The organism is Nostoc sp. LEGE 12447 (assembly GCF_015206985.1).
Classification (GTDB): Bacteria; Cyanobacteriota; Cyanobacteriia; order Cyanobacteriales; family Nostocaceae; genus Nostoc.
This window is the reverse complement of record NZ_JADEXT010000001.1, coordinates 288,358-346,028: the sequence shown is the minus strand read 5'-3', so window position 1 is coordinate 346,028 and position 57,671 is coordinate 288,358. Positions and strand designations below refer to the sequence as shown.

General features: G+C 41.9%; 48 protein-coding genes (2 of these 48 only partly in view). 22 read left to right on the top strand and 26 right to left on the bottom strand.

The genetic code is table 11. The features are described from left to right. A protein-coding gene (locus tag IQ274_RS01435; RefSeq protein WP_322745166.1) for a ferritin-like domain-containing protein crosses the window boundary here: on the bottom strand, positions 1-594 show its 5' portion. Its footprint begins 447 nt before the window's first position; only the first 594 of its 1,041 coding nucleotides appear in the window; it begins with the start codon at positions 592-594; its stop codon lies off the left edge, out of view. On the opposite strand from IQ274_RS01435, the gene IQ274_RS01430 reads away from it, so the two are divergent. The 3 genes from IQ274_RS01430 (at position 564) to hpnH (ending at position 5,376) form a co-directional block, all read left to right on the top strand. Further along, positions 564-3,257 carry an efflux RND transporter permease subunit gene (locus tag IQ274_RS01430; protein ID WP_193867145.1) on the top strand — a complete coding sequence of 898 codons (2,694 nt, stop codon included), beginning with the start codon at positions 564-566 and terminating at the stop codon, positions 3,255-3,257. The genes IQ274_RS01435 and IQ274_RS01430 overlap by 31 nt on opposite strands. Continuing rightward, positions 3,257-4,240, top strand: coding sequence for a hopanoid-associated sugar epimerase (gene hpnA / locus IQ274_RS01425; protein ID WP_163931599.1), 984 nt, complete (start codon positions 3,257-3,259; stop codon positions 4,238-4,240). The genes IQ274_RS01430 and hpnA overlap by 1 nt, the downstream gene beginning before the upstream one ends. Before the next feature lie 116 nt (positions 4,241-4,356). Then, positions 4,357-5,376: an adenosyl-hopene transferase HpnH gene (gene hpnH / locus IQ274_RS01420; protein WP_012411559.1), complete on the top strand. Its 1,020-nt coding sequence runs from the start codon at positions 4,357-4,359 to the stop codon at positions 5,374-5,376. A gap of 535 nt (positions 5,377-5,911) precedes the next feature. On the opposite strand, the gene IQ274_RS01415 is transcribed toward hpnH, so the two are convergent. Next, positions 5,912-6,568, bottom strand: a complete 657-nt coding sequence (locus tag IQ274_RS01415; protein ID WP_193867257.1) for a class I SAM-dependent methyltransferase family protein — start codon at positions 6,566-6,568, stop codon at positions 5,912-5,914. A gap of 689 nt (positions 6,569-7,257) precedes the next feature. On the opposite strand from IQ274_RS01415, the gene IQ274_RS01410 reads away from it, so the two are divergent. From IQ274_RS01410 to IQ274_RS01380, 7 genes are all read left to right on the top strand, one after another. Then, positions 7,258-7,779 carry a phycocyanin subunit beta gene (locus IQ274_RS01410; RefSeq protein ID WP_012411561.1) on the top strand — a complete coding sequence of 174 codons (522 nt, stop codon included), beginning with the start codon at positions 7,258-7,260 and terminating at the stop codon, positions 7,777-7,779. A gap of 89 nt (positions 7,780-7,868) precedes the next feature. Then, positions 7,869-8,360, top strand: a complete 492-nt coding sequence (gene cpcA, locus IQ274_RS01405; protein WP_012411562.1) for a phycocyanin subunit alpha — start codon at positions 7,869-7,871, stop codon at positions 8,358-8,360. Positions 8,361-8,523: 163 nt separating this feature from the next. After that, complete coding sequence (locus IQ274_RS01400; RefSeq protein ID WP_163931596.1) at positions 8,524-9,336, top strand: phycobilisome linker polypeptide; 813 nt, start codon at positions 8,524-8,526, stop codon at positions 9,334-9,336. A gap of 172 nt (positions 9,337-9,508) precedes the next feature. Next, complete coding sequence (locus tag IQ274_RS01395) at positions 9,509-10,378, top strand: phycobilisome linker polypeptide (protein WP_163931593.1); 870 nt, start codon at positions 9,509-9,511, stop codon at positions 10,376-10,378. A gap of 76 nt (positions 10,379-10,454) precedes the next feature. Beyond that, positions 10,455-10,709 (top strand): phycobilisome linker polypeptide, encoded by a 255-nt coding sequence (locus IQ274_RS01390; protein ID WP_163931590.1) that lies wholly within the window; start codon positions 10,455-10,457, stop codon positions 10,707-10,709. Next, positions 10,709-11,554: a HEAT repeat domain-containing protein gene (locus IQ274_RS01385; RefSeq protein WP_193867144.1), complete on the top strand. Its 846-nt coding sequence runs from the start codon at positions 10,709-10,711 to the stop codon at positions 11,552-11,554. The genes IQ274_RS01390 and IQ274_RS01385 overlap by 1 nt, the downstream gene beginning before the upstream one ends. A gap of 169 nt (positions 11,555-11,723) precedes the next feature. Further along, positions 11,724-12,449 carry a HEAT repeat domain-containing protein gene (locus IQ274_RS01380; protein ID WP_193867143.1) on the top strand — a complete coding sequence of 242 codons (726 nt, stop codon included), beginning with the start codon at positions 11,724-11,726 and terminating at the stop codon, positions 12,447-12,449. A gap of 199 nt (positions 12,450-12,648) precedes the next feature. Here IQ274_RS01380 and IQ274_RS01375 read toward each other — a convergent pair whose 3' ends face one another. Beyond that, the gene (locus tag IQ274_RS01375) at positions 12,649-13,299 is read right to left on the bottom strand and encodes a hypothetical protein (protein WP_193867142.1); all 651 of its coding nucleotides are present in this window, start codon (positions 13,297-13,299) and stop codon (positions 12,649-12,651) included. 291 nt (positions 13,300-13,590) lie between these two features. On the opposite strand from IQ274_RS01375, the gene pruA reads away from it, so the two are divergent. Together pruA and IQ274_RS36235 are read left to right on the top strand one after the other, a co-directional pair. Next, on the top strand, positions 13,591-16,560 hold the full coding sequence (gene pruA / locus IQ274_RS01370; protein ID WP_193867141.1) for an L-glutamate gamma-semialdehyde dehydrogenase: 2,970 nt from the start codon (positions 13,591-13,593) through the stop codon (positions 16,558-16,560). A gap of 261 nt (positions 16,561-16,821) precedes the next feature. Next, entirely contained in the window at positions 16,822-16,968 is a 147-nt protein-coding gene (locus IQ274_RS36235) for a ribbon-helix-helix protein, CopG family (protein ID WP_114083081.1), read from the top strand. A gap of 434 nt (positions 16,969-17,402) precedes the next feature. Here the strand turns inward: IQ274_RS36235 and IQ274_RS01365 are convergent, their stop codons facing one another. After that, complete coding sequence (locus IQ274_RS01365) at positions 17,403-17,582, bottom strand: CopG family transcriptional regulator (protein ID WP_163931576.1); 180 nt, start codon at positions 17,580-17,582, stop codon at positions 17,403-17,405. A gap of 438 nt (positions 17,583-18,020) precedes the next feature. On the opposite strand from IQ274_RS01365, the gene IQ274_RS01360 reads away from it, so the two are divergent. Beyond that, positions 18,021-21,566 carry an NB-ARC domain-containing protein gene (locus IQ274_RS01360; RefSeq protein ID WP_193867140.1) on the top strand — a complete coding sequence of 1,182 codons (3,546 nt, stop codon included), beginning with the start codon at positions 18,021-18,023 and terminating at the stop codon, positions 21,564-21,566. A 60-nt stretch (positions 21,567-21,626) separates the two neighbouring features. Here IQ274_RS01360 and IQ274_RS01355 read toward each other — a convergent pair whose 3' ends face one another. The 3 genes from IQ274_RS01355 to IQ274_RS01345 all read right to left on the bottom strand — a co-directional run bounded on the left by IQ274_RS01355 (position 21,627) and on the right by IQ274_RS01345 (position 25,560). After that, entirely contained in the window at positions 21,627-22,607 is a 981-nt protein-coding gene (locus IQ274_RS01355; RefSeq protein WP_193867139.1) for an SGNH/GDSL hydrolase family protein, read from the bottom strand. A 62-nt stretch (positions 22,608-22,669) separates the two neighbouring features. Continuing rightward, entirely contained in the window at positions 22,670-23,782 is a 1,113-nt protein-coding gene (locus tag IQ274_RS01350; protein ID WP_193867138.1) for a 3-oxoacyl-ACP synthase III family protein, read from the bottom strand. Positions 23,783-23,802: 20 nt separating this feature from the next. After that, positions 23,803-25,560 carry a ScyA-related TPP-binding enzyme gene (locus IQ274_RS01345; protein ID WP_193867137.1) on the bottom strand — a complete coding sequence of 586 codons (1,758 nt, stop codon included), beginning with the start codon at positions 25,558-25,560 and terminating at the stop codon, positions 23,803-23,805. A 335-nt stretch (positions 25,561-25,895) separates the two neighbouring features. Between IQ274_RS01345 and IQ274_RS01340 the strand changes: the two genes are divergently transcribed. Both IQ274_RS01340 and IQ274_RS01335 read left to right on the top strand, forming a co-directional pair. After that, positions 25,896-26,588, top strand: coding sequence for a haloacid dehalogenase type II (locus tag IQ274_RS01340; protein WP_193867136.1), 693 nt, complete (start codon positions 25,896-25,898; stop codon positions 26,586-26,588). 309 nt (positions 26,589-26,897) lie between these two features. Continuing rightward, on the top strand, positions 26,898-27,767 hold the full coding sequence (locus tag IQ274_RS01335) for a DUF5895 domain-containing protein (protein WP_114083075.1): 870 nt from the start codon (positions 26,898-26,900) through the stop codon (positions 27,765-27,767). A 173-nt stretch (positions 27,768-27,940) separates the two neighbouring features. Here IQ274_RS01335 and IQ274_RS01330 read toward each other — a convergent pair whose 3' ends face one another. Next, on the bottom strand, positions 27,941-29,224 hold the full coding sequence (locus tag IQ274_RS01330) for a murein transglycosylase A (protein ID WP_193867256.1): 1,284 nt from the start codon (positions 29,222-29,224) through the stop codon (positions 27,941-27,943). Positions 29,225-29,227: 3 nt separating this feature from the next. After that, complete coding sequence (locus tag IQ274_RS01325; RefSeq protein ID WP_012411579.1) at positions 29,228-29,482, bottom strand: hypothetical protein; 255 nt, start codon at positions 29,480-29,482, stop codon at positions 29,228-29,230. 341 nt (positions 29,483-29,823) lie between these two features. Here IQ274_RS01325 and IQ274_RS01320 point away from each other — a divergent pair, with 341 nt between their 5' ends. Beyond that, positions 29,824-30,144 (top strand): DUF4278 domain-containing protein, encoded by a 321-nt coding sequence (locus IQ274_RS01320; RefSeq protein ID WP_193867135.1) that lies wholly within the window; start codon positions 29,824-29,826, stop codon positions 30,142-30,144. A 162-nt stretch (positions 30,145-30,306) separates the two neighbouring features. After that, complete coding sequence (locus IQ274_RS01315; RefSeq protein WP_193867134.1) at positions 30,307-31,686, top strand: serine/threonine-protein kinase; 1,380 nt, start codon at positions 30,307-30,309, stop codon at positions 31,684-31,686. Between the two features lie 123 nt (positions 31,687-31,809). On the opposite strand, the gene IQ274_RS01310 is transcribed toward IQ274_RS01315, so the two are convergent. Next, a complete protein-coding gene (locus IQ274_RS01310) occupies positions 31,810-32,724 on the bottom strand; it encodes a Tll0287-like domain-containing protein (RefSeq protein WP_193867133.1) in 915 nt (304 codons plus the stop codon). 182 nt (positions 32,725-32,906) lie between these two features. Here IQ274_RS01310 and IQ274_RS01305 point away from each other — a divergent pair, with 182 nt between their 5' ends. Further along, a complete protein-coding gene (locus tag IQ274_RS01305) occupies positions 32,907-33,761 on the top strand; it encodes a phosphate/phosphite/phosphonate ABC transporter substrate-binding protein (protein WP_193867132.1) in 855 nt (284 codons plus the stop codon). Between the two features lie 19 nt (positions 33,762-33,780). Here the strand turns inward: IQ274_RS01305 and IQ274_RS01300 are convergent, their stop codons facing one another. The 5 genes from IQ274_RS01300 to IQ274_RS01280 all read right to left on the bottom strand — a co-directional run bounded on the left by IQ274_RS01300 (position 33,781) and on the right by IQ274_RS01280 (position 41,724). Next, a complete protein-coding gene (locus tag IQ274_RS01300; protein ID WP_114083143.1) occupies positions 33,781-34,551 on the bottom strand; it encodes a hypothetical protein in 771 nt (256 codons plus the stop codon). A 592-nt stretch (positions 34,552-35,143) separates the two neighbouring features. Next, on the bottom strand, positions 35,144-37,915 hold the full coding sequence (locus IQ274_RS01295; protein ID WP_193867131.1) for a GAF domain-containing protein: 2,772 nt from the start codon (positions 37,913-37,915) through the stop codon (positions 35,144-35,146). 956 nt (positions 37,916-38,871) lie between these two features. Beyond that, the gene (locus tag IQ274_RS01290; RefSeq protein ID WP_193867129.1) at positions 38,872-39,342 is read right to left on the bottom strand and encodes an N-glycosidase; all 471 of its coding nucleotides are present in this window, start codon (positions 39,340-39,342) and stop codon (positions 38,872-38,874) included. 175 nt (positions 39,343-39,517) lie between these two features. Beyond that, entirely contained in the window at positions 39,518-41,044 is a 1,527-nt protein-coding gene (locus IQ274_RS01285; RefSeq protein ID WP_193867127.1) for an ATP-binding protein, read from the bottom strand. After that, complete coding sequence (locus IQ274_RS01280; RefSeq protein ID WP_163928936.1) at positions 41,041-41,724, bottom strand: response regulator transcription factor; 684 nt, start codon at positions 41,722-41,724, stop codon at positions 41,041-41,043. Before IQ274_RS01280 ends, IQ274_RS01285 begins: the two co-directional genes overlap by 4 nt. Positions 41,725-41,874: 150 nt before the next feature. Here IQ274_RS01280 and IQ274_RS01275 point away from each other — a divergent pair, with 150 nt between their 5' ends. Together IQ274_RS01275 and IQ274_RS01270 are read left to right on the top strand one after the other, a co-directional pair. After that, positions 41,875-42,120 carry a hypothetical protein gene (locus tag IQ274_RS01275; protein ID WP_193867125.1) on the top strand — a complete coding sequence of 82 codons (246 nt, stop codon included), beginning with the start codon at positions 41,875-41,877 and terminating at the stop codon, positions 42,118-42,120. A 115-nt stretch (positions 42,121-42,235) separates the two neighbouring features. Further along, entirely contained in the window at positions 42,236-42,997 is a 762-nt protein-coding gene (locus IQ274_RS01270) for a hypothetical protein (protein WP_228057971.1), read from the top strand. Between the two features lie 524 nt (positions 42,998-43,521). Here IQ274_RS01270 and IQ274_RS01265 read toward each other — a convergent pair. From IQ274_RS01265 to IQ274_RS01215, 11 genes are all read right to left on the bottom strand, one after another. Next, on the bottom strand, positions 43,522-44,082 hold the full coding sequence (locus tag IQ274_RS01265) for an HdeD family acid-resistance protein (protein ID WP_193867124.1): 561 nt from the start codon (positions 44,080-44,082) through the stop codon (positions 43,522-43,524). Positions 44,083-44,911: 829 nt separating this feature from the next. Continuing rightward, positions 44,912-46,504, bottom strand: coding sequence for an iron uptake porin (locus IQ274_RS01260; RefSeq protein ID WP_193867122.1), 1,593 nt, complete (start codon positions 46,502-46,504; stop codon positions 44,912-44,914). Between the two features lie 129 nt (positions 46,505-46,633). Next, the gene (locus tag IQ274_RS01255) at positions 46,634-47,680 is read right to left on the bottom strand and encodes a Gfo/Idh/MocA family oxidoreductase (RefSeq protein ID WP_193867120.1); all 1,047 of its coding nucleotides are present in this window, start codon (positions 47,678-47,680) and stop codon (positions 46,634-46,636) included. Between the two features lie 34 nt (positions 47,681-47,714). Next, positions 47,715-47,966, bottom strand: a complete 252-nt coding sequence (locus tag IQ274_RS01250) for an MFS transporter (RefSeq protein WP_228057970.1) — start codon at positions 47,964-47,966, stop codon at positions 47,715-47,717. Positions 47,967-48,072: 106 nt separating this feature from the next. After that, positions 48,073-49,071: an ABC transporter permease subunit gene (locus IQ274_RS01245; protein WP_163928941.1), complete on the bottom strand. Its 999-nt coding sequence runs from the start codon at positions 49,069-49,071 to the stop codon at positions 48,073-48,075. Further along, entirely contained in the window at positions 49,068-50,624 is a 1,557-nt protein-coding gene (locus IQ274_RS01240) for a sugar ABC transporter ATP-binding protein (protein ID WP_163928942.1), read from the bottom strand. Before IQ274_RS01240 ends, IQ274_RS01245 begins: the two co-directional genes overlap by 4 nt. 272 nt (positions 50,625-50,896) lie before the next feature. Beyond that, positions 50,897-51,919 (bottom strand): ABC transporter substrate-binding protein, encoded by a 1,023-nt coding sequence (locus IQ274_RS01235; protein WP_163928943.1) that lies wholly within the window; start codon positions 51,917-51,919, stop codon positions 50,897-50,899. 38 nt (positions 51,920-51,957) lie between these two features. Next, on the bottom strand, positions 51,958-52,962 hold the full coding sequence (locus IQ274_RS01230; RefSeq protein WP_163928944.1) for an ABC transporter substrate-binding protein: 1,005 nt from the start codon (positions 52,960-52,962) through the stop codon (positions 51,958-51,960). 728 nt (positions 52,963-53,690) lie between these two features. Continuing rightward, complete coding sequence (locus tag IQ274_RS01225; protein ID WP_163928945.1) at positions 53,691-54,587, bottom strand: inositol oxygenase family protein; 897 nt, start codon at positions 54,585-54,587, stop codon at positions 53,691-53,693. Between the two features lie 499 nt (positions 54,588-55,086). Next, positions 55,087-55,410 carry a DUF1815 family protein gene (locus tag IQ274_RS01220; RefSeq protein ID WP_193867118.1) on the bottom strand — a complete coding sequence of 108 codons (324 nt, stop codon included), beginning with the start codon at positions 55,408-55,410 and terminating at the stop codon, positions 55,087-55,089. Positions 55,411-55,547: 137 nt separating this feature from the next. After that, positions 55,548-56,033: a gluconokinase gene (locus IQ274_RS01215; protein ID WP_193867116.1), complete on the bottom strand. Its 486-nt coding sequence runs from the start codon at positions 56,031-56,033 to the stop codon at positions 55,548-55,550. Positions 56,034-56,204: 171 nt separating this feature from the next. On the opposite strand from IQ274_RS01215, the gene IQ274_RS01210 reads away from it, so the two are divergent. Further along, complete coding sequence (locus tag IQ274_RS01210; RefSeq protein ID WP_193867115.1) at positions 56,205-57,233, top strand: LacI family DNA-binding transcriptional regulator; 1,029 nt, start codon at positions 56,205-56,207, stop codon at positions 57,231-57,233. Positions 57,234-57,384: 151 nt separating this feature from the next. Then, positions 57,385-57,671: the start of a glucuronate isomerase gene (gene uxaC / locus IQ274_RS01205; protein WP_193867113.1), read on the top strand. It continues 1,132 nt past the right edge of the window; 287 of the gene's 1,419 nt are visible here — the first part of the coding sequence; it begins with the start codon at positions 57,385-57,387; its stop codon lies off the right edge, out of view.

Here is a 57,671-nt window from a genome sequence, read left to right as displayed (position 1 = left end):
GATCGCAAATAACCCGTAAGCAAAGAAAGTATCCAGACACTCTTCAAAGCCAAAACGCGTAAAGACTGGCTCGATATTTTGGGGAACTTGAATTGGTTGACGTTCTGGTATTTCGATGCCGTAACGATCAATTAATGTTTGAAGTAGACGGGCGTGGCGTAATTCTTCTTCACCTTGGAGAGCGATCGCACTTTGTAAAATAGGATCGCTCACCGTTGCTGCGTAGCCACTAACTATTGCTCCAGCTTGTCGTTCTGTATCTAGAGCTTTCTCCCAAAAGGGAATACTGCGTAAGAAACTCAAGGCTGTATCGTCCAAATCTGGCCAGGGGAGAGACTCAGGTTCGTATTCCCTGTAGCTTTCGGTAAAGCTCCGGCAGAATAATTCCTTATGCTCGACAGAACCAAGTTTCATCTTTGAAGTTTCCTTTTGTATTAAAGATTGGGTCATATCTGAGTGACAATAAGTAATATTGCCGTTAGTAGTAACCAAAACTCGCAAACCGAAGGTGATTGCTGTAGCATGACTAAATAATTGTGTCACCCACACGATAATTTTCCAAGATGGTAAAGCTTCATAACTCAAAATCTGCACGAGAAGTATTCAATATTTCCAAATTAGCGATTCAATTTTCGTGGCTGACGGTGAGTTTTTGGATTGCCGTAACGGTAGCTGGAATTCTGGCTTTCAGTTCTCTTAAGTACGCTTTGTTTCCAGATATTACCTTTCCAGTGGTGGTTGTGAATGCTACAGCCCCCCTGACAACTGCCTTGGATACAGAGGCGAAGCTCACCAAACCCCTCGAAGAACGCCTCCGTTCCCTAGAAGGACTGGAGAATATCCGCTCATCCACCTATCCCAGTCAAACAGCCGTTAGCCTTTCTTTTGCCGTTGGTACGAATTTAGAAACATCAACCAAAAAGGTGGAAACTGCCCTCAAGCAGCTGACTTTGCCTCAAGGAGCGACTTCTAAAATTATTCCCCTGAACCTGAACGAGTCAGCCGCCATTAGCTATGCGATTGAGAGTCCCACCCGGAATCTTACAGATTTGACAAAGTTGGCGAAAGACGAGATTGTAAGTGCGATCGCTAAACTACCAGGAGTCCTGAAAGTCTCACTGTTAGGCGGTGCGACTGCAACTCCTCCTTTAAATCCATCGAATGTGAGTGCAGCAGCCATCCCCCAAGCAGGCGCAACCTTAGTCAGATTTAACGGGCAAGATGCACTCGCATTTCAGGTAATCAAACGCGGTAACGCTAACACCTTAGAAGTGGTGAGTCGAGTTGAAAAAGAAGTCCAAAGGCTACGCTCTACCCTCAAAGATGTCAAACTCACTTTAGCTGCTACCCAAGCAAAATATATCCGCCAAGCCACCCAATCAACTATCGATGCTTTGCTCGAAGCAGTCTTGTTGTCCATCGTGGTAATTTTTCCTTTTTTATGGAATTGGCGAGCCACCCTAATTTCTGCCTTGGCGATTCCTACATCTTTGTTGGCGACGTTTATCGTCATGGCAATTTTCGGTTTCAACTTAGAAACAATTACGCTGTTAGCTTTAGCTTTGGTGATTGGGAGTATTGTTGATGATGCGATCGTGGATGTAGAAAACATCATGCGACACATTGAAGATGGGGAAACTCCTCGCCAAGCGGCACTTTTAGCAACCAATGAGATTGGATTAACAGTCACCGCCGCTACCTTGACAGCAGTAGCGGTTTTCCTGCCCATAGGTTTAATGGGTGGTGTAATTGGGCAGTTTTTCAAGCCCTTTGGTATCACTGTTTCAGCCGCGATGCTTGCTTCTATGCTAGTTGCTCGGACTTTATCTCCAGTTCTAGCGATTTACTGGCTAAAACCTAGACCCTCGCTCTCTCCGCGTCGAGAAGCAAGAATTTGGGTCGCATTTGCCCAATCTTACAGAAGCTTGCTGAGTTGGTCTTTGAATCACCGGAAGATAGTTGTCGGGTTAGCTGTACTCAGTTTTATTGCAGGTATAGTGCTGATTCCCCTAATTCCCAAAGGGTTTATTCCCAAACTCGATCGCGGCGAATTCAATATTGCTTATACTGCTCCTTTACCGAGTATCCCCGATTTTGCTAGAGGCGCACAAGGAAGCAATATCCCCAATCCCCAATCCCCAATCCCCAATCCCCAATCCCCAATCCCCAATCCCTTAAACGATTCTCTTCAAGTTGCTAAAAAACTAGAAGATGTAGTCAGAAAATCACCAGCAGTTGAAACGGTATTTACTACTGTTGGTTCTCGTGAGGGTGAGCCGAATAAAGGCACACTATATATAAAGTTAAAGGAAGACCGCACAATCACAACTGGAGAACTACAAGACCAATTCCGCTCCACTTTACCAGTCCTTTCTGGGGTAACTACCAGTGTGGAAGATATTCAGTTTGTTGATTCTGGCGGTCAAAAACCTCTCCAAATAGCTTTGCGCGGTGACGATCTTCAAGCCTTAAGTAAAGCAGTCAAGGCAATTAAAGAGAGAATTCAGAGATTACCGGGATTTGCCGATGTCACAGTTACAGGTGAAACAAATCCTCAAGGTGAGGTTTTTCAGATCGAGCGTCTGAATAATCAGCGAGTAGCTTATGTCAGTGCTAATCTTGGCAAGGGTCTATCTTTAGGTGATGCTACTGATAAAGTGGTAGCTGAAGCTAAGGCGGTGTTACCTTCTAATGTTTCGTTAAATTTAGGAGGAGACTCAGCTAGCCAAGGTGAGGTTTTTAGCAGTTTTGGCAGTACTTTGGCTTTATCTGCCTTGTGTATTGTTGTAGTACTAATTTTGCTGTTCAAAAGCTGGGTAGACCCTCTAGTGATTGGTGTATCTTTGCCTTTAGCACTGGTGGGGGCAATGTTGGCACTACTGATCACTAAGAGCGATTTTGGTATGATCTCACTGATTGGTTTTGTCTTTTTGCTGGGGCTGGCCAATAAAAATGCCATCTTGCTTGTGGATTATATCAACCAGTTACGCAATGCTGGCACAGAACGCACAGAGGCAATCCTCAACACTGGATTAGTGCGCCTCAGACCAATTATGATGACCACTGCCTCCACTATTTTAGGGATGCTACCGATCGCATTGGGTTTTGGTGCAGGTTCAGAATTGCGATCGCCTATGGCTGTAGCGATCGCTGGAGGACTGGTAACTTCAACTATCCTCAGCTTGATTGTCGTGCCGGTAGTCTACACTATTTTAGATGATTGGTTTCCCCGCTTTCAGACAAGAGAGAGAAGTTGATGCAAGTTTTTGTCACGGGGGGTACAGGTTTTATTGGTGCCCACTTGGTACGGTTGTTATTGAAAGAGGGTTACACAGTCAAAGCGCTGGTACGCTCAAGTAGCAATTTGGAGAATCTACGCGGTTTGGAGGTAGAAATTGTCAAAGGCGATTTGAACAATCCAAATCTCTGGCAACAAATGAGAGGTTGTCAATATCTATTTCATGTCGCAGCCCATTATTCTCTCTGGCAAACAGACCGAGATTTACTTCACCATAATAATGTTCTGGGTACGCGCAATGTCTTGGTAGCAGCTAATAAAGCTGGCATTGAGCGCACCGTTTATACCAGTTCGGTTGCGGCAATTGGGGTAGGATCATTTGGTCAAGTCGTCGATGAAACATATCAGAGTCCCCTAGAAAAGTTGGTGGGGAACTACAAAAAGTCTAAGTTTCTGGCTGAACAAGAAGCGATGCAAGCTGTTGCTACAGGTCAAGAGGTAGTTATAGTCAATCCCAGCAGCCCCATTGGATCGTTAGATATCAAACCTACCCCCACAGGTGATATAATCTTACGGTTTTTACGACGGCAAATGCCCTTTTACTTGGATACTGGTCTTAATTTTATCGATGTGCGAGATGTGGCGTGGGGGCATTTACTAGCCTTGCAACGGGGTAAGCCAGGCGATCGCTATATCTTAGGTCATCAAAATCTAAGTCTCAAAGAACTACTCGAACAACTTGCCGATATCACAGGTTTGATCGCACCTCAACGCACAGTACCCGCTTGGTTGCCCTTTACTGCTGCCTGGGTTGATGAAAAGATTCTCGCACCCTTGGGAAAATCGCCCTCAGTGCCATTGGATGGTGTTCGGATGGCAAAACAACCAATGTATTACAATGCTGCAAAGGCTGTACGAGAATTGGGTCTACCTCAATCTTCGCTGAAAGCAGCACTCAAAGATGCTGTGGATTGGTTTGTTGCTCAGGGCTATGTCAAATGAAAAATATAGCGATTTATGTGTGGATGCAATAGACAGTAGGGGCGCAAGGTCTTGCGGCCCTAAGAAGGTTTTATGTTTTCCTGTGGTGTTTTTATAAAAGAGGAGCGATCGCAACAATGGCAGTTAATATACAACAAGCTATGGATATCGGGAAGTATCTGGTTACTCAGCGTTTGAAAGGACGTAAACGCTTCCCCTTAGTATTGATGTTGGAACCTCTTTTTCGTTGTAATCTAGCCTGTACTGGTTGTGGTAAAATCCAACATCCCAAGGAAATATTAAAGCAAAATCTCACCCCAGAACAGTGCTTTACCGCAGTGGAAGAGTGCGGCGCACCGGTTGTATCAATTCCTGGAGGAGAACCTCTGCTACACCCCCAAATTGATGAAATTGTTCAAGGATTAATTGAGCGCAAGAAATATATTTACTTGTGTACCAATGGTTTGTTGTTAGAAAAGAGCCTAGATAAGTTTCAACCTTCACCTTACCTGACTTTTAGCGTGCATTTAGATGGAATGCGTGAGTTACACGATCATTGTGTAGACCGCCAAGGTGTTTTTGATATTGCTGTCAAAGCCATCCGCGCCGCTAAAGCTAAAGGTTTTCGTGTCACCACTAACACAACTATCTTTGAGGGTACTAAACCTCAAGATATGCAAGAGTTCTTCGACTTTCTGGAAACCCTAAATACTGACGGGATGATGATTTCTCCCGGCTACAGTTACGAGTGGGCACCAGATCAAGATCATTTTCTCCACCGCGAACAAACCCGCACCCTCTTCCGGCAAATTCTGGCTCCCTACAAAGCGGGTGAAAAAAACTGGAACTTCAATCACAATCCACTGTTCTTAGATTTTCTTACTGGTGAGAAGGACTACGAATGCACGCCTTGGGGTAGCCCTAGTTATAGTGTTCTCGGTTGGCAAAAACCTTGTTATCTGTTGAACGAAGGTTATTACTCTACCTTCAAGGAATTACTAGCACAAACTGATTGGAGTCAATACGGCCAGAAGAGTGGTAATCCCAAGTGTGCCGATTGTATGGTTCACTGCGGCTACGAACCCACCGCCGCAATGGATGCAATGCAACCGCAAAATATGGCGCGTGCCCTAGGCAGTGTGTTTGGCAGGAATTAATAATCAGGGGAAAAGGGGAAAAGTAACCCCATATTTAAAAACGTTGTTTTCACCCCTATCTTTTTAATCTCTCGCTTTGTTGCCAACTAGCCTTGGAATAAATTCCAAGGCTAATAGCTCAATTCCTTTTAATGACATAGATGTTGAGATAGGACTTACAAAAACAATACAAAACTCTGATTTCCTAGTAGGGGCAATTCATGAATTGTCCCTACTTCATTTACTATTGCAGAAGTCATACTAGAGTTTGTGTGTTAGGGCAAGATGTAGATCAGTGCAATACTTTAAGTGTTACAGAATGGTGATTAAACCTCGTCTACCTTGAGAACCGTAGTTTTGTAGGTTGGGTGCAGCGATAGCGTAACCCAACATAAAATTTGGTGGTAATGTTGGGTTACGTTTCACTCCACCCAACCTACATAAATATATCTTTTAAAAAACTCTAGGTTTCAACATGGATGAGGTTTAATAACAAATATTTAAAAACAGCCCAGCGCTGGATTTTATCAATCTTTTCAATCACTATCCACTTAATTTACCTGGCTTGACTTGGAACACCAGTAAAGGCGAAAAACTGTTGTTCTTTGGGTGCAGCTAAACTTTCACCAAGGTAACGATGAATACCTACTCCCATGTCTCCTGTTGCGGTGAGTTTGAAGTTCACTTCTTCAAATCCATATTCACGGAAAAATTTACGCACAGTCTCAGAGTGGGGAATACCGTTAGAGTGTCCACGAGTCCAAATTACAAAAGCACCTTGTTTGCTCAGAAAACTCAGGTTCGCTAGCAAGCGATTTAGTTCAGCTTCATCTGCAAGATTGCCAAATACACCACAGACAATCACAATGTCTGCTGGCACTGCTTCTACATAGTTAGAGGAGAGAGTTGCATCACCATTGATAAACTCAATTTGTTTTGTCAAACCCAAGGATTCTATTGTTTGTTGTCCACGTTCAACTAGGTGTGGATTTAGCTCTACGAGTCGAGCATAAACATCTTTTGCTCGTGGGTGATTTGATAGCGTTCCTAGCAAATCTCGTCCATCGCCCGCGCAAACACTAACTACACGGATTAACCCTGGTTGGGACAAATTTAAGCTATGGGAAATGTATTCCTGCACAATTTGCAAGCGTTGTTGCAATTTTGGTTCGTTCTTGTAGAGGTCGTGCCATTCAAACCAGTCTTTTACCATAGAGGTGATTTTCGTTGCCATTAATCACAAGTTTGCAAAATTACAGACATGACATACGTGTAACTCAAAGCTACGATAATTCTATCAAAAAACCGTAGTTTCTGTTGAACATAGAATATCATGAAAAACTCTCCACAATCAAGTCTTTTTTCTTTATCAAAGTTGAGAGCAAAGACGCGAAGAAATTGCACTTATTACCTTGTATCGATGCAATGCAGCCGTAAATATGCTGTATGCTCCTGGCAGAAGATGTCAAGTAGCAAATACTACAAAAGTTCAAGGTACGATACCTGCGGCGGGCTATACCTACGCATTCTTTAAGGAATTTCCCTGAAAGAAATTTCCAGTATTTTTAGAGTGCCGAAAAGTTAACCCTAGACGTAAAGTTATGTAAAGGAAATTAACAAACATAACAATAATTTGTAATAAATAATGACGCGGCAGCATTGTATAAAGAGAACTTGGAAGTAAAAAACAACATCTTAATCAGGTTTTCCAGTCGTTCATAGAAGTTTGAAGTTTTTTAACAAAAGTTTTAATCTGAAAGCCTGGAGATCGTAAACTTATTTCGTGGATGTCTGTTTTAGACCTTTCGTAACTCGTCAGGCAGTGCTGACATCAAAAAAAGCTGGACCATTCAGTTTTGAGTCCAATTATTCTTAACCAAGCAAAGTAGGAGATTTAACGCAATGGTTTTAGATGCATTTGCAAAAGTAGTTTCCCAAGCTGATACACGTGGGGAATACCTCTCCGATGCACAATTGGATGCATTGAGCGAACTAGTCAAAGATGGTAACAAGCGTGCAGATGCTGTTAACCGTATTACCAGCAATGCTTCCGCTCTAGTTGCTGCTGCGGCTCGTGATTTGTGGGCAGAACAACCCCAATTGATCACTCCCGGTGGTAATGCTTACACCAGCCGTCGCGCTGCTGCTTGCATCAGAGACTTGGACATCATTCTTCGCTACATCACATACGCAATCTTTGCTGGCGATTCCAGCGTATTAGATGATCGTGCCCTCAACGGCTTGCGTGAAACCTACTTGGCATTGGGAACCCCAGGAGCTTCAGTTGCTGTTGGTATTCAAAAGCTGAAAGCAGCTTCCCTAGCAATTGTCAACGATACAAACAACATCACCAGAGGCGATTGCAGCGCTTTATCAGCTGAAATCGCTAGCTATTTTGATCGTGCTGCTTCAGCAGTAGCTTAAGGCAAATATTGCTGCTATTGACTGAGATAATTGTCCATTAGGACAAAACAAAATTTCAACCAAAAGTTTGTAAAAGGGAAATACCAAAAATGACAAAAACACCTCTAACTGAAGCAATTGCATCGGCTGACTCTCAAGGTCGTTACCTCAGCAGCACCGAAATTCAAGTTGCTTTTGGTCGCTTCCGTCAAGCTCCAGCTAGCTTACAAGCAGCAAAAGCATTGAGCGCTAATGCTCAACGCTTGACCGAAGGTGCTGCTCAAGCAGTATATAACAAGTTCCCTTACACCACTCAACAACAAGGCCCCAACTTCGCGTCTGATGCACGCGGTAAAGGCAAGTGTGTTCGTGATGTTGGCTACTACTTGCGGATTATCACATACGCTTTAGTTGTTGGTGGTACAGGCCCCTTGGACGATTTCTTGATTTCCGGCTTGGCTGAAATCAACCGGACTTTCGACCTATCTCCTAGCTGGTACATTGAAGCTCTCAAGTACATCAAAGCTAACCACGGTCTAAGCGGCGACCCAGCTGTTGAAGCAAATTCCTACATCGACTATGTAATCAATACTCTAAGCTAGAGTGTTTCTTTAGCCCGGAGAGGAAATCAGCTCTTATGACAAGTGAGTTCTATGAGTTGCTTACCTCTCCGGGCAGTTTTATTTTCAAAAGACTGTTAAAAAACTAGAAAAAATTTTTCTAAAAAGTTTTCAGTTTTGCAGTTAAAACTGAGGAGGTTTAAAGATGGCAGCTTTGGGACAAGCAGCAAGACTAGGGATTGGTGCATTTGAAAACTCAGCACCTGTAGAACTACGCCCCGATAGAACTGAAGCAGATGTGGCAGTGGTTATCCGGGCAGCTTACCGTCAGGTTTTGGGTAATGCATACCTCCTTGAAGGAGAGCGTCTAGAAAGTGCAGAATCACTTTTGCAGCAAGGTTTAATCTCGGTTCGGGGATTTGTGCAAGCCATTGCCCAATCGGAACTTTATCGGGATAAGTTTTTTTACTCCAACTCGCAAACTAGGTTTATCGAGTTAAATTATAAGCATTTATTGGGGCGAGCCCCAGAAGATGAGTCAGAGATTTCGTACCATGTTGAGCTTTATAACTCACAAGGTTACGAAGCTGAAATTAATTCCTACATTGACTCATTAGAATATCAAGAAAGTTTTGGCGAAAATGTTGTGCCCTACTATCGAGGCTTTAAAAGTCAAGTAGGACAGAAGAACGTTGGATATAGCCGACTGTTCCAACTTTATCGTGGTTATGCTAATAGCGATCGCGCCCAAGGACAAAAACAAGGACGGCTAACCTGGGAAGTCGCTAAAAATTTAGCTTCACCCATTTATCCAGTCTCCGCTGGAGCCTTAACCGGTCTCTCTACAGGTGGTCGTGGGGAAACATATCGCATCAGAGTGCTACAAGCCGCTTCCCCCAACTCAACTGTAGTGCGTCGTGGTACTGCGGAATTGATCGTACCCTACGAGCAACTGTCTAGTAAATTGCAGCAGTTGAATCGTAAGGGCAGTAGAGTTATTAGCATTACTGCCGTATAAATAGGGAATCGGGAATTAAGTGAGGAGTTAGGAGTGAGGAGTTAGAGGTGAGGAGTGAGGAGTTAGAAGTTATGAGTTTTAAATTCCTAACTATACCCCTACCCTTAACTCTTAACTCTTGACTCCTAACTCCTAATTTTTCCAACTACTAATTACAAAAGGAAAATTACCAATGGCTATTACAACAGCAGCGTCCCGTCTAGGAACGGAACCTTTTAGCGACCAATCTCCTGTAGAACTGCGTCCCAATGCAACTAAAGAAGATATAGAAAGAGTAATCTCTGCCGTCTATCGTCAGGTGTTGGGCAACAACTATATATTGGCATCTGACCGCCTTACAAGTGCTGAATCTATCCTGCGCGATGGAAAAAATACAGTGCAAGAATTTGTGCGTCAAGTCGCCAAATCAGAACTGTACAAATCCAAGTTTTTCTACGACAATTTCCAAACTCGCGTTATCGAACTGAACTATAAACATTTGTTAGGCCGTGCCCCTTATGATGAGTCTGAGGTGGTCTATCACTTGGACTTGTACCAAAACAAGGGATATGAAGCCGACATCGATTCTTATATTGATTCGGCAGAGTATCAATCTAACTTTGGTGAAAATATAGTGCCTTACTATCGCGGCTTTCAAACCCAAACAGGACAGAAAACTGTGGGATTCAGCCGGATATTCCAACTTTATCGTGGCTATGCTAGTAGCGATACTTCCCAACTCAAAGGCAAGTCCTCGCGTCTTGCTGCCGAACTAGGTCGCAATAGTGCATCTATTGTTGTTCCTCCATCTGGTGCTTCTTCTGGTTTTTCATACGTTGCTTCTGAAAAAGGTGTTACCCCCAACAGTACTTTTGGTGGTGCGGGAACATTTGGTAAAGAAGGCAGACTTTACCGCATTGAAGTGGCAGGTGTTTTTGGTGCTGGATATCCTAGCACACGCCGTGTAAATCAAGCGGTGGTAATACCTTATGAAGAACTATCTAGTTACTTCCAGAGAGTGGTAAAACAAGGTGGTAAAATAGCTAGTGTGAAACCGCTTTAGTGTCATTTGTCAATAGTCATTAGTCATTGATTAATGACTGTTGAAAATTTGAAATTTAAAATTTGGAAGTGATATTATGGTTGGACAAGTTAGTGGTAGAACTAGTAGTCGTAACTTCCGGTATGAAGTAGTTGGTTTACGCCAAAGCGAAGAAACCCAAAAAAACAACTATCCCATTCGTTCTAGTGGCAGTGTGTTTATCACAGTGCCAGAGAACCGGATGAATCAAGAAATGCAGCGAATTACTCGTTTGGGTGGCAAAATAGTCAGTATTCAGCCATTAAACGCTGAAACGACAAATAGCGAACAAAGCGATCATCCTTCTTCCTAATGAATTCCAGTCCACAGAAATTTGAAGATTTATCCGCGACAGGTGATAATGCCGATGGTGGATCTTTAACAGTAGAACAAGCGATCGCAAATCTAGAAAGTGAAGATTTAGGCTTGCGCTTTTATGCTGCTTGGTGGTTGGGTAGGTTTCGCATAAGTGAACCAGCTGTGGTTACAGGACTGATCAAAGCTTTAGAGGATGAAGCCGACAGAACACCAGAAGGCGGATATCCTCTAAGACGGAACGCAGCTAGAGCTTTGGGAAAACTAGGCGATCGCCAAGCAGTCTCACCTTTAATTGTGTGTTTAGACTGCTCAGATTTTTATGTGCGGGAAGCAGCAGCACAATCTTTAGAAATGCTAGGCGATCCGGTTTGTATTCCTCCCCTGATCAAGCTATTAGCAACAGGTTTACATGGAGAACAGCTTGTCTCACAGCAGCCTGATTTATCTCAACCCTATGAGGCCATTTTAGAAGCCTTGGGAACCTTGAGGGCGAATGAATTCACCTCTTTGGTAAAGCCATTTTTAGAGCATCCAATCGAATTGGTACAATATGCCGCCGCACGAGCGATGTATCAATTAACCGAAGAACCAGCTTATGGAGAACGGTTGGTAAAGGCTTTGGCAGGTGAGAGATTGCAATTGCGTCGAGCAGTGTTAGCAGATTTAGGAGCTATTGGATATCTACCCGCAGCAGATGCGATCGCACAGACTCTTGCTGAAAATAGCCTGAAACTCATTTCTCTCAAAGGATTACTAGAACATCAAGTCAATCACACAACACCAACCACTTTGTCAGAAGATGCGATTAAAGTGATTAATTTGATGGACTCGCTATTGTAGTCATAAATTGTAGAGAGTAAGTTGTTATTAATACGTTACAAAAAATGTTTATCACAGATAAACCCCCAACCCAACTACAAAATCAGGGTTAGGGGGTTTATGTATGATGTCAACTACGGATAACTTAAGCTACAATTGGCTGACGGCTAATTACTCATGAAAAATTGTTATGAATAACAGCGATCTTGCCCAAATATTGATCCGTGCTGTACAAGAAGCAGATTCGTCAGAGCGCTTAGTAGACGCAGTTCAAGAGTTAGCAGCAGCCAGTATAGAGGAATCTGTTCCTACTCTAATTGCAGCTTTGGGCTACAACAATCCAGGAGCGGCGGTGGCAGCGGTAGATGGACTAATTGCGATCGGGGAAGCCGCAGTATCGCCACTATTGGAACTAATTGATGACTATAACTATGGTGCTAGAGCTTGGGCGCTTCGTGCCTTAGCGGGAATTGGCGATGTTCGGGCACTAGATACCTTGTTGGAGGCAGCAAAAACCGATTTTTCTTTAAGTGTAAGGCGGGCGGCTGCTAGAGGATTAGGCACTTTGCGCTGGCATCAAGTACCGCTGGAGAAAGTAGAATCTGTTCAGACTGAGGTATTAGAAGCGCTATTATTAATTTCTCAAGATCCAGAATGGGTAGTCCGTTATGCAGCAGTGACGAGTTTAGAAACATTAGCCATTGCAATCGCAGTTACTTTACCCGATCAAGCGTCGCAGATTACAAATCAACTTCAGCAAATACTCGATACCGATGCCGATCTCGGAGTTCGCACCCGTGTCAAGTTCGCACAAGAAAAAATTCAGCAGCAACAACATCAAGAAGTATTTGCACCGAAAAGAAAGTTACAAGATACTGAAGTTGAAGTGCCTCATCGTGGTGGTGGTAGGCGTTAAGCAATTCAAAATTTCTAGCAGTCGGAAAATTCGGCTTGGTGGTTATAAACCTCGTGTAGACGAGGTTTTACCCGCTTGTGCGGGCTAAAAATAAAGGGCTTAAACCTTTGCTAATTTTTTTTAGCTCAAATCGCTAGTCTTTTTTTATGTAGCCACGTTCGTCCTTGGTGTGCCGGAGGCATCATTCCATTGACTGCGATTAATCGGACAATAAAGACTGAATTTCTGCCTGGATATTGCCACGGGCAGAGGGTTCAGCGAACTCTAACATTAAAGGCGTAAAATAGATACGCGATCGCTGTAAAAATCGTTCTAAAACTTTCTGACGACCCATGATATAGTCCTTCTCTGGAAGCCAGTCATATTCTTGGCGAATAGCATGGGCATATTCTTCATATTCCACCGAGTGAGCCGCTAAAATCGCTAAATCTGCATCAATTAGAACTTGGCTATCACAGTCATTCACCGCAGCTTCGTGGTCTTTAGTATTCAAAATGAGACGCTTAACAGTAGTTATAGTACTTTCTGGAATATCTAAAGTATTCAGCAACTCAAAAGCATAGTCTGCGCTTCGTTCTTCATTATCTTTAGCTTCAGTGTCATACACTACATCGTGAAACCAGGCAGCTAGTTGAACAGCTGCTAAGTTATTGGTGTAGCCTTGTAAAATCTGAATTGTGCTAAGAACACGATCGATGTGTTTTAGTGTATGGTAGTAGCGACTAGGGGTAGAGTAAGCTGCAACCAACGAATTAAAGGCTTTTTCAGCCGCTACCTGGTCAACACCAAAAGATTGGAGTGTATGTTGCCAGTTAGAAAATAAAATATCCATAAAGTTTTCTGTAGGCATAGAGTGAGTATACCCATTCTTAGTATTGGAAAAAACAAGTACATCCTGTTCAAACGACAGAGGGAAGATGCAATAAGAGAAAAAGCTGGAAAATCCTTCCCTTATGCCCAGTTATCTGTGTTTCTCAAAATTCTGCTCGTTAAAAGCCACTACTTAGAATTCTCTTGCTGTCAGACTTAAATTGCAACTTGGCAAACCATTAGATATGGTGACAGCTAAATGAAAGCGTCAAAATAGAAGACACAGGCTTTGTACAAAAAGCCTTGCCTTGATTAACGGAGTTTATTATCAGTGGTATTACAAGTACAAACAAGCACCTACGAAGCTAAAACCCAAGAAATTGCTAAACAACTTCTAGCAGCAACGCAGGAAAATCGTTCGTTTTTTTCTTCACTGCGGGATCAAATGCGCTGGGATGATAAATTATTAGCTTGGGCAATGAGTAATCCTGGATTACGGGTGCAACTATTTCGGTTTATAGACACGCTACCTGCTTTGCACAGTAAATCTGAAATTGCCTCACATTTACAAGAATATTTAGGCGATGAATCTGTAGAATTACCGACAGCTTTGAAGGGAATGCTAAACTTTGCTAACCCTGATTCTATGCCAGGACAAGTTGCTGCTACAACCGTCGGTACAGCCGTTGAGACTCTTGCCCATAAATATATTTCTGGGGAAAATATTAAACAAGTCATCAAAACAGTTGAACGACTACGAAAAGAAAAAATGGCTTTCACCATTGATTTACTCGGTGAGGCGGTGATTACCGAAGCCGAAGCGCAGTCTTATCTAGAACGCTATCTAGAATTAATGCAACAATTGGTAGAAGCATCAAAGAATTGGGCAGCTATCCCGGCTATTGATGAGGCTGATGGTGAACCGATACCCAAAGTTCAGGTTTCTGTTAAATTAACAGCGTTTTATTCTCAATTTGACCCTTTAGATGCTAAAGGTAGTGAGGAGCGAGTTAGCGATCGCATTCGGATTCTCTTACGTCGTGCTAAAGAGTTGGGCGCAGCTGTGCATTTTGATATGGAACAGTATGCTTATAAAGACATAACTCTCAGCATCTTGAAAAAACTCTTGCTAGAAGAAGAATTTCGGCAACGCACAGATATTGGCATGACAATTCAAGCATATCTGCGTGATAGCGAGCAAGATGCCAAAAACGTAATTTCTTGGTTAAAAGAACGCGGTTATCCCCTGACAATCCGCTTGGTGAAAGGCGCATATTGGGATCAAGAAACTATCAAAGCAGCCCAGAAGCATTGGAAACAGCCAGTTTACAACGATAAGGCGGCAACTGATGCTAACTTTGAAACCATTACTCAGTTATTGCTAGAAAATCATCAATATGTGTATTCTGCCATTGGTAGCCATAATGTGCGATCGCACTCTCGCGCCATTGCCATCGCTGAAAGTTTAAATGTCCCCCGCCGTCGCTTTGAATTACAAGTCCTTTACGGTATGGGTGATAAAATTGCAAAAGCATTGGTTGACAGGGGTTATCGGGTAAGAGTTTACTGTCCCTACGGTGAATTGTTGCCGGGAATGGCGTATTTAATTCGCCGATTGTTAGAAAATACAGCTAATAGTTCATTTTTACGCCAAAATCTCGAAAATAGACCAATTGAAGAGTTATTAGCGCCGCCAATTGTCAAAGAAGAAAAATCTTTAACTCCTAACTCTCATTTCCTCGGTGCAGCTGATACCGATTATGCGGTGGAAGAGATCAGAACGAAAGCGGCGCAAGCTTTCCAAAGCGTTCGTCAACAATTGGGTAAAACTTATTTGCCGTTAATTAATGGGGAATATGTTAATACGCCGGAATTTGTTGATTCTCTCAACCCTTCTAATTTCAGTGAAGTAGTTGGTAAAGTAGGCTTAATCAGCGTTGAACAGGCTGAACAGGCGATGCAAGCAGCCAAAGCAGCGTTTCCTGGGTGGAGAAAAACACCTGCAAAACAACGCGCTGATATTTTGCGGAAAGCGGGTGATTTGATGGAACTCCGCCGCGCCGAACTTTCAGCTTGGATAGTTTTGGAAGTTGGAAAACCAGTTAAGGAAGCTGATGGAGAGGTTTCGGAAGCGATAGACTTTTGTCGGTACTATGCTGATGAGATAGAAAGGCTGGATAAAGGTGTTAATTATGACCTTGCCGGAGAAACTAATCGTTATATCTACCATCCTCGGGGAATTGTTGTAGTAATTTCTCCCTGGAATTTTCCGCTTGCGATCGCATGTGGAATGACTGTTGCAGCCTTGGTTTCAGGGAATTGTACTCTTCTTAAACCTGCGGAAACATCTTCTGTAATTGCAGCCAAACTCACAGAAATCTTGGTAGATGCTGGTTTTCCCAAAGGTGTGTTTCAATACGTGCCAGGCAAGGGTTCGCAAGTCGGCGCTTACTTGGTAAATCATCCAGATACTCATGTAATTGCTTTTACTGGTTCTCAAGAAGTGGGCTGTAGAATTTACGCAGAAGCCGCAATATTAAAACCTGGACAAAAGCACATGAAACGGGTGATTGCTGAAATGGGCGGCAAAAATGCCATCATTGTGGATGAAAGTGCTGATTTAGACCAAGCAGTTGTAGGGGTAGTGCAATCGGCATTTGGTTACAGTGGACAAAAATGTTCTGCGGCTTCTAGGGTGATTGTGCTGGAACCGATTTATGAAACCTTTGTGCAACGCTTGGTAGAAGCGACAAAATCTTTGAACATTGGGGAAGCAGAGTTACCTAGTACCCAAGTTGGGCCAGTGATTGATGCCAATGCCCGCGATCGCATCCGTGAGTATATTGAGAAGGGTAAGGCAGAAGCACAATTAGCCTTGGAATTACCAGCACCCGAACAAGGATATTTTATTGGCCCTGTGATTTTTAGTGAAGTATCGCCCAATGCAGTAATTTCCCAGCAAGAAATTTTTGGCCCTGTGCTGGCGGTAATTCGGGTAAAAGATTTCCAGGAAGCGTTAGCAGTCGCCAACGGGACAAACTACGCCTTAACTGGCGGACTTTATTCTCGAACGCCTTCGCACATTCAGCAGGCGCAGACAGAATTTGAAGTTGGGAATTTGTACATTAACCGCAATATTACCGGAGCGATCGTTGGGCGGCAACCCTTTGGTGGATTCAAACTTTCTGGAGTAGGTTCTAAAGCAGGCGGTCCTGATTACCTATTGCAATTCCTAGAACCACGTGCGGTAACAGAAAATATTCAGCGCCAAGGTTTTGCACCAATTGAAGGTGCAGATTAAACTACAAAAGTAGTTAGGGTATATATTCCAAGAGATTTGGGTTAAAGCTTAATCTTTCCTAACCATCCTAGAACTTACGCAAACAGAAAAATTTCCAGGTAGAGGCAATTCATGAATTGCCCCTACAATATGTAGTTTTGCGTAAGTCCTACATCCTTAAAAAGGTATCCCAGCACATCCCAAATTTAGGTTATTTTCCCTCTGGAAAGGTAAAATCAGGGTTTGAAGCTATGAGTGAGTACACGATTTATCTGTTTTAGTATGAACAAAAAATGGGCGGTCAAGCGAATCACTATAAACCTGGCATCAAATGAAGCCAAGAACCTCGAAAAATATTGTGAACAGACAGGCAGACCAGCGACGGATGTGATTAGAGAACTCATTCGAGCCTTGCCACAGACGAAATAAAAGTAGATTTGCGAACCATTTCACTTTGGTTGATTCTCAAGATATAAATATTAGAATTTGGGTAATTTTTGGAGAGGCAGGTAAAAACTGAGTAAAGGCGTGCTACGCTCGCCGTAAACGATCACAGCACGCCGAAAACAAGATGACGTGATTACTATATTTAGTTACAAAATGAGGGCTGAGAAACTGTTTATACGGTTCGGCGACTACTTTAGTCTGTCATCACTTCCATCAAAGAATAATTTCTAATCCTTGTTTTTTAGTATTTTCGCAACAAACAACAGCAAAGAAAGTAGCAAATATCCAGTTGGAAGTGTTTGATTTTATGATTACCGCTCTTGAATTACTCTTGTCAGAATAAACTGAAAACCTTTGTCCAAATCTACAACACCTTCTACTATAGTCATGATTTTTCTGGACTGGGACTTGACAGGTCAAGGTAAGGCTTCAATCAGTTCACGAATCACGTCTATTGCTGGTTTGCCTGTTTGTTCACAATACTTTTCAAGATTCTGAGCTTCATCTAATGTCAAGTTTAAGGTAATTCGCTTAAGCGCCTTTTTCTTGCTGGAGATTGCCAAATGGGGAAATTTAAGTGCAGCAGTTTTATTCATTGATTGATAAGCTAGATATATACAAACTTTCCTTATCAAGCTTGCCAATTTTGAAACGTCTTTACCAGTGAAAATCAAGATTTTGAGATTGAACTTAAGCGTTAAGCTCCAAACACATTACTGAAAGTAGAAGGTATTAAATTACTAGTGCCATACGGAATAAATCAACTATTGCGGTTGCTGCAAGAAGCTTTTGGCTGAAGACCTTGTATCAGCAACGATCCACAGTCCAGATTTTATGTTAATAAGTTGTGTTAAATTACCGAAACAATTAGATTCCTAAAGATGGCTGACATGAGTAAGGATTTTGGACATACAACTATTTGAAATTTCTGCAAGATGAAATTATTCCTTTGTGATAGCTATCACCTCATATCTATAGCAACCTAGTAGATAATCCTTTTAGTTAAAGGCGATTACCCAAACGTGAGTTAATACATGACTTTACAGAATTGGAGACGAAAGCGTGGCGTTGCACTTACTACCAAGGGTTTACAAAAGATTAAGGAAGCCAAGCATCAGTCAGAAGCAAAAGAAAATTTTGGAAACAGATATACTCTCGAAGAAATGAGTGCCCGCTCCGGGTTATATTCTGCTACCATCTCGAAAGTCTTGAATCGAGAAGGAGGGGTTGATAAACAAACTATTGAAAAGCTTTTTTCAGCTTTCAATTTAAAAATAGATAAAAGTGACTATTTAAGCTCAATTAATCGCCTAGATTGGGGAGAAGCTATCTTTAACCCAGTTTTTTATGGACGTACAGAAGAACTTACTACCCTAGAGCAATGGATTCTTAATGAACACTGCCGATTGATTGCACTATTAGGGATAGGAGGTATTGGGAAAACGACGCTCTCTGTAAAGCTTGCTCAACAGATTCAGGACAACTTCGAGTATGTGATCTGGCGATCGCTACGAGAAGCCCCACCTGTTAAATTTATTCTAAGTAACCTGATCCAATTTTTATCTGACGAGCAGGAAACAGAAGGTAACTTACCAGAAAGCTTTAGCGATCGGGTATCAAGACTCCTCTACTATTTGCAAAATCATCGCTGTTTGGTGATCCTTGATAATGCAGAGTCAATTCTCCGCAGTGGTAGCCGCGCCGGACTTTATCGAGAAGGATATGAAGAATACGGTGAGCTTTTAAGACGGATAGGAGAAGCAACTCACCAAAGCTGCTTAGTGCTGACTAGTCGTGAAAAACCGAAAGAAGTGGCATTACTGGAAGGAGAAGCATTATCTGTTCGCTCATTACTATTGAGTGGCTTGAAAGTAGCAGAAGGGCAAAAAATCTTAAAATTCAAAGGGCTATCTGCGGTAGAGGATGAATGGAAAGTAATGATTGAGCGCTATGCAGGCAATCCCTTAGCCCTAAAGATAGTTGCTACAACCATTCAAGATATTTTTGGTGGTAATGTCACTGAATTTTTGCAACAGGACACGGCTGTTTTTGGCGACATTCGTGATGTTTTAGAGCAGCAGTTTGAGCGCTTGTCAGATTTAGAAAAGGATATCATGTACTGGCTAGCGATTAATCGTGAGTCGGTTACACTCTCAGAATTGCGAAACGACATAATATCACCAGTTGCACAATCAAAATTACTAGAGGCAATAGAATCGCTGGGGAGGCGATCGCTAATCGAGAAAGCTACGCCTACGCTAATTGGAAAAACTGGATCACTTTTTACCCTCCAGCCTGTAGTTATAGAGTATGTGACTAGTAGCTTGATAGAAAGCGTCTGTAAAGAAATTATCGCTCACAATATTGATTTATTCAGGAGTAAAGCTCTAACAAAAGCGACAGCAAAAGAATATGTTAGGGATACTCAAATTCGCCTCATCATCAAACCAGTTATAGATGGGCTGCTTACTGCCTTTAGAAGTAAAAAAAACCTAGAAAATCACTTAGCTCAAATTTTAGCAACCCTACGACAGATATCCCCCCTAGAACAAAGTTATACAGCAGGAAATGTCTTTAACCTGCTTTGTCATTTAGAAACTGATCTCAGCAATTATGATTTTTCTTATCTAACTATTTGGCAAGCCGACTTACAGAATGTAAAGTTGCACAATGCAAATTTTGCTCACACACATCTAGCCAAGTCTGTTTTTATCGAAACCTTTGGTGGTATTTTTTCAGTAGCCTTTAGCCCTAATGGTAAACTTTTAGCTACTGGTGATACCAATGGAGAAATTCGCTTGTACGAAGTTGCTAATAGTCAGCAACTTCTGACTTGTAAGGGTCATACTGGTTGGGTTTGGTCAGTCTCCTTTAGTCCCGACGGTGAGATTCTTGCCAGTGGCAGTAATGACCAAACAATAAAACTGTGGGATACCAGTACTGGTCAGTGTTTAAAAACTTTTGAGAGTCATAGTGGTGGGGTTCGTTCGGTCACTTTTAGTCCTGACAGTCAGGTTCTTGCTAGTGGCAGTGATGACCAAACAGTGAAGCTATGGAATATCAGTACAGGCAAATGTTTGAAAACGTTACAGGAAAATGGTTGTAGTGTATGGTCTGTTGCCTTTAGTCCAAAAGGTGATGTGTTGGTAAGTGGAAATGATGACTATAAGGTAAGGCTGTGGGATATTAACAGCAATTCATGTATTCACACTTTAGAGGGTCACACTCAACGGGTCTACTCAGTCACTTTCAGCCCTGACGGTAATACACTAGCTAGCGCCAGCCATGACCAAACAGTTAAACTCTGGGGCACAAGTACTGGTAAATGTATTAAAACTTTGCAGGGACATACAGATTTGGTACATTCAGTTATTTTCAGTGTAGATGGTAGCGCTCTTGTTAGTTGCGGTGATGACCAGACAGTTAGGGTATGGGATTTCGTGAGTGGTCAATGCCTTAAAACTCTACAAGGACACAAAAGTAGGGTATGGTCGTTAGCAATATGTATAAATCAAAATATTTGTGCTAGTAGCAGTGACGATCAAACTATAAAATTATGGAATATCAGTACTGGTCGATGCATTAAGACTTTCCAGGGTTACAACAATGGGATATGGTCAGTTGCTGTGAGCCCAACTGATAATAATATTCTTGCCAGTGGTAGTAATGACCAAACAGTGACACTGTGGGATATTACGGTTGGTAAGTGTATCAACACTTTACGGGAACATGGTAGGAGAGTTACATCAGTTAGCTTTAGCCCTGATGCTCACTTGCTTGCTAGTGGTAGCGAAGACCAAACCGTAAGGTTATGGGATCTAAGTACTAGTAAATGCCTTAAAATATTGAAAGGACATAGTAATCGAGTTACATCAGTTACTTTTAGTGCCGACAGCTATTTTTTGGCAAGTGGTAGCGATGACCAAACAATAAGAATATGGGATATTAGCACGGGCCAATGTCTCAATACTTTACGAGAACATAGTGGTAGAACATGGTCAGTCACCTTCAGTCCTGACAGTCATGTATTAGCTAGTGGTAGTCACGATCAAACAGTGAAACTTTGGGATGTTCGTACTGGCAGATGCCTTCATACTTTACAAGGTCATACCGAATGGGTTTGGGCAGTTGGCTTCAGTTCAGATGGTGGTATTCTAGCTAGCGGTAGCGGAGACCAAACGATTAAACTTTGGGATGTCAGCACTGGTAAATGTCTTAGAACTTTGCAAGACCATACAAATACTGTATATTCAGTTGCTTTCAGTTCGGATGGTCGCATACTGGCGAGTGGCAGTGGCGATCAAACAGTGAAGCTTTGGGATGTTAACACAGGTAGCTGTTTAAGAACTTTATTAGGACATACTAGATGGGTTTGGTCAGTCACCTTTAGTTCTGACGATCAGACTGTAGTTAGTTGTAGTGAAGATGAGACAATTAAAATTTGGGATGTGCAAACAGGTGAATGTTTGAAAACTTTGAAAAGTAAAAATCCTTACGAGGGAATGAATATCACAAACATAAGCGGCTTAACTGAGTCTCAGAAGGATACTTTAAAAACTTTAGGAGCAGTTGAGTATTAAAGGAGGCTTAATATTAGAGTTATAATACAGAGTCAAGCCAGCTTGCGAACAAGTGCTAACTCAATTAGTTATTTTGCTTTTCAATAGCGAAACTGCACCCAAAATGCTGTATGCTAGCATCCCTAATCCAAGAGATGGTTCGGGTACTGGTAATGGCTTCAGTGCTGAGAATGCTAATTCTCCAATTAGCTTATGAGCAGTAGTTGTAGGATGCACTTCGTCCCAAAACAAAAATTCTCCAGGGTTACAGGAAACTTGTTGTGTGGGAACATCTATAGACACTACCGATAAGTCTTTGCTAATGCAAGAGTTAGTAACGTTTGTAAAACCGAATTCCTCTGGAGCGGCAACGATCCTATCAAATAGGGAATTAACATTCAGTTCTATAATGTTAATATCTGGACTTAATTGTTGGCTCAAAACTTGAAGTTCTGTATTCAAGCTAGAGTTATGTTCGCTGCTGAATGTGCTGAATAAGTTGGAACGTTCACTGGTGAAATTTGCAAAAGGCGATTTTCCCAAATCCGGCAAGTTGACCACCATAATATCTCTAGCACCATCAGCAACAAGTGATGTCAACGCTGTTGATAAATTTGCCACTGTATTGCTAGGATTTGGCTCACCATCGAAAAAGTAACTTAGGTAGTCATTAGTTCCAGCCCAAATAATATATAGAGCATTAGGATCGGCAGTTTCTGCTGCTACGAAGTTATTTATCTGTTGTTGCAATCCTGGTAAGGTAGCTAAACCAATATTCTCAGTTCCTGTAGTCGCACCACCAAAAGCAAAGTTATTTTTCAGATTTAATGTTAATCCTAAATCGGAGGCAAGATAATCAACCCAATTTGGGCCATTAGAAAAATGCCCATTATAGTATGTTGGAGTTGGGGGAATAATTCCATTAGTGGCATTAAATACATTACCAATATCAGACAAACTGTCTCCAAAGACATAAATATTGTCATAATCTTTTGCTAATACTTTGAGTGGAGATATCAAAGATAAGAGCAAAAATCCTGTTGTTATAATTTGTCTTTGCACAGTTAATTCCTTAATCTAATTTCAACCTTGTAAAGATGTTCTGAGAAAAATCTTGCTCCTTTCTAGAGAGCTTTTTTGGCCAATTTCAAACTTTCAAGAGGGTGAGGGGCTAACGCCACATTACCCCAGCGCATTACACTTGCAGAAGCAACACCTGCTGCACCAGAACCATAAATGAGAACTAAGTCATTTTCGTGAATCTTACCCAAATGTGCAGCATGGTACAGATTTGCCACAGTCAGTACTGGGCCTATATTTGCATATAGAGGGTAGAGATTGATCGTGCGTTCTGGATCAATACCGAGTAGCCGCGTGCAGAAGCGTGTCATCCAAGCAGTAGGGGTATTGAAAAGAAAAAAGTCGATTTGCTCTAACGTTACACCAGCAGATGCGATCGCACCCTCACAACATACAGAAAGAAACTCCGCAGCCGTTTCGCGTAGAGCCTTCGCACCCTTACCAGTCTGCATACGGACTCGTGAATTTCCTTGTTCATCTTTTGTCAGTTCAGCAGATACGACCTCACACAGCGCACCTGTATGAACTGTCTTAGTACCAAGGATACCCTGATTTCCTTCCAATGAACTGACTACAAAGGCTCCAGCACCATCACCAAGAAACCAAGACACAGTATCTTGCTCGTCAAAAACGCGAGAATAGGAACATGAAATAACTACGAGTACATTGCGATACTCTCCAGATCGCACTAAAGCAGAGGCAGTTTGAAGTACAACTGGCGTACTCCCACAGGTTCCATCAAGATTCCATGCAGCACCTACAAGACCGAGTTTACGAGCGAGAAAGGCGGCGTTGCCAAATCCAATTTGTTCTGGCCAAACTGAGGCCACAATCATCAAATCAATATCATTAATAGAAAGTTTGGCTGCATTCAAGGCATCTGTTACCGCGCGATACTCCAAGGTTAAGGAAGACTCGTCATGAGCAAGCAGCCAACGCTCAATAGTACCGCGAAAGGGATCTGAGAGATAAGGCAACATTTCCATATCAAACTCGTTAGCTGGAGGGGTTCCAGCCAGCGAAAACATTCTTGCCAATCCTTTTTGTTCAGCCTGGGCTATTAGCTCAGGATACTTTTCTACGTAATAGTTATTGGTACGTCTAATAGTTGGAAAACTTAGTGCAATTGAGCGAATACCGACTGGGGAATGCACCATATAAAAAATTTTCTCTTATCTTAATAGTTGGTAGCACCCTGTGAAATTAGGCTTTGATTGCGATTATGAGCCGGTGCTATTTGGGTGGGATCTATGATTACATCAACCACAAATGGGCCAGTCGCTGCGATCCCTTTTTCTAACGCTGCTTGGATGTCGTACTCTGTTTCAACACGGATACCATCGGCTCCCATACCCTGAGCAGTTTTGACGAAATTTACTTGGGGAATCGTTGCATCCACGCCCTTGAAACCCACATACTTCATCCCCTGTTCGCACATATTGTAACGCCCGTCGTTGAGTACAATCCAGACGGCAGGAATTTGGTAGGCTACCGCAGTGTTTACCTCGCTGTTCATGAGCATAGCACCATCTCCAACAATGGCGACGGCTTTACCTCGACGTGCTAGCGCAGCGCCAACGATACCAGTACAAGTATGACCCATAGCCGAGAACCCTGTGCTGGCACGAAAACGTCCCGGTTTTGAAAATTGTAAGAAGTTAATTGCCCAAGCAAATGAGTTTCCACCCTCAGCCAACACCAATGCATCACTTCCTTCAACGATTACCTGTTGAATCCCATTCATTAATATATTCGGTAGAACTAGATTGCTAGTGCATGGATGAACTACATTATGTGCTGGTCTCGATAGTGACAGGGCAGTTGACAGACTAAGACTCTCTGGAAAGTATCTCAACAGAGCTTTCACAAAAAGTCTCACATCGGAGTGGATGGCTAACGTCTCAACAGATGGATATGCGCTTCCTGGAACTTTGGGGTCGATGTCAACATGCAAAAAGCCTTGCCTGGGAATCATCTCAGGGTTCCAGAAGGAGGTAAATTCGCCAAGACGTGTTCCTAATACCAGGATGTGCCTTGGACGTTGCTCCCTCATGTATCTGAAAACAGACTCATGCCCACCAAAGCCGGTAACGCCTACAAATTGAGAATGATCTTCAGGAAAAATACCCTTAGCTCGTGGTGAACACATTACGGCAGCCCCTGTTCTCTCAGCAAGCTGGCGAATCTCTTTTGCAGCAAACCTTGCCCCGAAGCCTACCCAGATTGCAAACGGCCCGTCAGACAGTAACTGAACACATTCAGCGATTGTTTCTTCACTTGCCGTTGCGACACCGTGAGACAGAGTTACTTGTGGCAAAGATGTTTTTACTGAACTTGTCTGGATGTTTGTAGGAATACTGATATGAGCTACAAATCCTCCTGGTTGTGCTAGACCGAGAGCAAGCCTTCGCGCAACCTCTGGAAGTTCATCGCTGGATTCGAGGGTTGTTGCATAATGGAATATTGTCCCCGAAGTAAAAATATCTGCACTAGGCATGGTGTAGGTGCTAGTTTCTTGACAAGCCCACCGACCACGCTGTGATGCTGAGGTTGAAGCTGATACGAAAATCACCTTAGCACCCTCCCAACGGGCAGCTAATAGCCCTGTCAAAGCATTGGTGATCCCTGGCCCGGTAGTAGTGAATACCACAACCGGGCGATCGCTAGCAAAGTGCGCCTCAATTGCTGCAAAAGCTGCTCCAGCTTCGTGGCGAAAGTGCAGCACCTGGAGGGAACTTTGATGTAATGCAGCCCACACTGGGGCGATCGCACCTCCCGAAACACCAAAGGCATACTCTACTCCCATATCTCCTAGCATTTTAACTACTGCCTCTGCTACCGAAGAAGGTCTAGATGGCTTGCTGTGAGATTGCTGTTCAGTGGAGTTTAATTGTTCAGTGGTATTCGCTTGTGTGTCCTGAAATTTAAGATGCATACAAACTATACTTATTAGGAAGAATTTCCCCTGTGAACTAACATTATCCCACACGCTAAACTCAGCAATATTACTTTTTTTAGATAACTACCATACAAATTTTTTAGTACTGCTTTTGTAAAGCAGTTACTTAGAAACCTTAAAACGACCCTCACACTTTGTCTTGCCAATCTTTTAGCAGTTGAAAATCTGAGACAAGGAATGTCTAGAGAATTCAACATTATTATGTGGATGTAGCAATGCCTGTGGCGGGCTGCGCCAACTTAGATGGATTAACCTGTTTTCCAATTTATGAGAACTGAACACTATAGAATCAAGCTCTGGAGTATAAAAAGGTGATTAACTTCAATCAGTATAAAGCTTTAACTTTCGATTGTTATGGAACCCTAATTGATTGGGAGAACGGCATCTTAGGAGCGCTCAAGCCACTTTTGCTGGCATACAACACTGATTTAGATGACGATCGAATTCTGGAACTTTTTGCTAAATTTGAAGCAGAACTGGAAAAGGGTGATTATATCAAATATCGGGAAGTTTTGAAGAGAGTAGTCGAGAAATTTGGTGAACAATTTGGCTTTGAGCCAACTGTCAAGGAACTAAATTCAATTGCTGATTCGATTCAGCATTGGCTACCTTTCCCCGATACAGTTGAGGCACTTAAAACCCTCAAGCAGAAGTTTCAACTGGTAATTATCTCCAATGTAGATGACGATCTATTTGCTTTTTCTGCAAAATACTTGGAGGTAGAATTTGACCAAATAATCACAGCAGAACAAGCAAAAAGTTACAAACCCTCCTTAAACAACTTCAGACTGGCTATTGAGAGAATTGATTTGCCGCTAGAGCAGATATTACATGTTGCTGCTAGTGTATATCACGATATCGTTACAGCCAAATCTTTAGGACTATCAACAGTCTGGGTAAACCGTCGAGCAGAAAAAAAAGGATCAAAAACCACAGAATCAGCATTAAGTCAACCTGACTTAGAAGTGCCTGATTTAAAGACTCTTGCTGCTTTGAGTTCATAGAAATGATACTGAGCAATAAGTGCTGAGTACTCAGCACTGTTTCGATGGGGATCTTTATCTGTAATGATTAGAACTCAAAGAGCTTTCACGCCAAGGAAGTCAAAAAACGAAACAGGGATTGCAACATAGATTGATTTTGCTTTACCCTGGAAAAATTACTACACCAGTTTGACGGCATGTTCGACCTCTTTTTGAGGGCGACACGCAAGGTACGAGTAAATCTTGTAGCAATGCTCTCTTTCTGGCTCTCCTTTCCTCAGCGCTTTGCCGATAAACTTGTTCAATAAAACACTTTGATAGCCTAAAACGATGAAAGCATCTGCTAATTTCGACTTTGAAGACGAGAAATTTAATGCACCGCCTTCTCAAGTCATCCCTTGGTGTCAGATGATTAATCCTCGGTATGGCACAGATGGTATGCAATCCCACGGTTTGGCGATTAAACTAGATAACGCCAATGCTGTAGGCTTTGTGCCAGATGATAATTGGCAGCAGGTAGAGCATGAATTTAGTTCTGGAGTCGAAACAGTTTTTATTAGCACTACTCCAAACTTGGTTTTAGTGCGTCGGGGGCCATTGTCTGTTAAGGATCGGGAAAGTGGTCTAAAATTGGGTACGCTTAAAGAGAATTATGATGCCTTTTTAGCAGATAAACTTAAATTTAAAACCTTTACTCGCTATCTAATTTTTATAGTGGGTGAAAATAAAAAATTTTTACACGAATCACCACTACAACTAACTCTTAATGGTGCTGCCGGAGCGAGTTTCAGCAAAACCTACTGCGAATATCAACAAGGTAAAGTAGTTAGTGGATTCGTGGCTGAACTAGAAAAAGCTTATGCTGTTTACCGCAAGCAACCTTTAACGCCAAAAGGCCCTTTGTTCCATGCTCACGGGATTTTTTGCCCGATAATTGAGTGTGAAGAAAGAGGTATTGAACCAAATACAGTTCTAGTCGCTTCAACTGTAGACTACAAACATCCCACGGTAGGGACTTTAACTCAATATTTAATAGCTTCGGATTCTCTGGAGTCTGCAATGATTTGCAAAACTTTTGAAGAATACAAAGATTTTGGGAAGGAACCTGTAAAATCAGAAACGCCTAAATTGGCAATGGCAGGAGTTTCTAACTCTTATGTTTATGCCGATGAAGATGATTTTGCTTATCCGCCGTATTAGATGGGAATGGGGAATGGGGAATGGGGAATGGGGAATGGGGAATTGGGAATTGGGTTATTAATTTTTCTCCCCTGCTCCCTCTGCTCCCTCTGCCTCCCCTGCCTCCCCTGCTCCCCTGCTCCCCTGCTCCCCTGCTCCCTGCCCCCTGCCCCTCTGCCTCTTCTGCCCAATACTTATTCTTTGAGCAGCAAATAATATAGTGAACCATTGCCGCCTGTGATGCCAGCGCGATCGCCTGCTAGTTTACCAGACCCCATGAAATAATCCACCCGTCCCGGGCCTTTGATGGCGCTTCCTGTATCCTGATCAAGCACAAAGCGGCTGACAGTACGCCTCTCTAGTTTGCCACGACTGGCGGGATAGGGAAATGAATTGTAAATCAGAGCTAGCGCTCCCGGTGGCATGAGAGACTTATCTGTAGCAATGGAACGTTCTGCTGTCACTGGCACATGAATACTACCAGTTGCTGGTCTACCACTTGTTTCTTGGAAGAAAATAAATCGTTCCCATCGGGGCAGATAATTGTTCAACTCCTGGGGTTTTTGCCGGAAATAACTAATTAGACGTGGCATTGTCAATCCATTTAGTGGAAGTTTGCCATCTTTCGCCAGCTCTTTACCGATACTAGTCCAGGGGTAATCAGTTCCACCTGCATAGCCAATTGATGTTGTTTTACCATTGGTTAATTTAATTTGGGCGGAACCTTGGATATGTACCATGTATGCGTCTAGGCGATCGCGGAACCAAAGCAGTTCTAAACCGCGCAATTTGCTCTTATTCCCTTGTAAACCATCCTTCCCTTCCAAATCAATTCGTTTAGGGTGGGGTTTCGGCCATTGGCTGAAATCAGCTGGTAGCCGATAAAGGGGATACTTATATATTGTAGTTCTGACACGGCTAGCAGTGTAAACAGGTTCGTAGTAAGCAGTGAATTTAACAGTACCCTTGCCATCGTTGCCTACAGACTGGTAAAAGACAAACTCACGGCGGACAGCAGATTGTAATTGGGCCGGTGACTTAGAACTGACAACCAGTTGGCGGAAACGTAACAAACTCCGGCGGACGCGATCGAGGGTAATTTCCTTGATTGGATAATTTTGATATGCTGCGATCGCTTCACCTTTTGTTAAGTAGATCAGACTGTTATCAATTGAAGCCAACAACGCATTGCGATCACCTCCGGTGGGCGAAGCGCCAACGCCTGTTTTACCTCTTTGACCCCAAATTTGATCATCCCAACCCAAGCACCTCTGCTGGAGCGTACAATCGCTTCCTATGGCGATCGGTTTTAGCGGCGGTGTTATCTCTGGAGTGATTGGTATTGGCACCGGAGAGAGATCGGGAGTAGTCGGTATTGGCAAGGGCAGTAAATTAGGAACCTGAGCAACAGCCGACCAAAGAGGGTTTACAAGGACAACTCCCAGACTGAAGGAAAGTAAAGCAAGGGTTTTTCTCATCATTTAGTTGAATCTTTCAACACTGGAACTAAAAATAGGTTCTACCCGGATTGCCACAACCCGAGAAGGTCTTACTACCATATATTCCCCTTGAATATTTTTGATCGGCACACTAATAAAGTCATTGGAAGCAGATTTTGGCACAAGTTCGCCGCTATACCACTTCTGAAACTCTTGAATAGTAGGAAAACGTACTTCTTCCCGGTGGCCGCTTTCCAGTAGGAGGTATACGGCATATTCATTTGGAGTTCTAGCCATAAGATTGAACCATTTAAAAAACATTCAACCCATTGTTAACCACGTAACCCCTGAATGAAAAGGGTAAGCATACGGGAGGTGGGGATGAGGGAAGAAGTAAGGGAGCAGGGGAGCAGGGGGCAGGGGAGCAGGGGAGCAGGGGAAGCATAACTATTGGTTATTAGGTAATTCCCCATTCCCTATTCCCAATTACCAATGACTCCTCACTTTAGACGACTAATCCTTTAATCAGTTCCTTCAAAAGTGTAAGTTTACATTAGCTCCTGCATAACTCTCCAATCAACTTCTGATAAGTCATTGGCATTGTTGAACAACAGTTAGTTATTCAGGAGGCGAAATTTATGAAACTTTACTATCGTGGTCTGAACTACGAATACAACCCAAGCAAAGTTGCCAGCAAAAAAACAGAACAGCCCTTTCAACCAGTTCCTCAACTCGGGCCAGCTTATAATTTAATGTACCGTGGCGTTAATTATTGTGTTGATCCAAATTCAAAATCGGCAGAAGTTCCTCTATCACCAGTAGCTTATAAATTGAGCTTTAGGGGAATTACCTACTTTGTAAATAAAACTGCACAGGGAGAAGTGACTGTAGTCTCTCAACCAGCAATAAATTCAAAAGTTGTGGCACTGCCGATTTCTAAACAATTAAAACTTCAATAATAATATAGTTACAAGCTCATCTGGAGTCTAGGGAGTCATGAACTTGTGTGTAGTACAATCCTCAAAAAACCTTTGAATTTCAGCATTATCTACCTCAAATTCATCTTGCCAAAACTGGTAGTTGTGCCAAGATGAATTTGAGGACTTAAGGCAAGTGAGACAATGTTAGGACAATTATTAGACGGACGTTACCAAGTCCTCCAAGTCTTAGGTGGAGGTGGATTCGGCCAAACCTATATAGCTCAAGATACCCATCGGCCAGGTTTCCCGAAATGCGTTGTCAAACACCTTAAGCCTGTCACTCGTAGCCCCGAATTTCTCGAAACTGCTAGACGGCTATTTACCAGTGAGGCAGAAACACTAGAAGAACTGGGCAACCATGACCAAATTCCTCGGCTTTTAGCCTATTTTGAAGATAACCAAGAGTTCTTTTTGGTGCAAGAGTTTATTGAAGGGCATACTCTAAAAGCAGAACTCTTACCGAATCAACTTTGGACAGAAGATCAAGTAATTCAACTTCTCCAACAGATGTTGGGTATTCTGCAATTTATTCACAGCCACAACGTTATCCATCGAGATATCAAACCAGACAATATAATCAGGCGGCAAAAAGACGGTAAGTTAGTGCTGATTGACTTTGGTGCAGTTAAACAAGTCCAAACTCAACTGCTTACAGTTTCAGGGCGCACGGGGGCTACTATTATCATTGGCACCCCAGGATATATGTCTACAGAACAGGGGCAAGGTAAGCCTCGTTCTAACAGCGATATTTATTCTTTGGGTATTATTGGTATCCAATCGCTGACGGGGTTACATCCTATCAACTTTGAGGAAGATCCAGATACTGGTGAAATTTCTTGGCAACATCAGGCTAATGTCAGTTCTGAGTTGGCATCTGTGCTATCTAAGATGGTGCTACATCACTTTAAACAGCGCTATCAATCTGCGGCTGAAGTTTTACAGGTGCTTAAGCATCTTGATAGTAAAGTAGCAGCGCAATCACTTCAATCACCATCTTTTAGACAATCATCTCAAGCTTCACTTTCTCAACAAAACTCAATTGGGTATCCGCCTGCTTCCATCCTGTCTGTGGGAAATTATAGCCGCTTAGAAAAGATTCTTTTGGAATTTGTCGGCCCCGTCGCTTCAAGATTACTACGACAAGTTGCGGCATCAGCACCCAACTATGAAGAATTAATTAATCAATTAGCCCTTCACCTTCGAGAAAATCAACAAATTGATTTTAAGAAGAAAACAATGTTTTTACTAGAGAAACCTACTCTACTACAGGAGTTTACTGTTAAATCTGAAATTCAGTCCAATAATTTACCAAGCCAAGAATATCAAGTAATCAGCGATAGCTTTGTGCATCAGTGTGAGCGGGAATTGGCTGATTTGATTGGCCCAATAGCTAAGTTTCTAGTCCAAAAAGCTGTTAAGTCATCTGGGCAAATTTCTCGTGTAGAATTTGTGCAACTTTTAGCATCACAAATTCCCGAACCTCAAAAAGCTTTGAAATTTCAGCAACGCTTACTTTTTTGATATTTTAAATATTGTCTTTATTTATCCGTTAATTACATTAGCGTAGCGGTAGCGAGTCCGCGTACTCTTACAGAGAAGCAAGCTACGCTTTTAGCGTCTCGTAGAGAGCGTCATTACTAATTATCAGCCTTGGTTATTCAACATCTCCATAGCTATTTTTAAGCTAGACTTCATCCGATTAAATGCTTCTGCTAACCCACCAATCTCATCATTAGAGCTTTCTTCAAAATCAGCGCTCATATCACCAACACTAACTTTTTGAGCTATTTTTTCAATTTTTCTGATGCGCTGAATAACATATTTTTTTATTAAGAAGTTAATTAAGAAAACTACGATCGCAAAGATAGTTATTAAAAGCCCCATGATTAATATCCAAGTCCGTTTGGCATTGGCAAAAATCTCTTGGGAAGGAACAGAGATTATTTGAGCAGAAACAATTTGATTAAGTTGCCAACCAAAACCATTTTCCGAGCCGTAGGTTGCTAACTGACTTTTAGGAGCCTGATCTGGTGTAGAATGACATCGCAGACATTTCTGTTGGGTAATCTTTAATGGTCGCGCTATGTAAAATACCTCGCCTTCTGACAATTTCCGAAAGCCTGTAATTTCTTGAGTTTTGGATTCATTGCGAAAACGTTCTACAAGTTGAGTTTCAAAATTATCAGCTTTATCCGCTAAATTTGTTGGATTAAGTGTTGCATCTTTATGAAAAAAGTTTTTATATTCAGGCTTTTTACGAAAATTCTCAAATACTTCTTTAGAAGAAAAAGTTGGTACAACTTCAGGCATGAACGTTGGGTTAGTATCTAGCCTAGGTTCTAATAAGGGATCTATCCGATTTTGTGTATAATCTCTAACTGCGTTCACCATTTGAATGAGAATCTGCGCTTGAGAAGTTACTTCATTTTGCGCTCTCCCCTGAAGTACACTGGATAAAGCAATCCCACTTCCTACAATACTGACTATGAAAACTAATATTAAAAGTAAGTTAAATTTAGCACCGATTTTTAAGTTTTTTAATGTAATGTTGTTTAACATAACCTAACCAATGAAGGTGGTATCTGAGTTTGTCTAATATTTATTTATACCTGTTAGAAAGCATCTCAACAATATTTAAATAAATATTAATTTTTTGCCGCAATATAACCTATTTAGGCAGCAGTCAAACTTATCTAAATTAGTTCTGAAAACCAAGTTACTTCCTTAACCAATAATTAGTGATGTTTTTGCGACTTCCCCGACGTTTATTTCTGTTTAATCTGCTAGGTTTGACATTTGCTGCTTGTCAATCACCAAATGATATTAATGGTACGTTAACTGTTGGTGTTCTCAACTATGGTGGAGGCGAACAGATAATTAATCAATATGCTAAATTTAATAGTTATTTGGGTGAAAAAACAAACTCATATATTCAGCTAGAGCCGGTTTTTAATGAAAATAGAGCGGTTGAGCGCCTAGAAGCTCGTGCTTGGTCATTGGTATTTGCTCCACCGGGTTTAGCGGCTATTGCGATCGCACGTCACCAATATGCTCCCCTATTTCCTTTAATAGGTATTAATAATTTGCGCTCAATTTTCGTTGTTCGCAAAGACAATCCAATTACCGAATTGAAGCAACTGCAAGGCAAAACAGTGGCTTTAGGTCAATTAGGTTCAGCAACAGGATATTATTTTCCTCTTTACAATCTTTATGGTACAACACTAGCTGAGATCCTATTTGCACCCACACCTAAAGCTGCGCTGGAATTGGTGGCTCAAGGAAAAGCGATCGCCTGTGCTGTCTCAGAGGCGGAATTGGCTCTCTACGGTTCACAGTTTGCCCCTACGGAATTCCGCATACTGTTTAAAGACCCTCACTATGTACCATTAGGCGTGGTCTTGATTGGCCCGAATGTGGAACGTAACCGTCAAGAGTTCATCCGCAAAGTTATGAGTGATGTGCCTTCTGGTTTAGCTCAAGAAGTGGGGTATGTACCCAATGGACAAGTACCAGATTACAAATACATGATTTCTGTGGTCGATCGGGTAAGCTCGATTACTTCTAAGCTGCAAAAAAAACCTGTCCAATTATTTTGATTTACATCATAAATATTGCTCAAAAAAACAATTTGAATCGTGCTAGCTGGTTTTGAATTGTTCCTGTCAAGATTTTATTTAATTCTGTAGTGTCTTGAAATTGTAAAATTTGCTGTGTGGGTAAGTCGAAGGGGAATTGTCCTTCAATATCTGGACGTTGCATTTGTGCTAGTACAATCTGTTCAGATCGCTTACTTTGGATAGCATAGCCAATCTCAATACAGACATTGGGACTAGGAATTAGTTGGGGGGTTTCTTTACCGTCAACACTAGCAATGGGTGTGGTGTCAGCGATAAATAACAAACTCTTACGGATTTTTCGCATGATCGTGCGGTTAATCCGTAGAGTAGCACCACTGGGGCGAGAGGATTCTACTAATGTTAGAGGAAGGCGCGATCGCAAGTTTAAACTTTCTAAACTTTTTCGCAGTTCTTCTCTGAGAGCATTTGTCGCAGCGACATACTCAGTTTGATAGGATAAAAAAATTGTTGGTTCTAACTGAGCCAACAGTGCCTGTTTGGTAAAATAAATTTCATGACTAATTAAGTCAATGTTGGCGACGCAATAGCCACCACTTCCTTCAATATAAAATTCAATATTTTCCCCTTCTAGATAGCGCCCAAACCAAGTTGATTTCTTAACTTCGTCACTTTCTTCTAAAAAGTCTGCTCGCAATGCCGATCTCAGCAGGCTTTTTTTGCTCAAGCGAATGTCTGGCGGACGTTTTTCTAGTTCTGGAATCGGCTCGTAATCCTGTAGATACCACGCTCTGAGCGCAATAATTGACATAAGGCGCTATTTAAATTATTTTTCACTATTTAGCTTAGTATAATCTTACACCAAGAGGAGTCCATATCTTAGACTTCTCTTTAAACACAACAACACCCAAGCATCTACTCGCTGAACTATTTTCTCTCATTGTTTATCAGATGCAGGGATGTACTAATTTTCATCGCTTGTGTAAACAAGTTATGAAATCTAGTAACAGCGCCCCCTAATCTTCCACATTTGAGGAAATAGCAGTTTTCGCGTTGGGTGTTGCTGTGTTTTGACGAGACAGATGTAAGTTAAACAGCGTCTTTTACCTCTTACTCACGACTCCAAATGCAGCTGTTATATCTGCCAGGGAAGCTTCTTTATGAGCTTCAATTATTAGATTATCACTCATCGATAGAAGGGAGTATTTTTGCAACGAAACTTTACTTTTAAAGTATTGTGTAATCAAAGTCAATATATTGCAGTAATGGGATAACTTTTAAGTCTTTTCGCTAGCCTATTTTTAAAAAATATCATCAACCTTTTGGATGAATAAAGTAATTACTAATTCAAATTTTAAGTTTTGAAACAAACATTCTGAAAATAAGGAAGAAAATCTATTTCTCTACCTTGAGTGAACGATTTTAGCTGGAGGCTTGACGGGAATTTCAATCCAGAACTCTGTACCTTTGCCAGGTTCGGAAATGCACTCCATTATTCCGCAATGTTTTTCGGCAATAATCTGATAACTGATTGCCAATCCTAATCCTGTACCCCTACCCACAGGTTTGGTAGTATAAAATGGGTCAAAAATTCGCTTTTTTATCTCTGGAGTCATTCCCGGCCCATTGTCACTAATACGAATCAATAGACGAGAGTTATCTGCTGAGATTCTAGTGGAAATGTGGATAGTAGGCACTGAAGATGGCTTATCTTGTTTGTCCTCCTCCCCAGTCCCCATTTCCCAGTTGCCCATTCCCCATTCTCCATTCCCCATTTCTAAAGCATCTATGGCATTGCTGAAAATATTCATGAATACCTGATTCATTTGGCCGGCATAGCATTCTATCGTTGGGATGTTGCCATAGTCTTTGATTACCCGAATGCCTGGGAATTCATCATTTCCTTTCAGTTGATGTTGTAAAATCAATAAGGTACTGTCAATGCCTTCATGCAAGTCAACACGCTTGTTTTCAGCCTCATCCAAGCGAGAAAAATTGCGTAACGACAGCACTATTGAACGGATGCGATCGCTTCCTACTTGCATTGAGGTAATGATTCTTGGGAGGTCTTCTACCAAAAATTCAAAATCCACTGCTTCGATCGCAGCGCTAATTTCACTATGAGGATCGGGATAATATAGCTGATAGAGGCGTAAAATTTCTAGCAGTTGTTCGATGTAGTCACTGGCGTGGCACAGATTACCGTAGATAAAGTTAACGGGGTTGTTGATTTCGTGAGCGATACCCGCCACCAACTGTCCTAAGCCGGACATTTTTTCGGTTTGAATTAATCTTGTCTGTGTTTCTTGGAGTTTATGTAAAGTCTTTCCTAACTGTTCTGCTTTATTTCTGGCTTCAGTTTCAGCTTTACAGGTTTGTTCGTAGAGTTGTGCTTGTTGAATGGCGATCGCAGCCTGATCTCCTAGCTGCTGCAATAAATCAATTTCTATATCCTGCCAATTTCTGGGAGCATTACATTCATGGGCAATTAGTAAGCCCCATAGTTCTATACCTATATTAATCGGAACTGTTAGGTTTGCTTGAATTTGCAGACTTTGTAAAAACTCTCGATGACAATCACTTAAAGAATCGGTTGAAACATTGTTAATTGCCCGTACCCTACCCCGAGAGTATAAATTCCTATGCTCATTAGGAAAGCATTCTACTGGTGCATTCACTCCCAAAACTGACTGCCAATTACCATTCATCTCTTCCACAATCACCGATTTACTGTTCAGTTGGAAAATTACTACCCGGTCTGAATTTAGTAGTGAGCGGACTTCGGAGACAATAGTTTGCAGGGTTGTCTGCAAGTCCAATGTACTGCGGATCTGCTCTGTGATTTGCTTGATTACCTTGGTGAGGAGTAATGATTTTTCTAGTTCAGCAGTTTGTTCTTGTACCCGCAGTTCCAAGTTGGCATTCAGTGCTTGTACTTCTTTATATATCTGCTGCTGCTGAATTGCCATTGAAAAATGATCGTACAAGGCTTGTGCCAATGTCATGTCTTCTGGTTTCCACTCAGGTGCTTGCCCTTTTTTTTGCTCTCGCCAAACCTCAAAGGAAAGCTGGGGTAGAAGTTGTCGCCGATTTTGTTCGCATCGTCCCGCCCACAAGATTTCCGTTTCAAATTCAGCGCGAAAAATGCTTAATACACCGATAAATTGTTCCCGGTAATACAGGGGAATCACCATCAGTCCGCGAATTTGAGTAGAACGAAATGCTAAAGCTAAAACTCGCAAATGCGGTTCTTTATATAGGTCAGAGGTTGCCCAAATATTGCCTGGTTTACACTCAGTCATCCAGTTTTGCCATGTAGGATGCTGTTCAATAATGCTGCTATCTAATTCGTAGGGTAGTGTGGGTTGGTCGCCCCAGGTGTATAGTTCCCGGCTCTGTTGAATGTAAAGCCTACCACCGACTCCGCTGAATGCGGTAATAACTTCTTCAATAGCTCCCTGTAATTGGATTGTTGGTAGTTTATGCAATAGTGTGGTGACTCGGTTAATAGTAGCTTCTTGTTTTTGCTGGGTAAGCGCTGCTGTGAGTAGATTACTTTGAGCGATCGCGATCGCAACCTGATCGGCAACTTGCTGCAATACTTTGATTTCTCGCTTCAAAATCTTTCGCGGTTCACTATGGTGAGCGACCAACAATCCCCACAATTTAGGCTTTGCCGATTGTTCTTGTGGATCGCGATCTAAAATTGGCACTACTAAAGAAGATTGCACCCCCATTGCCTTTAAATATTGAATATGGCATGGGTCTACTTGCCGATAGTAGATATTAGTTTGTAGGCGTTTGCCAGTTTCTGTTGATTGTAGAGGTGATAGCCCGATTTTCTGGTTTGCTACATCGACAATCGAACGTTGCCCCGCCAACAAAAACATCTCTCTGGCCGCTTCAGGGATATCATGAACTGGGAAGCGCAACCCTAACAAGGATGGCAGACGCTCGTTATAAATAGATTCAGCAATGACTTCACCACTACCACTTGTATCAAAACGATATACCTTAACTCGATCTGCACGTAAGAATAACCGTACTTCAGTAACAGTAGTTGTTAATATTTCTTGAAGATCGAGCGATCGCCTAATCTGTTTGATCATCCGGTGCAGTAAGCTTTCTTGGTCTAAGCCTTGCTGCAACCCGTTTAGTTTATCGGTAGATGTCATTGTTTATGTACACCATAACTGAAGTATAGTTTTTCTTATAATTGTCCCTAATGAGAAATTTCAATTTACAATGCCTTGATTTTTATTCCATTTCAATAAATTTCTGCGACAAAGGCATTGCGAGGGCCGTACATCTGTTGCAATTTTTTAGAAATGGATTAAAGGGTATTTGAAAAGTATTAGATATTTTGCTGAATTCCCGTAGTCCTAAGAAAGTTGATTTAGGGATATATCAAACTATTTAGTGTATCATTTTTGACTTTTCAAATGTTTTTTCAATTTTAAAGTAAATAAAAATTTAAACATTGACACTTATTGATTTTATATTCTTAATCATTAAAATATTTCAGTATTTTTACTTAAATAATATCTTCATCATTACCTTATTCTCTTTACCATTTTTGCCCCGAAAGCTCCCTAAAGACCACAGTGGTTCCCCTTGAAAATCTATGTATTAGTCAGATATTTCTTAATATTTACAAGGGCGATCGCTCCTACAAGTCCCAAAGCCTTAAACTACATTGTATATTCTCAATAGCAATAAGCTTTTTTGGCAAAAATAATGACTAGTTTGCCAATTTAGCAAGAAATTAAAGCATTGTAAGCCATGTAAAACAATGGTTTGAATATTGCTAATACAAAATGTCAATAATAAATCAAATGGTCTTGAACTTGCTCTTCATTAAGTAGCTTTAGGGAGATTTAAGCTTTAAATGAACTTGATTTAATTATTGGCAATTTTTCAAAAAATTTTGACTGGAGAATTTTAATATTCCCCGTCTAATTACTGATTTTATATTAAATGTAACTATAGAACTCCTATTTGATTTTTGGACAAGACTCAGTACGGATCTATCCCTTCTTTCCTATTCCCCATTCCCTGCCCACACAAGTAAATATGGCTACGCCACGCTGCGCGAACAGGAATCAAACCGGATTCCTATATCTTGATGAAATTATTCGTAAATTCTTGTTAAAGCTAGTAAGTTACGAATTTCTTCACGCACACTCATGAGAGTTTTACCGAGATGGTTTTGACCTGCTTTATTAGCACCACAGCCCCAAAAAGAATCGGTTGGGGAGTTTTCAACCAAAAGCTCATCGCCTGTCTTCAGCAGAACTTCTCTAATATCAACATGAGTGAGAAACTTTTTGAGTACAGCTTCTCGCATAATTTGCGTTTTGACCAAATCCCAGTCTCGACGGAGTTGGCGAGTGCTACATCTTCCCAAAGCGGCAGCTTCTTCTGGGGTGGCGGCGGCATGGATGACGGGTATAATTGCCGCATCTTTGCTGCCAACAAACTTTTGTGCTTGATAATAATGCTCAACAGTTGCCCAGTAAGTGTCCTGGATGTGGATTCCGTGGGGAGAGAAGTTAGAAAAACAGCCATAAGGCTGCCAAACCTTATAAAAGTAAATGGTCATTTGAAAATTACTCTTTCATATATAGCAATCCTATTTGATTTGTGAGAATTGCAACTCAAAACCGAACTTATCTAAATTTTGTCATTTCATCAAAGAAGGGAGTTGTTGCAGAGGTTAGTTTTTTTCCCCTGCCAACCTGCCTCCCCTGCTCCCTCTGCTTCCCCTGCTCTTTTCACTATGGTCTCACTTTTTCGCGTCGCTCTCCTCCTACTTCTTTGATCGGTAAGGTGAGGGTGAAAGCTGTTTGGCCAAAAGCTGTTGAGTCAAGGGTGAGGTCGCCATGATGTGCCCTGGCAATTTCACGGGCTAGGCTGAGTCCTAATCCGATGCCTTCTATTTTGCGGGTTCGAGCCGGATCGCCGCGATAGAAGCGGTCAAAAATGCGTAGACGTTCACTCGCTGGAATATCTTTGGATGCATTGGCAATGATGACGTGGAGAGTTGTTTGAGTTTGATGAGTGCGAATCTTTATCCAGCCGTTGGGGAGATTGTATTTTATAGCATTACTGAACAGGTTTTGCAAAACTTGAATTAGAAGATCGCGATCGCCCTGTAAGCGTAGTCCATCAGTAAAGTCTGTTTGCACAGTCAAGTGGGGAGCCAGCATTTCCACATCTTCTAGCATCTGCATCAGCAACTCAGACATATCCACCTCAACTAAATACAAGCTCATTTTTCCGGCATCGGCTAGAGATAGCAGCAAGAGTTTCCGCATAATTCCACTCAGGCGGCGCACCTCATCTAATAGGTTACTTAAGCGCTGTTGTACTTCACTCCCAGGATCAACCTGTTGCAGCGTTCGTTCTAGTTCGCCTTGCAAAATCGTCAGTGGGGTTTTCAGTTCATGAGCCGCATCACCACTAAAGCGGGAAGCTTGGGTAAAACTGCGTTCCAACCGTTCTAACATCAGGTTAAATACCTGAATCAACTCGACAAATTCAACATCAGTTGTTCCAATAGGAATTCGTTGATCTAGTCCTTTAACAGTTACTTGTTGAATAACACCTGTTAATTGATGGATAGGACGTAAAGCACCACCAGAAACTAACCATGCACCGATGGCAACTAGCAATAGCGATCCGGGAATTGAAACCAGAAAAATATTCCGAATGGTAGCCATTTCTTGATCGACGGCTTGCAGATTCACAGCAATGGCAACCTGAGCATTGGGAAATTTAGTTGCTCCAATTCGCCAAGCTGCTTTTGTTGTCTGTTCAGTGACAAATTTAGGTGGACGCGGACGAAGAAAGGGTGGCGGCCCAACATTTCTATTTGAGGGTGGGGGTGGTTCTCTCTGCGGAGGTGATGGTAAAGGTATCAACTGAAGACGCTTAAGCAGCAGGCGATTCACCTCAACGTCGGCAGGTAGGGAGTTAGATTGATAAAGTATGTTGCCGTTTGCATCAAGCACCAGTAGGGCAATGGGAGTTTTTGTATTGGTTCCGAAGGCATCAGATAAAGAGTCTTCGTAAAATTGCCATCGTGAGGGGCGGCTTTCTTTGCCTTGAATTTCAGGAAGTTCCCCCCGTGGTGGCAAATTCGGAGTTGCCCGCATCAAGTGATTTAACAGTTCTGCATCAAGACGGCTGATTTTAGCATTGTAAATCTGAAACCAGGAGACTGCACCAAAACCGACTAATGTGGTTCCTGCTAAAGCCGCAGACAATAGGGCAATTCGGAGGCGAAAGGAAGGGAGTTTCATGAGCTAGACTCTGGTTTGCGAAACCGATATCCAACCCCTCGAATGCTTTCAATCCAGACTGCTTCATCAATGGGGTCAATTTTTTTACGAATTCGCTGGATACAAACATCTACGACATTGGTGTTGGGGTTAAAATCGTAGCCCCAAACATGCTCCAGAATTTGGGTACGGGTGAAAACCCGTCCGGGAGAGCGCATGAGATACTCCAGAAGATTAAACTCGCGGCTGGTGAGTTCTATCGCTTGGCGATCGCAAGTAACTTCCCTGGTGATGCGATCGAGTTTGATAGGCCCAACACTAAGGATATTTTGGCGATTGCTTACACTCCGGCGAACAACGGCATGAATTCGAGCCGCTAACTCTTCTACAAAAAACGGTTTAGCGATGTAATCATCTGCTCCTAAATTTAGCCCTGCCAAGCGATCGTCTAGTTCATTCCGAGCCGTCAACAAAATTACCGGCGCATTCCGACCTTGCCCCCGCAAGAGTTTTAAGATTGATAGTCCATCCTTTCCCGGCACCATAATGTCGAGGATAAGAACATCATATTCATTTTCTAATGCCCGCAGATATCCTTCATCACCGTTATCGCAGTAGTCTACAACAAATCCCTGCTCCTTCAGTCCAGCCCGGACGAAGTTAGCAATTTTCGCCTCATCTTCGACAAATAGAACGTTCACAAGTATTTATTAGTTTATATATTGTTCCATTCTAGATTCATTACCTTTTTACTTAAATTACAAAACTGTAATTTAGAAACCACGTGAACTGTAATTTTGAGGTGGCTTAATCAGAAATATGAACACCTTACCTTTTGCAGGTTGATTTATATGAATATTCGTCGAGTCTTAACCGTAGCAGCCATTCCTTTTTTGATTGGTACATTCGGTTTTAGCCTACAGAATCAGGCTTATGCCGCTAATCCATCCAATCGAAATGCCCAGATTTCCCAACAGCCTCAAACACCACAAATATCTGATAAAAAACCACAGATTAGACATTCTAAGCCCCTTCTGAATCAGAAAAAGCGTCCTCCCCAACATCCCCAAAATCATGTAGAACACAATAACCGTTAATTGCGGTACCCTTTATTCCTCAAAATTACAAAATTGTAATTTACAAGCAGGGCAAACTGTAATTTTGGTTCAGTTAAATCAGAAATGTAAACGAGCTATCTTTGGAAAAATGATCATGAATATTCGTAGAATACTAGTTGTAACAGCGATTCCCGTTTTGGTTGGCACATTTGGTTTTATTTCACTCAATCAGGCTTATGCCGCTAATCAATTCCCTCAAATTGCACAGGCGCAACAACCACCCAACCAACCACCAGACGGAGAACGGCGACATCCTCGACCTGATTTTGCAGCAGCTGCGACCAAGTTAGGAGTTAGCGAGCAACAGTTAAAGGATGCGTTGGGTGTTACTGCAAATCCTCCAAGTGGCGATCGCAATCAACGCCCACCCCGCCCTGATTTTAAGGCTGCTGCGACCAAGTTAGGAGTTAGCGAGCAACAGTTAAAGGATGCGTTGGGTGTTCCTGCCAATCCTCCCACAGGCGATCGCAATCAGCGCCCACCCCGTCCTGATTTTGCAGCAGCTGCGACCAAGTTAGGAGTTAGCGAACAACAGTTAAAAGATGCGTTGGGTGTTCCTGCCAATCCTCCCACAGGCGATCGCAATCAACGCCCACCCCGCCCTGATTTTAAGGCTGCTGCAACCAAGTTAGGAGTTAGCGAACAACAGTTAAAAGATGCGTTGGGTGTGCCTGCCAATCCTCCAAGTGGCGATGTCTACGACGGGCTACGCCTACGCAATCAGCGCCCACCCCGTCCTGATTTTAAGGCTGCTGCGACCAAGTTAGGAGTTAGCGAACAACAGTTAAAAGATGCGTTGGGTGTTCCGCCTCATCCTCCAACAGGCGATCGGTCAGCACCTCCTGGAAATCAGTAATTTACTCACCGAAAGCTTGCTGTAGTTATTACCAGTCTGCTCCATAACTGTGATGTTAAGCTTTAGCGATAGGGTATAGGTTACAGGGTACAAATTATTCCTTATCACCTGTTACCTCTCCCCTATACCTCAATACAGTTCAGATAAGACCAAAACACTTGTAGAGACGGCGATTTATCGCGTCTCGAAAACCCAAGCGTATTGCCCTATACCTGACAATTCAGGTCATGTGGAAAAGTCCACCAAAAACCTAACCCCTAACCCGCTTCCCGACGCGGGAAGGGGGAAAATTCAAAGTCTCTCTCCTAAAAGGCTACGGTGTACACACAAATTATCTGATCCCCCTAAATCCCCCTTAAAAAGGGGGACTTGAAGAAATTTCCCCCCTTTTTAAGGGGGGTTAGGGGGGATCGAAACACTGTTAGACAACTTTATAAGACTTGTGTGTACACCGTAGTCTTTTAGGAGAGAGATTTAGAGAGAGGTTTTCCAGATGCCGTGAAAAGTCAGACCCTGTACCCAATTCAGATTCCTGTTCTCTGGTTTGGAATGCGACGGCTAGGTAGTGAGAGCGCGATCATCCAAACACCCGTCAACAAAAAATTAATCCCTGCGAATAATCCCAGCACCCAAGCTGCACTGAAAGGCCATTCATACAAAATTAAAATTGCCAGAATAATGGCCATTATGCCACTAAACAGTGTCCAACCCCAATTTGGATCTGGACGTATTTGAAATGCTGTAATTACCTCAAATACACCCTCAGCCAAAAAGACAATCCCCACGGCTAAGGTGAGGGAGAGCGCAGCACCAAATATGTTGCTAATCAACATAATTCCAGCAAGTACATATAGAATACCAACCAGTAGCTTTGGCCAGAAGCCTTTATGTCGCCGTGATTGAAATGCGTGGACAATTCGGACAATACCAGCAATAAATAAAAACCAAGAGATGACGATTGCGATCGCAATAGTGGCAACGAATGGTTCTGCGATCGCTGCCATGCCTAGCACAATCATTAGAATGCCTAGAACGATGAACCATCCTAAGTTTTGTCTCTCTTGACCGATGTTTTCAGAATTCATAACAGGTTTACCAAATGGGTTAGAATTGGGTTTTATTCAAGGATTTATATTCGTCTTGATTACTTCATTTCTTAACTACTTAAGTTGTGTAGGCTCTGCTTCAGAATATATTTACCAAAGCTATTTTTGGTATTGCATATTTGCGGGATGGACAAGATGCCCATCTTTGTCTTTCCGGGCGGTCGGTATGCCCATTCCCCAAGAATAATTCTCGTTACTTTGCCCCTAAGTTTGTTTTAAGATATAAATGCTCAATCTTAAACAGTCATAAAGATATTTAAAGCAAGCTGTAGCACTTTTAATCTGCACAACTTTGGCGTTCATGTTGCCCACTCCACAAGTAATTTATTTTCAGGACTTACGCAAATTAATGAAAAAACGAACCGCATAGACGCGGAGCGGCTTCCCGCAGGGTAGGACGCAAAGTACACAAAGGAATAAGAGGTTGAGAGAGTTATTGCGTAAGTAATAATTTTTACGAATGCAAATTAAAAGATTTTCAGCCTATTAGTATGAGCATGGACAAACGGAATCGTAATCCGCATAAGTAAAGAATTTACAATATCTGAAGTTTTGACTTCCTCACTCCCTAGAGATAAAGCAAGTCCTAGAAAATACTGATATTTACCTTTGATTAATCTTTATACGGAGTGATGAAATAAAGTGGTGAAGATGCTATTAGAGTACGGCGGAATTTAGCTAATAGCTCAGTGAACAAGACTTGGCTCAAATCCCCTTATTAAAAGAGACTTATTGTATCAGTTTAAAGATTCAACTATTTTCGATTGATTGCGAGTTGGCTAACAAACTCTGTTAGCCAACTAAACCATTAAAAATCGAAGGTTGTACGAAGCACGCCCACATACTGCGTATCATTCCTACTATCATTTTCCGGGTTGAGAATCACCCAGAAACCAGGAGTTACTGAGATATTATCGTTGAGGCGGTAGCGATAGAATGCTTCAATATGATAAGCGGTGTCTCGGTCTTGACGGATATCACTGTTAGAGACACGCGGTGGTATCCCAAAGAGAATTCCTGGCAGGTTGCCTTTACCGCCCACATCGGGAAACGACATACCAATCGCCCCAAACCAAGCATTGGCATTATCACCATTGTTTACGAAGAGAGAATCTGTTCCACCCCTACCATTAGAAATATCGCTGAAACCAGAGTTCTTTGCATTTGCCCAAACATATCCACCCCAAGAGTGTACCTGGAAATTTTCGGAAAAGCGATAGTATCCCTGTACGCCAACAATGCTATTGGAAGTAGCAATGTTATTTCCAAAGGGAGCATTTGACAGGGCGCTGCCTCTGCCGGCGTTAATATCTACAGTGCCAGCAGGGTTATAACCATGAGAGTAGGCAATACCAATAGCTCCTTGTTCGCCGTAATATGCCAGGTGCGCTAGAGCATTGTAGCCGCCATCAAATAAGCCATTTTGTGCTGATGGAACGTTCGGACTATTTGCTAAATAGCCCAAGGTGAGAATCAAGTTTTTACTGATACTCCAATTAGCGGCTGCACCCCCACCACCTCGCTCGAAGAGGGGACTGTTTTTACCAAAGAGTGAGGGAATCCCATTACCATCATCGGCGATCGTGGCAGGAGTGATGTTGTTTGTGATGTCGTTGTAACCAATACCTGTGGGGCCAACAACGAAAGAAAGGGAGTCACCAACGGGGAAGTAGTAACGGATGTGGGGAATTATTAGTGTATTGTTGCTGTCATTGTCGAAATTCAGGCGTGTCATGCCTGTGCCTGTGGCTGCGGCAATTTGACTTGCACCATTAGAATTTGTAAAATTGCCAAACTCCAGCCGGACTCGCAATAAATCTTTACCGGTGAAGCTACTCTCTAAGTTGAGACGACCCCGGTTAGCAAAATAGAGACGGGATTCATCGCTATCTCCACCCACCCTATTACCAAAAGTGTCACTAATGGCCGTAATAATTTGAGCATTCAATTTAGTAGTGGTGGAAAATTGCTGCTTCTCCAGCGTTGCTGTATGTGCTTCCAGGGTATCCACCCGGCCACGCAGAGTTGCCAATTCTGCCGCAAACTCTGTCTGCAAATTTTGCAGCACTGTCAAATCTTCTTTTTTGACTAAATCATTAGTACCCACAGCAATTAATTCATTCACCCGGTCTAAACAGGCATTTAAACCAGCAGCAAATTCATAACGACTCAAGGCACGATTACCGCGATAGGTTGCATCAGGATAACCTGCAATACAGCCATAACGTTCGACTAGTGATTGCAGTGCTTGGAATGCCCAATCACTCGGTTTGATATCGGAAAGTTGGGAAACAGAATTGACTTGTCCCTGCAAATTTCTATCATCTTCTGGAGGTGCTGCCCAAACTGCTGGAACTGCGAAAAGTAGGAGAAAAAAGCTATGCAGAAGAATTTTAATCATGGACTTATTTATGTGGAAATGGTTGAATTCTGACTTTGTAAAGAAAGAAATTACAGTCGAACAAAAGCTTCTGGCTTATAATCTAGCCAGCATTAAAGTTAGATATTTTGAGTTGAAATTTTAGATTACTTAAAGCAACGCTATAACTTTTTGCTCATTACTGCTTTTAATAGCTGCTTCTATAATCCGCATTACATTAATTCCGTCTTCGGCAGTAACAGCAACTGGCTGATTATCAACAATAGATTTATATACTGCGTCGTAATAGCCTAAATAACTGCCCTGTGAGCTTTTTACTTTTTCCCGAATTACTTTTGTGTCTTTTTCTGTATGCAGCAAGCCATATTCACTTTCCGGCTCTGTATACCAATCAAGCGTATTAGGCTTGATACCCGCGACTAAATACTGTTCTTGGGCATCGGCTCTGCTTTTGTGAAAAGAACCCTTTGTGCCATGTATGATGTAGGCAGGTGCGGGTTCACGCACAAGGAAACCTGCTTTTAACTTAACGCGCAGCTTGTCGTAGTATAGTATCAACTCGAAATAATCATCTACCTGCGATCGCACTCTTGTGATTCGGATGTCTGCAAAAATAGCATCAGGCATCCCAAATAAATGCACAGCCTGGTCTATTAAGTGCGGGCCTAAATTGTTTAATATTCCTGCACCTGGACTGGCAACTTCTATGTGTTGTTTATGGCTGAGTGCTGGTTTATATTTTTGAAATTTAAATTCTGCTTCAATAATATCACCCAGCAAACCTTCTTGTATCACTTTTTTTACTGTTTTAAAATCACTATCCCACCTGCGGTTTTGATATACAGATAATTTCTTTCCCTGTTTTAATGCCAATTCATTCAGTTGTTCTGCTTCTTTCACTGTTGTGGTAAATGCTTTTTCTACCACTACATGCTTGTCTGCCAGCAAAGCCTGTTTCGTATAATCGTAATGTGTATAAGTTGGTGTATTTATCACCACCAGAATTACTTGATCGTCGGTTAGCAATGCTTCCAAAGAAGGATAGCTTTTTACTCTTGGATAATCTTCCTGTATCAGCTTTTTGCTTCTTTCCCAAGAGCCTGCTAATTGAAAACCTGGATGCAAATCAATGAACGGCGCATGAAAGACCCTACCGGACAAACCATAAGAACAAAGAGCCGTATTGAGAGTTTCCATCTTTTTATTGATTGACTGAAGCGAAAGCTTGTATTTATTTGTTGTTAGATGTTCCAGATAAAGTTTGCAGAATCAGGGCGGGCATCACGAAATTCGCAACCCATTGGATTGCAGCCGCAACTGAAAGTGCAGCCGCTCGAATTTTGTTATTAAACATTTCTCCCAACAGCACCCAAACCACTGGCCCCCAGGAGAAACCGAACAGAAAGCCACCGAGGGCAGCAGCGCCAGCAATCAAAATCACATAAAATGTGCTGGATTTACGACGAACAGTAGTGGTAGACATAAGTTTATATATTGGGAATTGGGTATAGGAGGCAGAGGGGCGGAGGGGCAGAGGGGAAAGACTTACTGCAACTTCTCCTCTGCTCCCCTGCTCCCCTGCCTTTTGTTCACCGTCTAGAACGTCTGCGGAGTCGGTCAATCATTACTGCCAAAATAATTACTAGTCCTTTGACGACTAGTTGCCAGAAGTAAGACAGGTTCAACAAAGTTAAACCGTTGTTGAGAATAGCAATAATTAATGCACCGAGAAGTGTGCCGCCAATGGTACCAATACCGCCTGTAAAGCTGGTTCCACCAAGAATAACAGCTGCGATCGCATCTAATTCGTAACCTTGACCCAATATGCCACTGGCACTATATAGACGGCTGGCGCTCATGATTCCTCCTAAGCCTGCCAGTAATCCGCTAATACCATAGACAAATAGCAAGACACGATTAACTTTAATCCCAGTTAATCTGGCTGCCCGTTCGTTACCACCTACTGCATATATCTGCACTCCTAGAACAGTTTGCCGCAGCACAAACCAGCTAGCGATTACAGTCAGTAGTGCAATGATTACTAACCACGGCAGAGGCCCGACGTAACTATTACCAACCCAAGCAAAATTGATGTCTCGGTTAATCAGCGTTGTCCCTTTAGCAATCAAAAAGGCCACACCCCGTAAGGCTGTAAGTGAACCCAACGTGACAATAAAAGGTGGCACATCCAAGAAGGTGATGAGAGCGCCGTTGACTAAGCCTAAAAGCAACCCTGCCAGCAATGCAGCAGGTACAGCCGCCCAACTTAAAGCCGGCAGTAGCGATACCAGCAGTCCAACTACGGCAGAAACAGCCAATATTGACCCAACTGATAGGTCAATACCTCCGGTGAGAATTACAAAGGTCATTCCTGTCGCCAGCACAATATTTATTGATGCCTGACGCAAGATATTGACGATGTTACCACCGGTGAGAAAGTTGGGAGAAAGGAATGCAAATAAGATGCAGATAATTACTAGGATTGGCAGAATACCCGCAACTTCCAGCAGAGTGCTGATTGATTTCCGGTTGCGAGCTGCGGGATTGTTGGCTGATTTATTGATAGGCGGTCTGACTGTCTGACTCATAATGCTGATACCTCCGATGCTCCAGTTGCATAATGCATAATCTTTTCTTGGGTGATTTCTTTGCCAAGGCTGCCGTCCAGTTCGCCTACAAGTTGTCCTTCTCGCATCACCAAGACGCGATCGCTCATACCGACAATCTCTGATAGTTCGCTGGAAACCATTAAAATAGCAACACCTTGTGCTGCCAATTCGCTCATAATTCGATAAATTTCACTTTTGGCACCAATGTCTACGCCGCGTGTCGGCTCATCTAACATTAATACTCTAGGTTTAATGGCTAACCAACGCGCTAGCAGTAGCTTCTGTTGATTCCCACCAGAAAGATCCAATGCTCTAATTTCCAAATTGGCCAGGCGGATATTAAAGTTTTCCACCGCTTCTGTTGATAGCCGATTCACTGAAGGCCAGTTAACAATTCCACCTTTGGCATCCTGCTTGAGTGTGTTGATGGCAATATTTTTGCGGGCGCTCATCTCTAGAAATAAACCTTGGTCTTTGCGGTCTTCCGGGACGTAGCCAATTCCGGCAGCGATCGCATCACTGGGCGTATTAATTTCCAGTTTTTTGCCATTTAAAAATACTTCACCACTGGCTTTGCGGTCAGCACCAAAAATCAGCCGCGATAGTTCTGTGCGTCCTGCACCAACTAACCCCGCTAAACCGAGAATTTCCCCTGCATGAAGTTCAAAGCTAGCCGGCTCAATCTTTTTGCGGGCATCGCTCATGTTTCTGACTTCTAGCACCACCGGCCCCGAATTCATTTGCCGTTGATGTTCGTAAAAGTCTTGCATGGAGCGACCAACCATCATCTGCACTAATCGCTGTGGAGAAATTTCGCTGCGTGTGAGACTACCAATATATTGACCATCGCGCAGGACGCTAATCCGGTCAGCTAAAGCATAGATTTCTTCCATACGATGACTGATGTAAATAATCGCAATGCCATCACTCCGTAGTTTGCGAATTACTTCGAATAAATGGTCGCTCTCGCGGTCAGATAATGCTGCTGTTGGCTCATCCATCACCAAAACCCGACTTTTATCTTTCAGCGCTCTGGCAATTTCGACTTGCTGCTGTTCTGCGATGGATAAAGTCCCAACTATAGTCTGCGCTGTAAAATTGGCTCCCAAGCTATCTAACACTTGCTCTGCTTCCAGTTGCATCGCTTTGCGGTCTAAAAACTGACCCCGACGCAACTCGCTACCCATAAACATATTTTCGGTAACGGTTAAATTAGGTGCAACATTCAGTTCTTGATAAATAAGATTAATACCCGCCTTACGTGCTGTCGCCGGATCGGTAATTTTCAAGGGTTGACCATTGATGTGAATTTCTCCTTCATCAGCAATGTAAGCTCCAGCCAAGATTTTCATCAATGTGCTTTTGCCTGCCCCGTTTTCACCCATCAGGGCGTGAACTTCTCCTGGATAAATCGTGAGATTAACATTTTGGAGCGCAGATACACCATGAAATCGTTTGGTAATCCCTTGCATTTCTAATACAGGGGTGGTGGTTGGTGCATCAGGAAATGAGGTTTCAATATTTGTTGTCATGAACATCTCCTGTAAAAAGAATCTAAAAGTCGCAAGTTGTGAGTTAGAAATTAATCAACTCACATCTGATGATGTGAAATTAAAAGCATCACAAAATTCTGTTTTAAAAAGCAATTGCTATCTTGGGAAGCTCTGAATATTGAAAGGCAATATTCAGAACTTTCTACAAATGCACATAGATACATCATGGGTATGTGCAAAAACTATGTCAATGTATCAAAAGACTCAATTCAGCTTAGACATAACTCTTAATTGCGAATTTACAATTATTATTATTTCCAGCCTTTTTCTGTGCTGACATTATCTTTTGTAATCAGCTTTACGGGAATCAAAATGGTGGGATTAGTAGGTTTTTTCCCATTTAAAATGTCGTTTCCAACCTGAACTGCTTTTTCAGCCATCCCTCGCGGATTTTGAGTAGCGGTTGCAGCATATATACTATCTTTAGCTGCGATCGCAGTGATTGCTTCTGGCGCACCATCAACCCCGACAATAAAGAAATCTTTACGTTGTGCTTGGTTTGCTGCTAGTTCTGCACCAACTCCACTTGGATCGTTGATGGCAAAAACCGCATCAATTTTTGGGAAGGTGGTGAGCAAATCAGTCATAACTCTCAGTCCTCCATCCCGACTACCTTCTGCATTCTGGTTTTTGGAGAGGATTTTGATATCAGGATATTTAGACAGTACACTCTCGCAGCCACTAACTCGCTGAATCACCGAGTCTACTGGCGGGCCATTAACTATTACTACATTGCCTTTACCTTTGAGGCGATCGGCAATATATTTACAACTAACTTCTCCAGCTTGAACATTATTAGTAGTGATAGTGGCATCCACGCCTCCTTCAGCACCAGTATCTACCGCAATGACAATTCTACCAGCTTGTTTCGCTTTTTCAATTGCTGGTTTAATGCCACTTTTATCAGCAGCATTGACGATAATAATGTCAGTATTGGAAGCAGTGAAATTTTCAATTTGATTGGCTTGTTGATTCAGATCGTAAGCGCTGGAAACTACAGTTACATTGACATCTTTACCGCCAATTTTCTTGGCTTCTGCCTCAGTTGCTTGTCCCATGAGGACAAAGAAAGGGTTACTTAAATCGCCAACGGTAAAGGCAACTGATCGTAATTTGGAATTCCTAGTGGCAGTTTTAGTCTCGGCACTAGTATTTGTAGCAGGTTTTGTCTCAGGGTTAGTAGCAGTGTTGTTATCGGGAGAAGCATTTGTACAGCCGACAACGCCACCACTGATGATACCTAGTATGCTAGCTGCGATCGCAATCCTTTTCATGTTTATCTATTTCCTAAAGTTAATTAAAATTTTCTTACTTACCAGCCTTTGTAGCTGCTGAGATTATCTCTAGTAACCAATTTGACTGGAATCAAAATCTCAGATGACTCAGGTTTTTTGCCCTGAACGATCTCATTTCCCACTTGAACTGCTTTTTGAGCCATCCCTGCGGGATTTTGCGCCGCAGTTGCAGCAAATACACCATCTTTGTCTTCCATTGCTTTGGTTGCATCTGGCGAACCGTCAACCCCAACAATAAAAAATTCTTTGCGTCTTGCTTGTCTAGCTGCTAAGTCTGCACCCACACCGCTTTGGTCGTTCGTGGCAAAAACGGCATCTATTTTGGGAAAGGTTGTAAGTAAATCACTCATCACTCTCAAACCTCCATCCCTTGTCCCTTCAGCGTTTTGGTCTTTAGAGATGAGTTTGATATCGGGATATTTGGCTAATGACTTTTCACAACCACTGACTCGCTGATTGATTGAATCCATCGGCGTACCGTTGAGGATGACTACACTACCTTGACCTTTGATGCGATCGGCAATATATTGACAAGCAACTTCACCAGCTTGGGTATTGTTGGAGCTAATCATTGCATCTACGTCTGCATCAACGGCTGAATCTACGGCAATGACAATCTTACCTGCCAGCCTTGCTTGGTCAATTACTGGTTTAACTCCTTTTTTATCAACAGCGCTGAGGATAATTAAATCAGTATTTGCAGCAGTAAAATTTTCGATTTGGTTGCTTTGTTGGTTCAGATCAAAACCACTAGAAACCGCATTCACTCTAATATTACCGCCGATTTTCTTCGCTTCTGTCTCCGCACCCTTCTGCACTGCATTATAGAAAGGGTTTCCCAAGTCACCCAAGGCAACACCAATTGTTTGCAATTTTCTATTTGGACTATTAACTTTAGTCTGTAAACTAGTGTTGGTAGCAGTATTAGTAACATTAGCAGCAGAGTTGTCATTTGGAGCGCTATTTGTGCAGCTCACAAAAGTGAAACCTAATATGCCAACTATGAGCGCAATTGTCTTCATCTTTGTCTTATTTTTAACAACGGATTTAAATTTGATCAAGGTCGGCAGAATATTAAACATGTCTAAAATAATCAGACATTACCTAATATTTCTACAGGATTTGGCATTTTCAACTCTTATTTAATATCTTGCAAACTGATGTGATTTGAGTTGCTGCTATTCATTCCAATTCACTAAAAAAATTTATTTTTAAAGCAAATTTCTGACGATTACATCACGTCATTCACACTAGTTTTTGGTGAAAATGCTTTTTTAATGTGCCTGGATTGAAACTACCTTTTCGGCAAAATTTTTAGAAAAGGATATTATTCGCCTTGAGAACATCTGCTTGTCTTTTTATGAGTTTATCCTTCCTTAGTACCAAAATGAGTTTTAGTTATTAAATGTTACAAAATAAAGAAAGATTTTTAATCTATCTTTAGTTAAAACTCTTGGAATTCTAGTGCTGGAAAATGTTAAGTATTTTTAAGATTAAGCAAATTCAAAAAACTTAATATTTTCAGATTGAAATATCATAATTTAGCTTGGAGGATAACCAGTTTTAGATTTTAGATAATGTAGTTGCAAGATTTCAAATTCTAAGCTTCAAACTAGTTTTCAGCACCAATCTATAGATATAGGTTAATCTAAAATCCCAAACCTGAAATTGATTAACTGCTCTTAGCATCTCCTAGAAAAATGGAGATTTTTTAGCGCACAGCAATAGCTAGTAATTGAGTGTCAGCAGTTTAAAACTTTAACGTCGCGGGTAGATATTTAGCCACTAAATCTTCATAGTATGGTCTTAAGTTTTGCCAATCGGGAGGAGTAGGGTTTTTTGAATACAAATCATAAGGATTGAATAAATTCACCCATTTAAACATTTCGCGATCGTGTTTATCCATCAAATGGTTATATGCGTTTTCGCGGTGTTGAGGATAAAATGAGTGATAGCGAAGCATATACAACGCCGATTCAGGCAAATAGTTTTTCATTATCTGATATAAATACTCATCATGCCCCCATGAAATATGTACATTACTCAATCCACAATTCGGCTCGTAAATACCATATTTAGTGTTGTAATTGGGGTTATTGTAATCAGGGTTTTCTTTGAAAAATTCCGAGAAAACAATTTTATCAGAGAATGCACAACCCACTGGATAGGTATCACCGACAGTAGCCCATTGAGGCTCACCAAATAGACAAAGCACCTTCCCCAGATCGTGAAAGAAGCCAGTAAGTACCATCCAATCAGGATGACCATCAGCGCGAATGGCTTCTGATGTTTGCAATAGGTGTTGTAGCTGATCCATATCTGTATCAGGATCTGAATCATCTACTAATTGATTCAAAAATTCAACCGCATCCCAAACAGACATTTCTTTCTTATCAAACTTGAGAAAATTCTTTTCTTTCTCAAGGACAAAATTATATGTTTGATTAATATGATTTAACCGATAAAATTCCTTCACCGTATCTCTAGTAGGCGTTTGGTAATTCCTATACTCTTCGGTGGTTTTACCTTCTTTAACTATGCTGTCTGGATTGGGATAGCGATTGAGTAAGTCTTCTTCCCACTCTTCTAGCGAATGTAAGGGGTTGTTTTGAGCTTGTTCGATGGAATTCTTTAAAATCTGAGACATATCCAATACTGCTCGGTTAAGGATTTTTAACTCGGAATTGGGTTTGGGGAAAAGGTTAAAGGATAAAGGTTAAAGGTTTTTTCCCCTTCCCCCTTCCCCTTTTCCCCTTAACCGACAAGTATTGGAGACATATCTTGTTACTTGTCGGTATTGATTTTCTAAATCGGACTTTGGGAATCCATTTATGCACAGGTGTGCAAAAGCTGTAATTGATTTATTTTTGCACACGTGTGCAAAGACGTGTGTTAAGTTTCTTTTCGATCTGCAAAACCCTGTAGTCAAGTGTTTTTTACAATCCAATCGGAATTAGACAAAAGTATTTATAAAGTACACGAAATGTAGAGCGCAGACTTAAAACCAAGTACTTATGCGAGTTGCGTAGATATAAGTTTATACCAACAAATAATTCATCTGTTGGATAGATTTTTGAATAAATAGCTTTATACACACCTGTGTAAAATCTATATTAAGTTTTTTGTCGCTTTGACTTAGAGGAGTGTTAAGTTGTCAATTGTATGGTGTGCGAATACTTGATAATATTAGACAACTCTTGCAATTGTTTTATTGCTTCTGCACCCTCCAACTTCATTAATTCGCGATCGTCCCATAATTCCATCCAAGTAATTCCGTAATCAGACACTACAAAACGAATCAGATGCTTTTCTCGCAGGCTAACCATAAATGAAGCACTCTTCATTTGGTTGCCGCACGTATAACATGAGGCAGAATACCCACGCCGCTCAAGAATAATTGTCAAGGCTTGTAGGTTCATTACCAAGTCTTGAACGAATTCTTGATGTTGTTGCGCTAATCTTAGAAACACTAGTTTTCTCCTACCGCTTCAGTGAGGTGGTTGCTTTTAAAACTTCTTTAGACTTACATCCGACGTATTTAGTTGCCGAAAGTTCGTGTTTTCGTAGAGACGTGATTAATCTTAACCTTACGGTTTTAACCAATCAGCTAAAGTCTCAAAGCCGTTCTAATATTCTGGACAATGATCTGGGGTGGTTGTGCAACATCCATAGATATCGTATCTAATGGTTCTTCGAGAGTATCAAACTGGCTATTGAGAAGTTTCTCGCTCATGTAATGATTGCTACGTTCTTTTAACCGTATTTGAATCAACTCATAAGAGCCTTTGAGGTAAACTAACTTAGTGCGATCGCTATCCGATACCAAAAATTGCCGATAGCTGTCTTTTAAAGCCGAACACGCCAGCACGACATTTTTATTTTCTTGCAGCCAATGTTTGATGGCTGCTTGCAAATCTTGCAACCAAGGCATCCTGTCAGCTTCAGTCAACGGGATACCGCGCCGCATTTTATCAACATTCTCTGGTGAGTGGAAACTATCAGCATCAATAAACTCCCAGCCTAAAGAGTCTGCTAGCAGTTTTCCTATAGTGGTTTTGCCAGAACCAGATACACCCATGACGATAATAATCATATTTTTTGAAGAAAAGTTAAGTTATTGAGGTAAGGGACAGGAGGCAGGAAGTAAGACTATTGAATTTTTGTATGCAAAGAGTTGTATTAAAATCTCTTGACAAATAACCATTATTTTCTATAATACATATAAATGCACACGTGTGCATTATTTTAAAATCTAAACTAAAAAATGAATAAACGAAGAATTTCAATTGAAGATATTGCTCGTAGAGCAGGTGTTTCTCATTCCACAGTTTCACGTGCTTTGCGGGATAATGCTCTCATTAGCCCGAAAGTACGAGAAGAAATTAAGCAACTGGCCCAGGAGATGAACTATGTGCCAAATGCTATAGCTCAAAGTTTGCAAAATAAACGTACTAATACTATTGGTGTAGTAGTAACTTCAATTGCAGATCCCTTTTTTGCTGAAGTTGTAGATGGCATTGAACAGATAGCTAGACCAGCCGGATTGAGTGTTTTGTTAAGTGCTTCACACCGAGATTTTGAGCAGGAAATGGCAGCTATTGATACCTTTCATCGCCGCAGAGTAGACGGAATCTTAGTAGCCGACTCACGAATTAGCAAACAGCATACAAAGCAACTAACCCAAATTGCTGTGCCAACAGTTCTGATTAACAGCCAGACTGAAGATCAATCCGAAATATTTCACTCAGTGGCAATAGACGATCGCTTAGGCGCTAGATTAGCCACAGAGCATTTAATAAGTTTGGGACACACCAGCATTGGTTATTTGGGTGTAAGCGATCGCAGCAGGTCAAACCGCGAGCGCCTAGAAGGATATCAAATAGCTCTTGCTGAAGCTGGTCTACCACAAAATCCTGATTGGGTTTCAATTAGTGACGAGTATGATACCAGAATCAGCGATGTCGCCACCGGACAAAATATGCTATCTAAACTATTGACTGCTGAGGTAACAGGCATTTTTTGTTACAACGATATGGTGGCGGTTGGCGCTCTTTTAGCTTGCCAAGAACTAGGTATTTTAGTACCACGAAATTTAAGCCTGGTTGGATTTGATGGTATTGCTTTAGGTAGTTACGTTACACCGGCACTTACAACAGTCAGCCAGCCGATGTTAGAAATTGGTGGCTATGCCATGCAAATGTTACTTGATTTATTAGAAGAAAAAACTGTGGAAAACCGCGTTTTATCTCCTTTTCTAGTAGAGCGTGGTAGTAGTGCAAGATTAATACAGTAATTTGAAATCGTGTCTATCTTGAAAACTGTAGTTTTTGTGTAATTAGACTAAACCTACAAGAGAAAATGTTTCAAAATGGACAACTCTTTCCCTGTTTGTAAGACAAATTATTTACACTCAGCAACAGTAAAAATTTTAGCCAAGCAAAAATATGTTAACCAAAAAACCAACTTTATCTCCCGATCGCTGCTTTTCTCCAGAACCAGCTCAAAGACGACTAGCCCATCAATTCTTTGACAGCATATCTGCATTACCTTTAGTCTGCCCACACGGCCACGTAGATCCAGCCCTGTTAGCTAATCCAGCAGCCCGTTTTGGTTCACCAACCGAATTATTTATTATCCCTGACCACTACATTTTGCGGATGCTTTATAGTCGGGGCGTTCCTCTGGAAGCTCTAGGCATACCTGCTCATGATGCACCGCCAGAAACTGACCA

What these genes read in the sequence shown, in the direction of transcription:
- IQ274_RS01415 (WP_193867257.1), bottom strand. Translation starts at nt 6,568, where the DNA reads ATGGTAAAAGACTGGTTTGAATGGCACGACCTCTACAAGAACGAACCA.
- IQ274_RS01235 (WP_163928943.1), bottom strand. Translation starts at nt 51,919, where the DNA reads ATGAAAAGGATTGCGATCGCAGCTAGCATACTAGGTATCATCAGTGGT.
- IQ274_RS01345 (WP_193867137.1), bottom strand. Translation starts at nt 25,560, where the DNA reads ATGCATCTTAAATTTCAGGACACACAAGCGAATACCACTGAACAATTA.
- IQ274_RS01230 (WP_163928944.1), bottom strand. Translation starts at nt 52,962, where the DNA reads ATGAAGACAATTGCGCTCATAGTTGGCATATTAGGTTTCACTTTTGTG.
- IQ274_RS01390 (WP_163931590.1), top strand. Translation starts at nt 10,455, where the DNA reads ATGGTTGGACAAGTTAGTGGTAGAACTAGTAGTCGTAACTTCCGGTAT.
- IQ274_RS01260 (WP_193867122.1), bottom strand. Translation starts at nt 46,504, where the DNA reads ATGATTAAAATTCTTCTGCATAGCTTTTTTCTCCTACTTTTCGCAGTT.
- IQ274_RS01215 (WP_193867116.1), bottom strand. Translation starts at nt 56,033, where the DNA reads ATGATTATTATCGTCATGGGTGTATCTGGTTCTGGCAAAACCACTATA.
- IQ274_RS01300 (WP_114083143.1), bottom strand. Translation starts at nt 34,551, where the DNA reads ATGTCAATTATTGCGCTCAGAGCGTGGTATCTACAGGATTACGAGCCG.
- IQ274_RS01365 (WP_163931576.1), bottom strand. Translation starts at nt 17,582, where the DNA reads ATGAATAAAACTGCTGCACTTAAATTTCCCCATTTGGCAATCTCCAGC.
- IQ274_RS01385 (WP_193867144.1), top strand. Translation starts at nt 10,709, where the DNA reads ATGAATTCCAGTCCACAGAAATTTGAAGATTTATCCGCGACAGGTGAT.
- hpnA (WP_163931599.1), top strand. Translation starts at nt 3,257, where the DNA reads ATGCAAGTTTTTGTCACGGGGGGTACAGGTTTTATTGGTGCCCACTTG.
- IQ274_RS01310 (WP_193867133.1), bottom strand. Translation starts at nt 32,724, where the DNA reads ATGTTAAACAACATTACATTAAAAAACTTAAAAATCGGTGCTAAATTT.
- IQ274_RS01375 (WP_193867142.1), bottom strand. Translation starts at nt 13,299, where the DNA reads ATGCCTACAGAAAACTTTATGGATATTTTATTTTCTAACTGGCAACAT.
- IQ274_RS01400 (WP_163931596.1), top strand. Translation starts at nt 8,524, where the DNA reads ATGGCAGCTTTGGGACAAGCAGCAAGACTAGGGATTGGTGCATTTGAA.
- IQ274_RS01335 (WP_114083075.1), top strand. Translation starts at nt 26,898, where the DNA reads ATGAAAGCATCTGCTAATTTCGACTTTGAAGACGAGAAATTTAATGCA.
- IQ274_RS01430 (WP_193867145.1), top strand. Translation starts at nt 564, where the DNA reads ATGGTAAAGCTTCATAACTCAAAATCTGCACGAGAAGTATTCAATATT.
- IQ274_RS01240 (WP_163928942.1), bottom strand. Translation starts at nt 50,624, where the DNA reads ATGACAACAAATATTGAAACCTCATTTCCTGATGCACCAACCACCACC.
- IQ274_RS01270 (WP_228057971.1), top strand. Translation starts at nt 42,236, where the DNA reads ATGAATATTCGTAGAATACTAGTTGTAACAGCGATTCCCGTTTTGGTT.
- cpcA (WP_012411562.1), top strand. Translation starts at nt 7,869, where the DNA reads ATGACAAAAACACCTCTAACTGAAGCAATTGCATCGGCTGACTCTCAA.
- IQ274_RS01305 (WP_193867132.1), top strand. Translation starts at nt 32,907, where the DNA reads ATGTTTTTGCGACTTCCCCGACGTTTATTTCTGTTTAATCTGCTAGGT.
- IQ274_RS01275 (WP_193867125.1), top strand. Translation starts at nt 41,875, where the DNA reads ATGAATATTCGTCGAGTCTTAACCGTAGCAGCCATTCCTTTTTTGATT.
- IQ274_RS01380 (WP_193867143.1), top strand. Translation starts at nt 11,724, where the DNA reads ATGAATAACAGCGATCTTGCCCAAATATTGATCCGTGCTGTACAAGAA.
- IQ274_RS01320 (WP_193867135.1), top strand. Translation starts at nt 29,824, where the DNA reads ATGAAACTTTACTATCGTGGTCTGAACTACGAATACAACCCAAGCAAA.
- IQ274_RS01360 (WP_193867140.1), top strand. Translation starts at nt 18,021, where the DNA reads ATGACTTTACAGAATTGGAGACGAAAGCGTGGCGTTGCACTTACTACC.
- IQ274_RS01325 (WP_012411579.1), bottom strand. Translation starts at nt 29,482, where the DNA reads ATGGCTAGAACTCCAAATGAATATGCCGTATACCTCCTACTGGAAAGC.
- hpnH (WP_012411559.1), top strand. Translation starts at nt 4,357, where the DNA reads ATGGCAGTTAATATACAACAAGCTATGGATATCGGGAAGTATCTGGTT.
- IQ274_RS01395 (WP_163931593.1), top strand. Translation starts at nt 9,509, where the DNA reads ATGGCTATTACAACAGCAGCGTCCCGTCTAGGAACGGAACCTTTTAGC.
- IQ274_RS01295 (WP_193867131.1), bottom strand. Translation starts at nt 37,915, where the DNA reads ATGACATCTACCGATAAACTAAACGGGTTGCAGCAAGGCTTAGACCAA.
- IQ274_RS01255 (WP_193867120.1), bottom strand. Translation starts at nt 47,680, where the DNA reads ATGGAAACTCTCAATACGGCTCTTTGTTCTTATGGTTTGTCCGGTAGG.
- IQ274_RS01250 (WP_228057970.1), bottom strand. Translation starts at nt 47,966, where the DNA reads ATGTCTACCACTACTGTTCGTCGTAAATCCAGCACATTTTATGTGATT.
- IQ274_RS36235 (WP_114083081.1), top strand. Translation starts at nt 16,822, where the DNA reads ATGAACAAAAAATGGGCGGTCAAGCGAATCACTATAAACCTGGCATCA.
- IQ274_RS01290 (WP_193867129.1), bottom strand. Translation starts at nt 39,342, where the DNA reads ATGACCATTTACTTTTATAAGGTTTGGCAGCCTTATGGCTGTTTTTCT.
- IQ274_RS01410 (WP_012411561.1), top strand. Translation starts at nt 7,258, where the DNA reads ATGGTTTTAGATGCATTTGCAAAAGTAGTTTCCCAAGCTGATACACGT.
- IQ274_RS01210 (WP_193867115.1), top strand. Translation starts at nt 56,205, where the DNA reads ATGAATAAACGAAGAATTTCAATTGAAGATATTGCTCGTAGAGCAGGT.
- IQ274_RS01315 (WP_193867134.1), top strand. Translation starts at nt 30,307, where the DNA reads ATGTTAGGACAATTATTAGACGGACGTTACCAAGTCCTCCAAGTCTTA.
- IQ274_RS01330 (WP_193867256.1), bottom strand. Translation starts at nt 29,224, where the DNA reads ATGAGAAAAACCCTTGCTTTACTTTCCTTCAGTCTGGGAGTTGTCCTT.
- IQ274_RS01350 (WP_193867138.1), bottom strand. Translation starts at nt 23,782, where the DNA reads ATGGTGCATTCCCCAGTCGGTATTCGCTCAATTGCACTAAGTTTTCCA.
- IQ274_RS01285 (WP_193867127.1), bottom strand. Translation starts at nt 41,044, where the DNA reads ATGAAACTCCCTTCCTTTCGCCTCCGAATTGCCCTATTGTCTGCGGCT.
- IQ274_RS01245 (WP_163928941.1), bottom strand. Translation starts at nt 49,071, where the DNA reads ATGAGTCAGACAGTCAGACCGCCTATCAATAAATCAGCCAACAATCCC.
- IQ274_RS01225 (WP_163928945.1), bottom strand. Translation starts at nt 54,587, where the DNA reads ATGTCTCAGATTTTAAAGAATTCCATCGAACAAGCTCAAAACAACCCC.
- IQ274_RS01265 (WP_193867124.1), bottom strand. Translation starts at nt 44,082, where the DNA reads ATGAATTCTGAAAACATCGGTCAAGAGAGACAAAACTTAGGATGGTTC.